Origin of the sequence: Microcoleus asticus IPMA8, assembly GCF_013179805.1 — a bacterium.
In the GTDB taxonomy this organism is placed as follows: domain Bacteria; phylum Cyanobacteriota; class Cyanobacteriia; order Cyanobacteriales; family Microcoleaceae; genus Microcoleus; species Microcoleus asticus.
Genome location: NZ_SRRZ01000054.1, coordinates 1 through 46,098, shown reverse-complemented (window position 1 = coordinate 46,098; position 46,098 = coordinate 1). Strand labels below are relative to the sequence as shown.

General features: G+C 44.7%; 33 protein-coding genes and 2 pseudogenes. 14 read left to right on the top strand and 21 right to left on the bottom strand.

Annotation, left to right across the window (positions count from 1 at the left end):
• Positions 1 to 270 precede the first annotated feature (270 nt).
• Positions 271 to 873, bottom strand: a complete 603-nt coding sequence (locus E5S67_RS15730; RefSeq protein WP_172188780.1) for a thioredoxin family protein — start codon at positions 871 to 873, stop codon at positions 271 to 273.
• A 178-nt stretch (positions 874 to 1,051) separates the two neighbouring features.
• Between E5S67_RS15730 and E5S67_RS15725 the strand changes: the two genes are divergently transcribed.
• Positions 1,052 to 1,456 carry an NIL domain-containing protein gene (locus E5S67_RS15725; protein WP_006635751.1) on the top strand — a complete coding sequence of 135 codons (405 nt, stop codon included), beginning with the start codon at positions 1,052 to 1,054 and terminating at the stop codon, positions 1,454 to 1,456.
• Between the two features lie 63 nt (positions 1,457 to 1,519).
• Entirely contained in the window at positions 1,520 to 1,963 is a 444-nt protein-coding gene (locus tag E5S67_RS15720; protein ID WP_172188778.1) for a hypothetical protein, read from the top strand.
• 957 nt (positions 1,964 to 2,920) lie between these two features.
• Here E5S67_RS15720 and E5S67_RS15715 read toward each other — a convergent pair.
• The 5 genes from E5S67_RS15715 to E5S67_RS32470 all read right to left on the bottom strand — a co-directional run bounded on the left by E5S67_RS15715 (position 2,921) and on the right by E5S67_RS32470 (position 8,346).
• Positions 2,921 to 3,472 (bottom strand): shikimate kinase, encoded by a 552-nt coding sequence (locus E5S67_RS15715; protein WP_172188776.1) that lies wholly within the window; start codon positions 3,470 to 3,472, stop codon positions 2,921 to 2,923.
• 22 nt (positions 3,473 to 3,494) lie between these two features.
• On the bottom strand, positions 3,495 to 4,379 hold the full coding sequence (locus tag E5S67_RS15710) for a LapA family protein (protein WP_172188774.1): 885 nt from the start codon (positions 4,377 to 4,379) through the stop codon (positions 3,495 to 3,497).
• A gap of 86 nt (positions 4,380 to 4,465) precedes the next feature.
• On the bottom strand, positions 4,466 to 5,083 hold the full coding sequence (locus tag E5S67_RS15705) for a flavin prenyltransferase UbiX (RefSeq protein ID WP_172188772.1): 618 nt from the start codon (positions 5,081 to 5,083) through the stop codon (positions 4,466 to 4,468).
• A 403-nt stretch (positions 5,084 to 5,486) separates the two neighbouring features.
• Positions 5,487 to 7,853: a ribonuclease R family protein gene (locus tag E5S67_RS15700; RefSeq protein ID WP_172188786.1), complete on the bottom strand. Its 2,367-nt coding sequence runs from the start codon at positions 7,851 to 7,853 to the stop codon at positions 5,487 to 5,489.
• A gap of 244 nt (positions 7,854 to 8,097) precedes the next feature.
• The gene (locus tag E5S67_RS32470) at positions 8,098 to 8,346 is read right to left on the bottom strand and encodes a hypothetical protein (RefSeq protein WP_216670489.1); all 249 of its coding nucleotides are present in this window, start codon (positions 8,344 to 8,346) and stop codon (positions 8,098 to 8,100) included.
• 383 nt (positions 8,347 to 8,729) lie between these two features.
• Here E5S67_RS32470 and E5S67_RS15695 point away from each other — a divergent pair, with 383 nt between their 5' ends.
• Positions 8,730 to 9,716, top strand: coding sequence for a hypothetical protein (locus tag E5S67_RS15695; protein WP_172188770.1), 987 nt, complete (start codon positions 8,730 to 8,732; stop codon positions 9,714 to 9,716).
• A 215-nt stretch (positions 9,717 to 9,931) separates the two neighbouring features.
• On the opposite strand, the gene clpP is transcribed toward E5S67_RS15695, so the two are convergent.
• From clpP to E5S67_RS15685, 3 genes are all read right to left on the bottom strand, one after another.
• On the bottom strand, positions 9,932 to 10,564 hold the full coding sequence (clpP, locus tag E5S67_RS15690) for an ATP-dependent Clp endopeptidase proteolytic subunit ClpP (protein ID WP_333190783.1): 633 nt from the start codon (positions 10,562 to 10,564) through the stop codon (positions 9,932 to 9,934).
• 26 nt (positions 10,565 to 10,590) lie between these two features.
• On the bottom strand, positions 10,591 to 10,740 hold the full coding sequence (locus E5S67_RS32465) for a hypothetical protein (protein ID WP_216670488.1): 150 nt from the start codon (positions 10,738 to 10,740) through the stop codon (positions 10,591 to 10,593).
• 73 nt (positions 10,741 to 10,813) lie between these two features.
• The gene (locus E5S67_RS15685) at positions 10,814 to 10,963 is read right to left on the bottom strand and encodes a DUF433 domain-containing protein (RefSeq protein ID WP_246276806.1); all 150 of its coding nucleotides are present in this window, start codon (positions 10,961 to 10,963) and stop codon (positions 10,814 to 10,816) included.
• 392 nt (positions 10,964 to 11,355) lie between these two features.
• Between E5S67_RS15685 and E5S67_RS15680 the strand changes: the two genes are divergently transcribed.
• Entirely contained in the window at positions 11,356 to 13,077 is a 1,722-nt protein-coding gene (locus tag E5S67_RS15680) for an RNA-directed DNA polymerase (protein ID WP_172188768.1), read from the top strand.
• Positions 13,078 to 13,087: 10 nt separating this feature from the next.
• On the opposite strand, the gene E5S67_RS15675 is transcribed toward E5S67_RS15680, so the two are convergent.
• The 4 genes from E5S67_RS15675 to E5S67_RS15660 form a co-directional block, all read right to left on the bottom strand.
• A complete protein-coding gene (locus E5S67_RS15675) occupies positions 13,088 to 14,656 on the bottom strand; it encodes a nuclease-related domain-containing DEAD/DEAH box helicase (protein WP_172188766.1) in 1,569 nt (522 codons plus the stop codon).
• 240 nt (positions 14,657 to 14,896) lie between these two features.
• Positions 14,897 to 16,030, bottom strand: a complete 1,134-nt coding sequence (locus tag E5S67_RS15670) for an acyltransferase family protein (protein WP_172188764.1) — start codon at positions 16,028 to 16,030, stop codon at positions 14,897 to 14,899.
• Positions 16,031 to 16,113: 83 nt separating this feature from the next.
• Complete coding sequence (locus E5S67_RS15665; protein ID WP_172188762.1) at positions 16,114 to 17,526, bottom strand: adenylate/guanylate cyclase domain-containing protein; 1,413 nt, start codon at positions 17,524 to 17,526, stop codon at positions 16,114 to 16,116.
• 48 nt (positions 17,527 to 17,574) lie between these two features.
• The gene (locus E5S67_RS15660) at positions 17,575 to 23,082 is read right to left on the bottom strand and encodes a trifunctional serine/threonine-protein kinase/ATP-binding protein/sensor histidine kinase (RefSeq protein WP_172188760.1); all 5,508 of its coding nucleotides are present in this window, start codon (positions 23,080 to 23,082) and stop codon (positions 17,575 to 17,577) included.
• Between the two features lie 356 nt (positions 23,083 to 23,438).
• Between E5S67_RS15660 and E5S67_RS15655 the strand changes: the two genes are divergently transcribed.
• Positions 23,439 to 24,320: a Cof-type HAD-IIB family hydrolase gene (locus tag E5S67_RS15655; RefSeq protein WP_172188758.1), complete on the top strand. Its 882-nt coding sequence runs from the start codon at positions 23,439 to 23,441 to the stop codon at positions 24,318 to 24,320.
• A 563-nt stretch (positions 24,321 to 24,883) separates the two neighbouring features.
• Here E5S67_RS15655 and E5S67_RS15650 read toward each other — a convergent pair.
• From E5S67_RS15650 to E5S67_RS15635, 5 genes are all read right to left on the bottom strand, one after another.
• On the bottom strand, positions 24,884 to 25,774 hold the full coding sequence (locus E5S67_RS15650; protein WP_172188756.1) for an alpha/beta fold hydrolase: 891 nt from the start codon (positions 25,772 to 25,774) through the stop codon (positions 24,884 to 24,886).
• 156 nt (positions 25,775 to 25,930) lie between these two features.
• Complete coding sequence (locus tag E5S67_RS15645; RefSeq protein ID WP_172188754.1) at positions 25,931 to 27,958, bottom strand: adenylate/guanylate cyclase domain-containing protein; 2,028 nt, start codon at positions 27,956 to 27,958, stop codon at positions 25,931 to 25,933.
• The gene (locus tag E5S67_RS15640; RefSeq protein ID WP_172188784.1) at positions 27,948 to 32,624 is read right to left on the bottom strand and encodes a response regulator; all 4,677 of its coding nucleotides are present in this window, start codon (positions 32,622 to 32,624) and stop codon (positions 27,948 to 27,950) included. Before E5S67_RS15640 ends, E5S67_RS15645 begins: the two co-directional genes overlap by 11 nt.
• Positions 32,625 to 32,947: 323 nt before the next feature.
• Positions 32,948 to 33,073, bottom strand: coding sequence for a hypothetical protein (locus tag E5S67_RS34035; protein WP_281363543.1), 126 nt, complete (start codon positions 33,071 to 33,073; stop codon positions 32,948 to 32,950).
• A gap of 230 nt (positions 33,074 to 33,303) precedes the next feature.
• Positions 33,304 to 33,813, bottom strand: coding sequence for a hypothetical protein (locus tag E5S67_RS15635; protein WP_172188752.1), 510 nt, complete (start codon positions 33,811 to 33,813; stop codon positions 33,304 to 33,306).
• An 80-nt stretch (positions 33,814 to 33,893) separates the two neighbouring features.
• Between E5S67_RS15635 and E5S67_RS15630 the strand changes: the two genes are divergently transcribed.
• The 7 genes from E5S67_RS15630 (at position 33,894) to E5S67_RS15600 (ending at position 41,288) form a co-directional block, all read left to right on the top strand.
• The gene (locus E5S67_RS15630) at positions 33,894 to 34,811 is read left to right on the top strand and encodes a histone deacetylase family protein (protein ID WP_172188750.1); all 918 of its coding nucleotides are present in this window, start codon (positions 33,894 to 33,896) and stop codon (positions 34,809 to 34,811) included.
• Between the two features lie 466 nt (positions 34,812 to 35,277).
• A complete protein-coding gene (locus tag E5S67_RS15625; protein WP_172188748.1) occupies positions 35,278 to 35,853 on the top strand; it encodes a glycosyltransferase in 576 nt (191 codons plus the stop codon).
• Between the two features lie 192 nt (positions 35,854 to 36,045).
• Positions 36,046 to 36,372: a glycosyltransferase gene (locus E5S67_RS15620; RefSeq protein ID WP_172188746.1), complete on the top strand. Its 327-nt coding sequence runs from the start codon at positions 36,046 to 36,048 to the stop codon at positions 36,370 to 36,372.
• Between the two features lie 237 nt (positions 36,373 to 36,609).
• On the top strand, positions 36,610 to 37,620 hold the full coding sequence (locus tag E5S67_RS15615) for a glycosyltransferase family 2 protein (protein ID WP_172188744.1): 1,011 nt from the start codon (positions 36,610 to 36,612) through the stop codon (positions 37,618 to 37,620).
• A 197-nt stretch (positions 37,621 to 37,817) separates the two neighbouring features.
• Positions 37,818 to 38,399: a serine O-acetyltransferase gene (locus E5S67_RS15610; protein ID WP_172188742.1), complete on the top strand. Its 582-nt coding sequence runs from the start codon at positions 37,818 to 37,820 to the stop codon at positions 38,397 to 38,399.
• Between the two features lie 29 nt (positions 38,400 to 38,428).
• Positions 38,429 to 39,466 (top strand): glycosyltransferase family 2 protein, encoded by a 1,038-nt coding sequence (locus tag E5S67_RS15605; RefSeq protein WP_172188782.1) that lies wholly within the window; start codon positions 38,429 to 38,431, stop codon positions 39,464 to 39,466.
• A gap of 571 nt (positions 39,467 to 40,037) precedes the next feature.
• Positions 40,038 to 41,288: a glycosyltransferase family 4 protein gene (locus tag E5S67_RS15600; RefSeq protein ID WP_172188740.1), complete on the top strand. Its 1,251-nt coding sequence runs from the start codon at positions 40,038 to 40,040 to the stop codon at positions 41,286 to 41,288.
• 159 nt (positions 41,289 to 41,447) lie between these two features.
• Here E5S67_RS15600 and E5S67_RS15595 read toward each other — a convergent pair whose 3' ends face one another.
• The 3 genes from E5S67_RS15595 to E5S67_RS15585 all read right to left on the bottom strand — a co-directional run bounded on the left by E5S67_RS15595 (position 41,448) and on the right by E5S67_RS15585 (position 43,910).
• Positions 41,448 to 41,801, bottom strand: coding sequence for a DUF1257 domain-containing protein (locus tag E5S67_RS15595; RefSeq protein WP_006635781.1), 354 nt, complete (start codon positions 41,799 to 41,801; stop codon positions 41,448 to 41,450).
• A gap of 130 nt (positions 41,802 to 41,931) precedes the next feature.
• Positions 41,932 to 43,452, bottom strand: a complete 1,521-nt coding sequence (gene ycf46 / locus E5S67_RS15590) for a stress-responsive protein Ycf46 (RefSeq protein ID WP_172188738.1) — start codon at positions 43,450 to 43,452, stop codon at positions 41,932 to 41,934.
• A 107-nt stretch (positions 43,453 to 43,559) separates the two neighbouring features.
• A complete protein-coding gene (locus tag E5S67_RS15585) occupies positions 43,560 to 43,910 on the bottom strand; it encodes a slr0373 family blue light stress response protein (protein WP_172188736.1) in 351 nt (116 codons plus the stop codon).
• Positions 43,911 to 44,875: 965 nt separating this feature from the next.
• Between E5S67_RS15585 and E5S67_RS15580 the strand changes: the two are divergent.
• Positions 44,876 to 45,193 (top strand): annotated as a pseudogene (locus E5S67_RS15580) (transposase); the annotation flags it as partial.
• A gap of 415 nt (positions 45,194 to 45,608) precedes the next feature.
• A pseudogene (locus E5S67_RS15575) lies at positions 45,609 to 46,010 on the top strand (hypothetical protein); the annotation flags it as partial.
• Positions 46,011 to 46,098 lie beyond the last annotated feature (88 nt).

Here is a 46,098-nt window from a genome sequence, read left to right as displayed (position 1 = left end):
TCTTCTTGCCGTTTTTACGGATATGGGTTGATTTACATTCTGGGCATTGCATAAATTATTCCTCCTATTCATACTCTAACTCAGCAACGCCCATTAACCGATCGCGCATTACTCTCCACTATCAGTGTCCTGAACCAGTCATAAAGCCCGATCCTCCCGTTGCTTATATACTCAGCAGGGTTTCACGTTTCTGACCTTGCTGAGTATACACCACCATTTTTACCGTCAAACCGCTCCTAATGACTAATCACTAATGACTACTGACTTCTTTCACTGTACTTGAGATCCGTGGGCGCGGGGGTCGGAGCTACTTGTTTTCACAGGCCCTGTAGGGGGAGTAAAATTAGAGACTTGACCTGCTGCTTGGACGTGTGGCAGAGGTTTTTCTGCAATTAAAGCTTCTAAGTTAGCTTCCATAATAGTGCGCGGCATTTCGCCCATAGTTTCAGCAACGGCGCTACCTTTATCGTTCAAATAGACAAAGTGCGGAATGCCATCTACTCGATATTTCGTGATTTCTGGCAGCCATTTGTCATTGTCTACATTCAGCATTACAAAATTCAGCGGTTCGGCATATTTCTCTTTGATTTCGCTCAGATCGTTAGCCATTGCCTGACAGCTACCGCACCAATTAGCATAAAATTCCATGAGTGTGGGTTTGCCGTTTACCAAAGCTGTTTCTAATGGCGTCGAAGCTTTTGCCATTTCAGTGAGACTGCTTGACGGCGTTTGAGTTCGCAGCCCCAAGAAGATAGATACTGAAAGGGCGATCGCTGCTAACACGATCGTTAAGTTTCTGATGCGCGTAGCGACTTTTGTATCGGGATTTTTGGGTGCGGGGGCAGCAGTTGAGTTGGGAGAATTCTGGGTCATATAATAGATTGCGGTTTTATTTCTATGTTTTTATTTTAAATAATAGATTCAAATTATACCACATTTTGAGATAATCAGACCCATATTATAAAAATTTTTACTAAGCCCAGTAATTAGACCAAGTGCGCTAAAACATAAGATAACAAAGATTGTTTGTAAATTATCGAGGACTTGCAGGGTGAAAAAACGGGTAACACTGACGTTTCCCCAACGATCGATCCAAATGCCTGTCACCTATCGACTGGCAAAGGATTTTAATGTTGCAGCCAACATTATCCGCGCTCAGGTGGCTCCGAACCAAGTGGGCAAACTGGTGCTAGAGTTATCAGGGGACATCGACCAACTAGAAGCGGCGATCGACTGGATGCGATCGCAAAACATCGGCGTTTCCCTAGCCAGCCGGGAAATACTCATAGACGAAGATATCTGCGTTCACTGCGGTTTGTGTACGGGGGTTTGCCCGACAGAAGCCTTGACCCTTGATCCAGAAAGCTTTAAACTAAGTTTTGCTCGATCGCGGTGTATCGTTTGCGAGCAGTGCATCCCTACTTGTCCGGTGCAAGCTATTTCTACTAACCTCTAGGCCCTGTACAAACTCATCGGGATCGTCATCTTTTTTTCCTGGTTTCCCTAATTTTGCCATCGGATGAAAAAAACCTCTTGGGTTTCCCTAACTCTACTTTTTGTTACTTATTTCACCTTTGGCTGGAAATTATCTGAGTTTGATGTTCCCCCGCACCAGACTTGGTTTTTAGCCATAGCTTCAATTTTCGTGTTGGCTATCGCCTTGTCGTTCCCGATGAGAAACACAAAAGCCTTAATTAGGGCGTGGTTTTCGAGTGATATCGGTGCTTTTCTTTCTATTATTGTAGGAGCTTTTGTGGCAGTGGTAGTTTTTGCCTGGATGCACCTTTTTGCTACTTGTTTACTCTTGATTTCAGCCGGAGCTTTGGCAAGACTCGATATTCAAATGTCTGGTTGGAAAAATTGGCGGGCTTTTGCAGTATTAATTACCATTTCTTTAGCAGGTGTGGGGTTGGGTGGAGCGATCGAGTTTTGGTTAAAAACAGGCAGGCTCGTATTCTCTTAATTGGGAACGGGCAATTGACCAAACCAAATTCTACAACTCGCAACGGATATTTAGCCGCAAACGATCAGAGCGCCCATCAATAAATACAGCTCATTTTTTTTGAAGCCCCCACCCCCGGATTAATGCCCCGTTCCCCGGCGTAATCATAGCAGTTTTCAAGCCAGGTGAGGTACAGCTTGTCAATAGCCGATTCCCTGTTGCGCGTTACAAATTACCAATTCTCAATTACCAATTACCGACGAACCTGGAGTGGAAGTGAAAACCGCTATCGCAGTATTTGAGGTGTAGCGACTATTCCTCAAAATCTTATTCCCAAGATAAGATCCCGCAACTCCGGCAGCCAAAAACTCGATCGCAATAAAAAAGCAGCTTTAGGGAGCTGCTCGTCAGAATGCATGAGGTATTGTTTTTAGAATAGGACAGGTTGAATTCGATCGGTGCTGGGTTACATTTTTTGATACGAGAGAGTTGATGAGTGAATGGACGATCGTAAAATCGTCACATAGGAGGATAGCATTGATGCTAAATTTCCCGACAATCAAGTTAGCGTTTAACTGTCCTTGCGCCCTACAGCCCTTCAGCGGTGGGGCCATTTTATTTTTAGGGAGAACTCAAGAGCCGACTTTAACGCATCAGACGAGTCTGCCATTAGTTCTTGTATAAAATCTCCGTATCGCCACATCCTCATACTTATAAAGCTTACGCATCAGATCCGCTCAAACCCGGTTGATTCCCAAACATGGCGCGGTTAAACTGACACTCTCAGGCAAAAATAAGTATTTTTACTCAAGTTATACCATTGTAAATTTTAGATTTTAGATTTTAGATTTTAGATTTTAGAACGACTTATGAATATGCTGGTTTGGAGCTGGCGTATGGTTGCATTATTTTTTGGGAAGTGCGATCGCAAGTCCACAAAAACCTGTTAATTTCTCAGAAACCCGGTTGCTTAATGTATCAATTGAGATCGGGCGCGGTTTCTGGTTTGATAACTTTTTTGATTTCCTCGATCGCCCTAGCCGCAACTTCTTCAGGCCTTTCGCCTCCACGGGTGGAGACTCGGACATCTGCTTGAGTGTAGAAACGCTCTCGCTCGTTCAAAAGGCTTTGCAGCTTAGATTTAATCTCGCCCTCGCGCAGTAAGGGTCGAGCGGTGTCCGAACGCAGTCGATCGTACAGTTGATCTACAGGCACATCCAGCCAAACCACTACACCGTAGTGCAAGTAACCCCAATTCATCGATCGCGCCACAATGCCGCCGCCCGTAGCCACGACCGAATTTTTATAAGCAGACAATTCGCCGAGCACTTTAGTTTCTAGTTCCCGAAAAGCCTCTTCCCCTTCTCGCTCGAAAATCTCAGCAATTGACTGATTAGCAACTCGAACAATTAGTTCATCAGTATCAAAAAAACGGTATTTTAATTTTCTTGCCAAAATCCGCCCCACCGTTGTTTTTCCCGCACCCATCATCCCGACGAGATAGATATTTACTCCCCTCAACAAATCCACTGGCAAATCCTCCCATATTTTTCTATTTTTTCAGGTTAATAGATCCGTCACTGGGGCGATCGTCGTCCTCAAACTCATCACCCTCATCCAATCCCCAATCATCCTCTGTTTCTGCACTAGGATTTTTCGGTGGTTCATCAGCGGGTTTAGGTATCGCCTCTTGCGGGGGAACGATCACCCGATACTCTGCATCGTAGATAGACTCTGTTTGCCCCACCCCAGACTGGTTTGGATCTCGATAGCCGTAAGAGTATACCGAGCCAGCCCAAGACTTGCTTTTCGGTTCCTGTTTAGCTTCGTAATCCCTCGGATTTGCCTCTGCAACGTCATTTACCTGCGGTCGATCGGGAAAATCGCGATCGTCCCCCCAATCGTCATCGCCACCTTGAGAGCCGGATTTTGAGCCATCTGAAACCCAATCGTCCTCATCGTCTGCGGCTTGATAAGTCCCCGGTTGAGCGTAATCCTTCGCCCCATCCGGGTTCGGAGTTTCTTGCTGGAAAGTCCGGGCACTGTAACCTGCAGGCGTGCCGTACTCTGTTCGGTAAGAACCAGCAGCCTGAGTTTGGCTATTTTCCCTATTCAGATCCGGGTCAATTTCCTGTTTTCTAGGAGGGGGAGGCGGCGTGTAAGGCGTTCTCCTGTCGTCTGCGAAAGTATCGGGACGGCTGCGACTGTCGCGGCCGGTGCGGTTTTGCGTTGAAGATAGATAATTTGAAAAAGCGACCAAACCAGAAATCAATAAAGACGTGACAGCTCCCACCGCCATGCTCAGCAAAATCCAGATAGATAAGGGCAAAGCAGGCGATCGAACTCCCAAAAACACCAGCGATAATGCCGGCTCCACATTTTGCAGGGCAAAAATAGTTAGCCCTACCACAATCACTAGCAAAAAAACACCACGCATATCGAACTTTAATTTGTAATTTGTAATTTGTAATTTGTAAATGACTAATAACTAATAACTCATGACTAATGACTAATTACTAATTACTACTCTTCTTCCTTCCAGCGTTTGAGAGGAACGCAATCAATTCCCAACTGGTCTAAAGCGCGAGCCACCACAAAGTCTACCAAATCTTCAATAGTTTGCGGATTGTGATACCAAGCGGGAATCGCTGGTACAATTCTAGCTCCCGCTTCTGCCAAGGTAGTCAAATTCCGCAGGTGAATCAAGCTAAAAGGCGTTTCCCGAGGCACGAGTACCAATTTTCTCCCTTCCTTGAGTTGAACGTCGGCCGCTCTTTCGAGTAAATCCGAGCTCAAGCCAGCCGCCAACTTGCCTAGTGTACTCATGCTACAGGGAATAACGATCATCCCTTGGGTGCGAAACGAGCCGCTAGCAATATTAGCACCGACATCTTGCCAGGGATGGCATCGGAGTTTACCCATTGTGGGTACTCCTGCTTGTTCGCGCCAAAATTCCTCTTGAAGCGTCGGTTCTGCAGGCATTCGGATGTTCTGTTCGCTTTGCCAAACCATGTAAGTAGATTTTGATGCTACCAGTTCCACAGCGCGATCGGCTTCCAACAGAAACTTTAGAGTTCGCACCGCATAAATCAGTCCCGATGCACCGGTAACTCCTACAATGAGGGGGTAGTTATTCGTCATTAATTATTTGTTAGTTGACGGTTGACTGTTGTTAGTAATTAGTTGTTATATCAAATCTGTTAGCATCGGAATTATTCATATATCTCTTCTCAACCTCTGCGTGAATCAGCGTCCATCCCTTGTCATCTGCGGTTAATACATTCTCTTTTTTTCACCGCAGATACAGGCAGATTAACACAGATTAACGCAGATAAACTATATAAATTCCGGTTTCACCGTCCGTGATTGTTGAATTTTGACTGGATTTGACACCCGACGATGCTACCGGATTGGATATTAGTCCTTAATTATTTATTGATAATTGCTGAGTATAGTTGGCAGCCCACTTCTCAATACTTAGTTGCCCGACAATGACAACTAAGTATTGAGAAAAGTTAACTGTCAACTGTCAACTGTCAACGGATTATTCATCATCATCAAAAGCTTGGCTGCCGCCGCCAACTGCAACTAAATCAATTTGCTGGCGGTAGTAGTCAACACTCTTGACTTGAACTTCTACCCGATCGCCCAAACGGTACTGATTGCGGTTTTTGCGGCCCACCAGAGTTTGCTGGCGCGATCGATATTCGTACCAATCATCCTTCAGCGAAGAAACGTGCACCAATCCCTCAACACGCAAGATGTCGCTCTCGGGCGGCCGCACCTCAATTTCTACAAAGAAACCGTAAGACTGCACGCCTGTAATCAAACCCTGGAAAGTTTGACCGGTGCGTTCTTTCATCAATCCTGTTTTCTTCAATCCCTGCAAATCGCTTTCAGCGTCTTCAGCAACCCTTTCGCGTTCCGTCAGGTGTACCACGGCCGATGCAAACTCTGTCTCAAATTCGTGGTGCAAATCTGGGGGGAGAACATTCCAAGTAATTTGACCGTGACAGGAGGAATGGTGCAAGTCAACTTTTTCCTTAGCCCGTGTTGTGCGGCTGCTGCGGCCTTGCTCGAACACCGCTTGCAACACCCGCAGCACCAGCAAATCGGCGTAGCGGGAAAGCGGCGAAGTGCAGCGCGTGTAACCTTCTGACAGCGCCAAACCGAAGTGCGGCTTGGGAGTTGTGCTGTAAACAGCGGGCTTCATCGTGTCTTCTAGCAGGTAGGTGAGAACTCTTTCGGACTTCAAGCCGGCAAACTGCTGGGTAAATCGCTGAAAGTCAAAGGGCAGAACTTCTTCTTCGGTTTCGAGATACAGTTCGCCTCCGAGGTTGTTCGAGAGTTTGATGAACTCTTGAATGTCTGCCGGGTCTGGCATCGGCTGGACGCGGTAGATTGCTGGGACTCCCAAGGCTTGCAGGTGGGTGGCGACAGCTTGGTTGGCGAGTACCACCAACTCGGAGACAGCCGACTGGGCGGGGGGAGCGGTTGCAAAAGCTCCTAATTCGCCTTCGTCGTCGAAGTGAGAGTTAGCGTCGGGCAAGTTTAGTTCAAAAGCTCCTCGCTTGAGCCTTGCCTGTCTGGCTGCCTGTGAGGCGGCACCGAGTTGATCTAGGAAAGGACGGAGGGCGGATGATAAAGGGTGCTCTTCGGCATCGCCTGGTTCGATAATTGCTTGAGCTTGCTCGTAGGTGAGGTGGTAGTCAATTTGAATGACGCTGGTTTGAATTTCGTATTCTAGCAGTTCTCCTGATTCGTCTAGGGTGAGCAGTATGCTGAAGGCCAGCCGTTCGGTATCTGGCAGCAGAGAGCAGCGCTCGTTGAGGATTTCTGGCAGTACGGCGATGATTTTGTCTCCCAGATGGGCGGCGGTGCCTCGCTTGCGGGCTTCGCGGTCGATCGGGGTTTCTGGCTGCACGTACTCGGCGGCGTCGCTGATGTGGATTCCTATTTGCCAGCGGCCGGGCTTCAGGGTTTCGATCGACAAAGCGCGTTCTACTGGCGGATCGGAGAGGAATGATGTCGGGTCAAACTCGTTTTCGACTGCTCCTTCGGAGAGATTTTCCTGCTCAGCTTGAGGGGCATCGTTTTCGCTGTTGATTGTTCCCGGTTCGTTTTTGCTGAAGGTAACAGTCAGGATGTTACGCAAGTCTAGCCGTTTTTTGATGTCGGTTTTTTTGACTTTGCTGGGCAAGTTTTCGGCTGCTTTGATGACGGCGGCGGGGAACGATCGCGGCAAGTCGTGTTTGCAGCATACGATGTCGAGGTCGTCAGCGGCTTCGGCGTCGGAACCTAATACCTGTACTACTTTGCCGACTGGTCGATGAGTGCCGAGGGGGTAGCGTTTGACTTCGACGTGTACTAGGTGGTCGATCGCCTCTTGGAGATTTGTGCCATTTGCGAGCAAGTCTAGTTCAAACAACAGGCGATCGTCCAGGGGGATTGCTCTGTAGCTGACTCGGCCGGTGGGGGTGGCGGTTTGCTTGACTCGCGCGAGTACCGAGGGGTTGGCGCGTTCGAGGATAAGCATGACTTCGCCTTCGGGCGATCGGCGGCGGCTACCTTCTTTGATGATTTTGACTAAGACTCGATCGCCATTCCAAGCTGTCGAGAGGTGACTTTCCCGCACGTAAACGTCTTCTGAGCCTTCAGCGTCTTGAATTGCAAAGCAAAATCCTTTGCTCGAACAGCGCAGTTTTGCTTCTACTACGTCGTCTTCAGCTACTCGGCGATAGCGGCCTTTGTCTTTGACTAATATGCCAATTTTCTCTAGAGCTTCTAATGCGATTTGAAGTTTGAGTTGACTGGTGGCGTCGTTGCAGTCGAGTTTTTTCTCCAATGCTTTAGGGGCCACTAATTTGTCTTCTGTAAAATTTGCCAGCAGTGCAGCGATAGAAAATTCCATGTAGCGATCGATCCTCTTGTTTCCAGCAATTAGTCTAATTTTGGCGAAATCAGCCGCACTCCCTCGGGCCCTCGCAGTGCCTGCTTCCCAACAAATGCGCGGGTTAATAGGTGGAGACGCGAGCACAGCCACCTTATTTGAGCGCGAGGATTTTTTGAGCTTCTCTCCCGACACGGGCTTCGTGCTAATTGTCTGCTGTCTGTCTTGAACTGACGGCTGACGGTGCAGAAAACTGTCCCGCACGCTATTCCCCAATACAATTTTTTAGCGTTGGTTTGTTTGCTTTTAGGTCAGCAGCGCCGAGCACTTCGCGAATTAGAAAGCCCCTGTCGGTTCTTAAAAGATGGCTCGATACTGAAAGCGACGGCTTGAGTCGAGGATGAGCCGATGGAGAGATGGAGAGGGAGAAAATTTGCATTTCTTCCTTCTGCCTTGTTCCTTCTGCCTTGTTCCTTCTGCCTTTTGAAGTGCCTCTTGCTTCTTGCTTTAGCAAAGAATTTACCGGCTCAAGGCAAAATTGCTAGTAGCTCGCTGCTGCGATGCCCCTGTTTTTTGCACGCGATCTGCCCTTGCGGACGGAGGTGCAACGAGCGGGTCGGGAGCAATCTGTGCTGTAGAAAGTGCAAGGTACACAAAACCGGAGACTTTTACTACTTTTGCTTAGTTGCTGTGTCATCTCCTATAGATAGAAATGACGCCCGATGCTTGTTAGCTTAAACCGCTGGATGTGGGATGGGGTTTAGTGGCGTGAAAGGTTGCGCGGATGACTCACCTTTAATTTATTGTATGTTGAATATGTGCTTTCAGAAAATTGTTTTCTTTGGGCTGTACTACACTTAAGTCATAAGCCCCTCCTGGTTTCGGGGTCAAAAAATTATGTTTGCTGAATTTCGCGCCCTTTATCCCGCTGGACAGTTAATCTGTGAGTTGCTGACTGTTCATCACGGTAAGTTTGTTGTTCGCTGTCTGGTTCAGGTTGACGGCAAAACTCTTGCTACGGCTATGTCGGCTGCTGAGTCTGTTGAGGATGCTGAAGACCGCGCCCGGTTGCGATCGTTCGCTGTCCTCGGATTTGCCGATCCCGCGAGTGCGATCGCGAGTGTTTCTCCGGCTCCGGTTGCTCCGGTTGCTGCTGTTCCCGTTCCTGTTCCGCCGACAAGTGTTCCGGTTGCTGCTGTTCCCGTTCCCCCTCCTGCTGCTGTTCCCGTTCCTGTTCCGCCTGCTCTTGCTCCTCTTCCTGTTCTAGAAATGCCTGTTGCCGACAAAGTTTCTTTACCACATCAAAGCAATTTTGTCAATACGGAAGCGAAATTAAATGAAGAGCCGATCGCACCTGTACCGGAACCGCTGCCGCCAACGGTCGATCGCGTGGAGGCTACTGGATTTGTACCGAAGCAGTTAGACTCGGACGCTTGGCTTTCTTCCAGCTACGGCGAACCGATCGCGGAACTGGATGTGCCGACTGCTAGCCCAAGTGAACTTCTACAGGGTGCGGCCGAAGTCAGGGAATTGCAACCGATCGCAGTGGGAATTCCGAGCGATGCGATCGAGGATAATTCTGATACGATCGCCCAAATAGACGCCATCCTTAAACGCCTGCAATGGAAGAAAAAACAGGAAAGCGACTGTCTCGAACAAAATTACGGCAAGTCGTCGCAGAGAGAGCTTTCTAGCGAACAGTTAGTAGATTTTCTAGAATATCTGGAAATCTACAGCAGAACCACTGAGGAAATCAAGCGGTTGGGCTGGACTCCCAACCAAGGAAAAGATTATCTCAAACAAGGTTATGGCAAAGAAGCGCGGCACTTCTTAAATCGAGAAGAATTGTTCGACTTCCTGCAATATCTCGAATCTTTGCCCTAGTAATTATGTAGAGTTTCTAGGTGTGATGTTTTTTTAGAAAAAGCTACATATAGCAGTTTTCAATTGTATGAAATACAGTAGGAACACGGGACACTGTGCCGTGTCCTGCGCCCCAGCATCTGTAATTCACTCCACTGAAAACTGCTATATGACTGTTAAAAATTAAAAATCAAAAATGAGGAAATATTCTTCATTTTTGATTTTTAACTTTTCATTTAGACGACAGCGGCGATCGGGCGGCTGGCGGAAGGACGGCGATCGATCACTTGATCGACTAATCCGTAGTCCTTTGCTTCTTCAGCCGACATGAAGAAATCCCGTTCGGTATCTTCTTCAATGCGGGAAAGCGGCTGACCGGTATGGTTGGCAAGATGTTCGTTCAGGCGGCGTTTGTGGTACAAAATCTCTTTGGCCTGAATTTCAATATCGGTTGCTTGTCCTTGAGCTCCGCCTAGAGGTTGGTGGATCATAATCCGGGAGTGAGGCAAACTCATCCGCTTGCCTTTAGCGCCGGCACTCAACAGAAAAGCGCCCATGCTGGCAGCCAAACCGAGACAAATGGTGCAAACATCGGGGCGGATGTGGTTCATGGTGTCAAAAATGCCCATACCTGCTGTCACCGAACCCCCAGGGGAGTTGAGATACAGGTAAATATCTTTCTCGGGGTCTTCGGCGTCTAAAAATAGCAATTGGGCAACGATCAGGTTAGCCAAGTCAGAGTCAACCTGTTGGCCCAAGAAGACGATGCGATCGCGCAGGAGTCGCGAGTAAATGTCAAAGGCGCGTTCGCCGCGACCGGATTGTTCTATAACTGTTGGGATCATTGACCGGGCCTGCCTATTACGTATCTTTTTTTAATTTTAGCGATTAGGGCTCAGTTATAGTTAGCGATCGGTGGCGTGCGAGGGAGAAATAGGCGAAATCCTTGACCTGGGCGGGGTTGGGGCGGTAATTTGTGGAAGTTGTGGCGCGTGTGCGATCGGATTTCCGATCCAAGGGCGATCGATGTTGAGGAAGCGGACATCAATAAACGTTAAATGTTGTTATGTGACGATCGTATCATTGCGAAAACTCAAATAGCTCGATCGCCGCTGACACTAGGAAAATGCTCTAAAAACTCCGCAGGGCGAATCACTTCCTTCGAGACAATCAAGCAGAATTTTCATCGGGACGCGAGTGCTGATAAAGACAGGAGTTCCCCCTAAAATGTCGGGGTCGCTATGAACGATAGGTAGTGTAGGGTTCATCTAAAAATCTTCGGGAGTCATGAATCTGATTGCAAAGAAAAGGTTGTAACATCAAGACAATCGTCCTCAGTCTAGGTATCACTTGGCTCGACTACAGCGAAATTTGGCTGTGATAACTCGTTGAGCATAAGAGTTGCCAAGCGCAGCCGCTCTGTAAGTCACAAAGTGCGGAGAACTTGGATATAGATTTCTTGAGCAGTGGTCGGCATAATACATCATCCTGCCTTGAAATTTAACCTAAACTGGTGTCTCGATCGGAAGATCGATCGCTCTTTTCTCATATCATTAGAAGTGCGATCGGCAATCCTTCCGTGGATGCCCTCCGCCGTTCGGGATTTGCCCTGACCCATTGAATTAATTGCTGATGGGTAAGATTTAAATTAATTAAGCTAATGAATAAAGATTTTTGGATTGAACAGATAAAGAAAAGAGAAGTTTTTGAAAGAGCATATATGTATGCTCTTTTCTACCAACTCAAAGAAGATGCCTACTGCAACTTTATTGAAATAGCTTACTACAGACAAAATAAAGAAAAATTATTTAAAGAAATTGAATCATCTCTGGAAAATCCCAGTTTGTATGAACCAGAAACTGCGTTCTCATTCTATCTACCAAAATCAGATATGTTCTTCAGAAGGATGATATACACTCCATTCAAAGACTTAGTAATCAAATTTATTTTTGTATCTGTATTAGCTGAACTATTGGATTTTACGTTTGTTCACAATTGCTTTTCACATCGTCTTGATAGAAATATAAAAAATAAGATCTCCAAGAGATATTTATATATGCCTCACTATGCAGGATTTCAAGAGTTTATAGATTGGCAATTAGCCCAAGTCGAAAATAGCACTTGTCTGCTGAAAACCGACATATCATCTTTTTATGACTCTATATCTCATGAATATCTCCTGTCAGCAATTTCACAGAAACTAAACATAACTAATGAAAGTCACTTTATGATTCTATTTAGTAGGACATTGAAATTCAAAACTTGTTACTATTCAATGGTGGACGGAAAATTATGTGAAACATATAATAGCCAAGGTATACCGATAGGGAATTCAGCAGAAGGCTTTATAGCTAATATATTTCTTAATGAAGTTGATGAAGCATTATTCAACTTAGGTATAAATTTCGGCAGATATGTAGATGATTTTAGAGTTTTTACAAACAATAAAAGTGATTCATTAAAGGTGTTAATAATCCTACAAGAATTTCTTCTAAAAATAGGACTAAATTTGAATACTTCAAAAACCAAAATCATAGAAGCTCAAGAACAAATTATTAAATTCATTAAGCATTCAAATAAAAGTGGGATTTATGGAATGCCCTGTCAAGAAGAGAGTTATAATGAAAGCAAGCAAGAAAAGAAGCTAGATAAAACCCAAATCATTAAAGAAATTGATTCTAAACAAGCAAGTGAGCAATATGAGAAATTATATTTTTCAAAATATCCAAAGAAAGTTATAAAAATAAACGATATTGATGATGAAGATAAAGCAAAAAACTTCTGTGTTTTTTTGAATGGCATTAAATTAGGCGCGAAACTTGAAAATCAAGCATTTAGTCAGCAGATGGAGTCTCTTTATATATTGTCCAAAAAATACCCAAAACATTGGAGCTATTACTCTTGGTTGTGGGTAAAATTTATATCACAAAATTATAGTAATGATATTCAAAACATCAGCCTTAAATATCTTTTTAAAGTATTTGATGATGAACTTGTTAATGTATTTATCAAAACTAGAATTATTCATCATCTGGTTAATTCACGAAAGGGGAGCCTACCCTATATAGAAAGAATAGGGATGAATCAAAAACTCCGAAATAGAATTATTGAACATATAACTAAGTTAATGAAAATCAATTGTATCGCATTGCAATTGAATTGTATATATGCTTATTATCTAATGTTCAGAGACCGCGAGCATCGACATTTGCAAGACTTTGTATCTCATAACTTAAAGCGTCCCATACCAAAACCGATCCAACAGGCTGTTTATCAGATAGGAACTTTATATGAAAATCATTCTCCCGGGTTAGCTTCTTTTGAAGAGATTTTAGAAGAGAGTGAAATAGAATATGAATCTGAAGACTTGAATTATCAGTAAAATTCCAATCTTAAAAATCAATATCTCGATCGGGAGGTTCATAAATAACAAGCAAGCTTTTTGCTCTTGTAGCTCCAACGTACCTATCTGCGATCTCCCAATTACTTAATATCAAATTCTTTTCTTTTTCAAAAAATAACATTATAACATCACTTTCTAGTCCCTTATACATCCCTATATTTGACCAATGAATAGTATTTTGATCTTTATCGGAAAATGAATATGGCTTAAGATAAAAACGATCGATATGCGAATATTGTGAAAGTAGGGACTTTGATGATGGATACATATCAGTTAATATAACAATCTGAGCCGGAGAAACATTCTCCTTATTCACTAGGTCGGTAATATCTTTTTCTAATAGACTAAAGATATCATCTGTCTCTTCATATATCCGATGTATTACATCTCTTCCTTCAATTAATGAACTCTTTCTTTCATAAATACAGGATACAAAATTCTCTGCATGTTTGAAGATTTTGTGAGTATTTCGACAGTTTTTATCTAAGACAGTCGGGTTTACTTGAAGGGCTAATTTATTTAGATTCTTGGAAACTTTTTGATTACTATCTTGGAAAATGTAGAATATCCCATCATCGGGAATCAACTGTTTCAAATCGTTAATTTCCTTTTGCTCAAAGTCTTGTCCTTCGTCAACGATGATTGCTGTAAACTCAAATGTTAACTGAGGTTTTTGTGGTTTTATTTCTTCATAACTATAAACTACACAGTAACCCACTGTAATTTCATCTTGTAAAGCAGCAGCGAGATAAAGAGAAAGGTTATTAGATTTACATATTACGAGCGTTCTAACCTTATGTTGGCATAACTTTCTTGCTTTTTCTATTGCCAACTGAGTCTTCCCTGAACCAGCACAGCCCAGAACAATACACTGAAGATGTAAGCGCAAATTATTCAAGATGTCGAATTGCTGTTCTGTTAATTGAATAATTTCTTGGTTATTTTTACCAATATCATTAGCAATATATTTCCTGAACTCTGTACTTGGAGAGATGAGGTTAATGATTGACTCGGTTCGCTGCTCTCCAAGTTTTGTAGTAAAATGTCCCTCGGCTTTATAATAATCGAAAACAGAAGATATCCAGCCACTAATATTTCCTAACTGAGGACGTAAAAGTAATATTTCTTGAGGTGCTTCCGAGGGTAGATTATTTGCCACGTCATCAATATCAGGAAAAGCCACACATTGTCCAATACAAAAATCTTTATTTTTAAATTCGTCGTATTTACTGAGAAAATTCAAAAACTTATACTTAATGTCTCTAGCTTGTTGAAAAGGAGATATCTTCATCTTGTATTGGTTCTGATACCAAGCCATATTCAAATGATCGTAGGCGATCTGCCCTCCTTTGGCTTCTAGTATAATAATTCCTCGATCGGGATGAATAATGATGAAGTCAGCTTCCCTATCTTGAACGATATATTTGATGTGCTGCCACCATGCTCCATGAAAAACAACGTAATCATCACTCAGATTTTTTTCAAAAATTTGGAATAGAGTCTTTTCTGCGTTGCTCTTCGTTGTTGATGATATTTTTTTAGGAATCATTCTTGCCATAACTATTCACCTCTTCTCTTTTTAGATGACTACTACTTTGTTGATAAGTTTTTATATAGTAGTTGGAGGATAACTTTTATGGGTGTATATTACCGCAAAAGGCTTTTTTATGTCAAGCCCCACTAACTACTACTTGCCATAGGAAGTATGCCTTTCAAGTATCTAGCATCTCCCACACTCCGATTTAAGTAGATCGGGTGCTACCCAGAAAAAAGCTATATCCACTACACACGAAACTACTTAAATTTTTATCGCCCAACCACGGCGGTACATTTCATACAAAATTAACCACCAAAATAATACCGCAGTCACAGCAAATGCTAGAGAACCATTGAGCGGTCCCGCCCACGGCAAAAACCAGTTTTCATAAATCCAAGTGTATGTTGTTGGAACATTTCGACCAGTACCGATATGAGTTTTTAAGAGAATTCTGGCAACTATACCGGAAGCGACAAACAAGAAAATTGCATTCACTCCCATGATTTCAAACGGCCTCCCCCATTTCCAATCCCGCACTTCTATTGTTTCGTAGCAAGCTGCTAGCAATAGGAAGGCCCAACCAGCAGTAAAAACTACATAAGAACTTGTCCAAAGTTGTTTGTTGATCGGAAAGGAAAATCCCCACAAGTGGCCGATTACCACGCAACTGAGGCCGCAGATTGCTAAGTTGATACTGGTGCGGGTTTTGATTTTCTGTACTCGCAGCCATTCTCCGGTAAAGTGGCCTGTGAGGACTGTGACTACTGCGGGTAAGGTACTCAATAATCCTTCGGGGTCGAAGGGGCCGCCTTTGTACAGGTGTTGGCTACCGAGAATTAGCCGATCGACATATCCTCCTAAATTTCCTTCTGGCGTGAGTTCGCCGGCAGTGTACCCCCCTACAGAAAATACGGTTAATGCACCCCAATAGCCCAAAAGCACGGCAACAGCGAGCAGTTTTTGATTGCGGGGGGAAAGGTTGAAAATGGCGATCGCACTGATGAAATAAGCTAAGCCGATGCGCTGCAATACTCCCATGATGCGGATTTTACCGAAGTTTTCCACTGGGGCGCTGTTGAGAAGTACGTCAAGGGCGATCGAAGATGTGTTTAGCAGAAATCCTAATACAAACAGAATAGCGGCACGCCGTGCAATTCGCCAGTAAATATTTGTGTTTATTTTTGTAGTAGTTTGGGTATATTTTGACAGGGAAAAGGACATCGCGCAGCCAACGATGAACAGGAAAAACGGAAATACTAAGTCTGTGGGAGTGCAGCCGTGCCATTCTGCGTGTTCTAGCGGCCAGTAAATGTGTTTCCAACTGCCGGGGTTGTTGACTAAAATCATGGAGGCGATCGCAATTCCGCGAAAAACATCAAGGGATTTTAAGCGCATGGGGGAGAAGCAAGAGGTTCGAGGGAAGAAAGAAAAACTACTAATTACCAATTATCAATTACCCAGAACCCATTACCCCTTAATTAAATTTCAATTCCTTCCAGGGTCATAATGACCGCATTCTTCATCAACATATCGCAGCGTTCTGCATAAAAAGCTGCTGCCTTATCATACTTGTTGATTTGCAAAACGCGCAGAAACATTTGCCTTGCTTGCGCAAATTGCTGCTGGTAGTGAAAAAAAATTCCCTGTTCAAAATAAGTTTGAGTTTGTGCTTTTAGTTCGATCATTGTCGCCGAGTCGCCATCGTAAATTTCAAATACAGCAACAGGTGTTTGTTTTCCTTTGACTTGAACGCGATCGAGAAACCGGCACTTGTAATGTTGAGGATCGTCTATCCGGCAAAGGGTTTGGACGCTAGCTACAATAGCAACTCCATAAAGCTTTGTCAATCCTTCCACACGGGAAGCTAAATTAACGGCATCAGAAATTACCGTACTTTCCATTCGTTCCGCTTCGCCAATCGTACCTAACATTAAAGTCCCCGTATGCAAGCCAATCCCTATCGAAATAGGTTGATAGCCACTGTTTTGCCTGTGTCTGTTATAAATTTTCACTTGCTGCTGCATCTCAATTGCTGCTTGCACAGCATCTTCAGCCCTGTTAGGAAACAAAGCCATAATCCCGTCACCAATGTATTTATCTATAAAACCGTTGTACTCGCGGATAACTGGGCCAACTCGGCTTAAGTAAGAGTTAAGAAACTCAAAGTTTTCTCGGGGAGACATACTTTCTGACAGACTTGTAAATGAGCGAATGTCGGCAAACATAATCGTCATTTCTGCTTGTACAGCGTCTCCTAGTCTGGCATCAACGATGCTTTCTCTTTTGAGAAACTTCAAAAATTCACGCGGTACAAAACGGGCTGATGCGGTGGCTATTTTTTCGAGTTCGCTTTTGCTGGACTCGATTTGATTGAGCGATCTAAATGCTCTCAGTGCGGTGACTACTGTGGTAAATAATTTTTTATTAGTAAGTTCCGTTTTGGTTTTGTAATCATTGATATCGTAGCTGACAATTACTACATCTTCTGGTACTTGTCCGGGCTGTCCAGTGCGTAAAATAATTCGCACTACTTGATTATTTAAAATATCGCGGATGTATTTAACTACTTCCAAGCCTGCTTCTTCTGTTTCCATAACTACATCGAGTAAAATCAATGCTATGTCGTAGTTATTTTGGATTATTTCTTTAGCTTCTTTTCCTGAGTAAGCGCTGATAAATGTTATGCTTTTACCTTCAAACTTAAAATCGTTCAAGGCTAGTTTAGTAATATTATGAATTTCTATTTCATCATCGACAATTAATATTTTCCAACTTTCTTCTAGCGGTTTTTGTTCCGCCTCGTCTTCCTCGGCAAATATTAATTCATCGTCGTCCGCCGCGATTAATTCGTCATCGCCCGCAGCCAACAGGTTTTTACTAGCTTCTGACATTTATCGTTCTCCTAAATAAAACTTATATTCATGTTGGCGGTATAATAACTAACTGCTCATTTTAGCGGGAAATTCAATCATAAATTTTGTGCCTTTTTTCCCTTGACTTTCGCAGCGAATTGTGCCGTTGAGTTTTTGAGTAACAAGGTTATAAATAATGTGCAGTCCCAATCCGGTACCGCCCTGACCTCTTTTGGTGGTAAAAAACGGTTCAAAAATTTTACTGAGATTTTCTGGGGCAATTCCTTTGCCGTTATCGGAATATTCAAATATTAGCCGATCGCCCTCTAGTTTGAAATCAAAGGTCAGAATTCCTTCGTCTTCTCTATCGTAAGCGTGAATTAGGGAATTCAACACCAGATTTGTCACAATTTGACACAGCACGCCAGGGTAACTGTTCAGTAAAATATTTTCATCGCACTTAATCTCTATTTTGTGTTTAGTTCTTTTGAGTTTGGCACTTAAGGATGTCAAAATTTCCTCTAGATAGTTTTTTAAGTTAAACGTGCGTTTGAGTTCGCTCGACTGATCTACTGCGACTTCTTTAAAACTGTGAATCAAGTCTGCCGCCCGCGTGAGGTTGGATAAGATCATATTACTGCTTTGCATGGCGGTATCCAGAAACTTTTCTAACTCAGAGCGTTTAATTTGGCCATTGGTGTAAAGCTCAAAAAATTTTGTGGCTTTTTCAGCGAGCAGAGAAGCGGCGGTGATGCCGATACCGATTGGAGTATTGATTTCGTGGGCAACACCTGCAACCAGCCCTCCGAGGGCGGCCATTTTTTCCGATTCTACCAGTTTATTTTGAGCCGATTTTAGGTCTTCTAATGTTTGGGATAGCTCGGAGGTACGCTGCTGTACTAAATTTTCGAGATTCTGATTAAATTGGTGCAAATTGGCGTAAAGTTGAGCGTTTTCGATCGAGATAGAAATTTGAGAAGACAGCAGTTTTAATATTTCTAATCTGTCTGGCGTAAAAGCGCCTGTAGTCAGATTGTTTTCTAAATATAGAATGCCGCTGAGTTGACCTTGATTGATTAAAGGAGTGCAAAGAATTGATTTAGGTTGAACGGCAATTATATAGGGTGTGCGAGTAAATTGTCCTTCGCGGGTGGCATCGTTTAAAACTACGCTTTCTTGGGTACGAGCGACATAGTTGACAACCGCAACTGCCAGCAAAGTTACTTCTCGCTCCTCTGCTACAAAATCTATTGGAATTGATTGCATGACAGCAACGCGATCGACATCTACAGATCCTGATGCTTCAATCACTAATTCACCGGATTTTTCTAGTATTAAAAAGCCTCTTTGCGCCCCGGCATTTTCAATAACAATTTTCATCATTTTTGCCAGCAGTTTGTCTAGAACTATTTCGCCAGCTAAGGCTTGCGATGCTTTGACTGCTGTTGTCAAATCTAGCGCGCCTGCACTGCTGCTGGTAGTGGAAGCGCTGCTGATAGATTTGTGAGTTTCGATATTAGTGGAAATCAAGGCTGAAGTTAGCAACTGCGAGTATTTTGATTCTAAATGCGCTACCTTGGCTTTGGCTCCCCAGCGCTGATAGCAATAACGTGCGTCAATCAAGTAAGTCTTAGCAATTTTCGATCGCCCTATGGATAGATAAAATGCTCCGGCCAATTCTGCTGCAAGTGCTTGTACCTGTATGTATCCGTTTTCTTGGGCGCCTTGAATTGCGGAGTCGTAATATTCCATTGCTCTCACAATATTGCCCAAAACTCGCGCTTTTTCTGCGGTGATTAAGTCGCACTTGTGCTGAAGGTTCATAGGGGCAGAAAGCGCTTTTTTTTGCAATTTTTTTCTGTTACCTGTTGCGTAAAAAAGATGCTCTTCTTGTTCTTCTTTTGTGGCAGATGAATATGCTGCTAGTCGCACGAGAGCATCGTAAAAATGGTATTCAGGAACATTAATAAAGCCCGCAACTCCGTCTAAATAAACTTCGGCTTGCGCTGCATATTCTAGCGCTCGCTCGACATCTCCAAATAAATACGCTAAAATTAATTTCTGTAAATAAAAGTGCTGGAGTCCAACCCGATCGTTAGCTGTCAACAGCAGTGGCAACAATCTTTCTTCGTTGTAAGCTTCACCTAATAAAACTTCAGAAGTTGCTAAGTTTCCCATCAATTGCAAAACTGTTTGCCGATATATTTGATTCCAAGTCAATACAGTGTCTTGCTTTAGTTGACACAGCAAATGGTTGTAAGTCGCCATTTTTTGTTCTACTTGCGGCAATTCTTGACCGAGGAAATACAAAGACTGACAAATATTTACTGCCGAATATCCGACACCTTCTAAATCACCGTTTTCGAGCGCGCTTTGATAGGCTTCCTCTAACAGCGGCAAAGTGTCTTTAACATGATGCTTGCCGTGCATCAAAATGAATGCTACTAAATTAAGCGTCTTGCTTTTAAACTCTACAGCATTTAATTTATCGATCAACTTTAAAGCTAATTGACCGAAGCGCTCGCCTGATTCAATATCTCTAAATATTCCTTTTAAAATAGCTCCGTAATTAGCATAACCGAAGGCGGAGAAAGCAGAATTTCCGTAGTTAATAGATAAATTAACTTGCTCGCATACAATCAGCGGCAGCAGCGCTGGCTCAACTATAAACGTAGCTGAAAACATACTGGAAAGCAGGCGCATTGTTGCTAGTTTTCGCACATTAGTCATCACAGGCAAGTTAATTAAATCTTCTATCTTTTTTTCTGTAAAATAAGCTGCGGTTTGGGTTAATACTTGCTGAATGTGGAGAGGACTCGGCGATTCGGGAAAGTTGATTCCTAACATTTTTAGTGCTTCCCGACCAATTTTTACCGATTCTTGGAGTTTGGTTTGCATCGCACAAGCTGTGATTCTAACTTCAAAAACTTTGATTTTGTCTAGTTCATTTTTTGCTTGTTGCAGGACAATTTCTGCCCATTTTTCCATTTGTTCAAACTCCGTATTTAGGTAAGCTGCTTCTGCCGCTGACTCGTAGAGCGCAAGAGTCAAGTCGTAGTCAGTTTGCCAACTTTCCGGGGGAAGCAGCTCAATACCTGCGGTTAAATATTTGACTGCGAATTCGTAAGCTGCACTTGCTTTTGCTTGGCGGCCTGCAATTAAATTTAATTGGCATAATTGAAATTTTTCTAATTCACCGCTGATAATTTTTTGGGCGGCATTTAGCTGATTGACCGTCTCAAAAATATGCTTTTCTAATTGCTCTGGATGCGCATTTTGTAGCAAAAATCTGCCTATTTTGAGATGGGTTTCTTGTTTATGAGAATCGGAGATTAAAGCATAAGCTGCTTGCTGCACTCGCTCGTGCAAAAATTTGTAACTCGCGCCAGCAGCATCAGGTAGGGACAATTCATCTGTAAACTCTCTAGATATTTGGTTTGTTATTTCTGTGCTTGCTGCTAGCGCTATCGGAATTTTGTAGGCGTTATTCACGGGCAAAATCAAACCGGACTGAAGTGCTTGCCAGAGGTCTGTTGCTGCGGAAGCGAGAGGTTTTTCGCAGATAGTCGAGAGGATTCCTAAATCAAATTTGTTGCCGATACAAGCGGCTATTTTGAGCAATTTCTGGGTATTTTCTGAAAGTTTTTGAATATTATCTATCATTAATTCTACAACATTGTCAGTTATTCCTATTTCTTGTATTTGTTCGATATCCCACTGCCACTCGCCTTTAAGTTGGCATTTTTTCACTACTAGATCTGGGCTTTTTTGGGTACAGCCATAAATGTTACGTTCGGCTCGCTCTAAAAGTTTTTCCGATTGTTCAAATTTAAACAAAAGCAATTTTTTTGAGTAAAGAGACTTCATAAATTGCTTCAAAAAAAAGGGATTTCCAGCGGTTTGTTTAAAAAGCAATTCTGCTAAAGCTAGCGATTTTTCTGGTGCGCAGTTCAGAGTGTCTGCAACGAATTGATTGACGCTGTTAATATCAAATGGCGAAAGGGCGATCGCACTCACAGTCACGCCTGCTTTGCTAATTGCTTCGGTCGTCAGCATCACGGGATGATTTGCATCTACTTCCTGTTCTCGATAGGCTCCAATTATTAATAAGTATTGACTTTCCAGGTCAGTTGCTAGCAGTTGTATTAACTTGAGTGATGCTGAATCTACCCACTGCAAATTGTCGAGGAATATTACCAGAGGGTGTTTTTTTTGAGTAAAGACGCGGATAAATTTTTGAAATACTAAATTAAAGCGGTTTTGAGATTCATTTGCTCCTAAATCTGGCACTGGGGGTTGCGGCCCGACAATCAGTTCTACTTCGGGAATAACTTCAATAATTACTTGGCAGTTGCCGCCGAGAGCATTTAATATTTTTTGTCTCCAAACTTGGACTTGGGCGGGAGTTTCTGTGAGGATTTGCCGCAACAAGTCTTGAAAAGCTTGAAACAAAAAACCGTAGGGAATATCGCGCTTAAATTGCTCAAATTTGCTGTCAATAAAATACCCGTTTTCCCGCACTATCGGCTTAGATAGTTCATAGGCTAACCACGATTTTCCCAGACCGGCACAACCGGAAATCAGCACGATTTCTGTATTTCCTCGCCTCATGCGCTCGAAGGCACTTAGCAGTAGATTAACTTCGGCTTCTCGCCCGTAAAGCTTTTGGGAAATTTGCAGGTGACTCGATCGATCTTGCTCGCCGAGGGTGATGTGAGAAATTTCGCCCGTTGTTTGGAGTTGTTCGAGACACTTCTCTAAGTCGCACCCCAGTCCGAAAGCACTTTGATACCTATCTTCGGCGGTTTTTGCTAGTAGTTTCATCACGAGATCGGAAACGACTTGAGGAATCTCCTCGGTTTCTGCTTGATTGATTCTACCTTCTATTTTATGCTTTCTATTTTTACAAGGAGAAACTGGGTTTTTCGCAATATGGCAGTGTACTAACTCCATTGGATCGATCGCATTAAAAGGCAATTCGCCACAGAGCATTTCATAAAAAGTGACGCCTAAAGAATAAAAATCGGTGCGGTAGTCGATCGCCCGATTCATGCGTCCCGTTTGTTCGGGAGACATATAGGCGAGGGTTCCTTCGAGTAAATTGGGATGGCTGAGGGCTTGATTTTCGCCTGGTAGCAGCGAGGCGATCGCAAAATCAGCAATCTTGACATCTCCTGTCTCGATATTGACAATAATATTGCTGGGTTTAATATCCTTATGAATGATGTGGTGTTCGTGGAGTTGCCCAATAGTTTCTGCTAGTTTGATGCCAATATGCAGAAATTGTTGTAACTCTAGCTGGTTGTTGCTGAGAAAGTCTTTGAGGGAAATACCACCAAAATCTTCTAAAACTAAAACAGGAAAGTGATTGTATGTTTCTATTTTGTAAAGCTTGACTATTCCGGGCAAACTCAAATTTTTAAGAATTTCTGATTCGTGCAGCAGTTGGGATATTTGCGCTGGGGTAGGGTATGTCGGCGTGAGAGTTTTGAGGATAACGGGTTTTTGTTCTTCAAGCTGCATCCCTCGATAAATAACTGTGTGAGGGTTTGTATAAAGTTCTTCATCAATGCGGTATCCAGGGATAGAAATCATGATATTTGGGGGTAATTTCAAAGATGCGGTTATACAATTTTAAATGTTAGATTGGGAATGATTGATGACATAAGGTTTTGGATCAGACGTACAGTTGCATTCTTTTTTGCCACAAGTATTATTAAGTAAGTGGAAATACACATCGCGATCGAGTGCGGTTTTTACGGCAGTAAACTGGCTACTATTATATAGCTGAGCTAAAACCATCCCTAAAGAGTTCTCCTCGATACTTTTTTTGTCGCTTATTTACTTATCTATATTTTAGTCTTCAAAAAATCAGAAGTCGCACTTTGCTATCCCGCCAGTGCCAAAATAAATGGGTGCTTGCAAATCAACAGCTAAAATCTAAAAAAATCATGCAGAATATAACTGCCTCAAATCCAGCTAATGCGACCGATCGCGCTTTTGGCACCGCAGACATTCAATTGCTGGTAGTGGATATAGACGGCACGATCGCAGGTTTGTCAAATACCATCCGAGAACCAGTCAAGCAGGCAATTTTGGCTGCGGAGTCGCGGGGAGTGAAAGTGGCCGTCGCTACGGGCAGGATGTACCGATCAGCTTTGCGTTTTCACCGCGACATCGGCTCAACATTGCCGCTGATTTGCTACCAGGGCGCGTGGATTCAAGATCACGCTACTCAAAAACGGCTGCGGCACTTGCCGCTGTCGAAACAAACTGCTCTGCAACTATTAGACCATTTTGAAGAAGCGCATTTGCGACCGCTGCTTTCGATCCATTTCTACATTGACGACCAACTTTACGTGCCGGAAATTACCGCAGCTACCCGAATTTATGCCGAAAGATCGGGCATTGAACCAATGGTAATTAAAGATTTGCGGCGAGATCTTCCGGGGGAACCGACGAAAGTTTTGGCTTTGTGCGAGAATCCGGGGGTACTCGACGGGTTGCTCAGCAGTATGCGGCAGCGCTACACGCCTGCGGAGCTTTATTTGACTCGATCCGTTGCTACTTTTTTTGAAGCTACGCATCCTTTGGCGAATAAGGGAGATGCGGTGCAGTATTTAGCGGAGGAACTTTTGGGTTTGCAGGCGGCGAATGTGATGGCGATCGGCGACAATTTTAATGATGTAGAAATGATTGCCTACGCGGGTGTGGGCGTGGCGATGGGCAATGCTCCTGATGGTGTGAAGGCTGCTGCTGATTGGGTGGCGCCGGATGTTGAGGAAGATGGGGTGGCGGCTGCGATCGAACAATTTGTTTTGAGCGATCGTTGATCTTTCTAGCACAAATACCGCAGGGGCCGGTTTGCCAACATCTGGAAAAAATCTAGATCGACCCGCCCCAACTCAGGGACAATATTTAAGTTATTATATAACTGTGTAGTTTTGAGTTCTATGCAATCAAGTTTTGATTAGAAAAAAAAATCTACACTTTCGGATTTTTTGAGTTCAAGTCCAGTCAATTACTTTTTTTGCAGCATCTGAAGATTAATTTAACGAACCGCGAAGACGCGAAGAACGCGAAGGAAGAAATGAAGAAGGCGGGGCGGGCTTACAGATATGGGGGATGTGAATTATAGATAATTTAAAACTCTTAAAAATGCTTTTTAACAGAAAAAGCACCGACGACTGGCCGTGTTTCGTCTCGGTGCTTCTTCTGGTTCGCTCCTCACACGTCCATCACTATAGCCGACTCAGTAAATGGTGTCAATACTTTTTACAAAAATAGTTTTTTGAGTCGGCTGCTGCCGGGGTGCCGGTGCGGTGGAGTGAGGCAAAACTTTTGCACTGCAAGGGTTTGACTCGATCGCTCAAAGGTTGCCTTGAGCAGAAAAATTTTACTTGACTTCCAGCAGCCAGTCCAAAATCAGAGCGTTGACTTCACTCGGCCGCTCGTCGTGGGGACAGTGGCCAGTGTTGGGAATTGACACAAATTTCACTGGTTTACCGTTGGCGGCCAATTGTTGATAAATCTGGCTGCCGGCGATCGGCGTCCAGGGGTCGTCTGCGCCCCAAAGTACCAATAACGGACGATCGACTTTGGGCAGCAATTCTGACGGTTGAGGGCCTGCTGGGGCCGTGAGAATCGAGGCAAACACCTGTTGAGCTCCCGGCTCGCAGGAGGGGGCGTGCAGGAGTTCTACGAGTTCGTCGGTGATGGCTTCGGGGTTTCTGTAGACTTGGCGCAGGGTGTTGCGGATGCGGTGTTTTTGGCGGATGTTGTTGAAAACAAACGGGCCGATCAGGGGCGATCGAACTAATTTAGTAAAAGTCCCCATCACTACTCGCAGCGGGAAATTCAGTTCGTCCGGCCGGTGGTTGAGCCCGCCGGCACAGTTGATTAAGACACCGCCTGCTGATATTTCTGGATGGTTGGCGACTACCATCAAACTCAGCAAAGCGCCGATCGAATTCCCGACAAATACAGCCGGTTCCTGTACCAGATCCGCCGAGAAATCTGTCAGCAATTCTTCCCACAATTCCAGAGTGTAATCTAGGGCTGGTTTGGCGGAAGCACCGAATCCCAGCAAGTCCAGAGCAAATACGCGATAGCCGCCGGCCGCGAGTACGGGAATATTTTGTCGCCAATGTCCGATCGAAGCCCCAAATCCGTGAATCAAGATCAGAGGGCGACCGGTTCCTTGGACGGTATATTGGATTTTGTGACCTTTCCAAGTCCAAATTAGCTTTTCAAAACTCGTTGCAGATACTAATTGTTGTGCAGTCACGGCTATTATGTAAAGTTTCGTTAACTACTTTCATCATAGCAGCACCATCTCTTTAGGAGCGGGCTAGAAGCAATGCCCCACAAGAACATTATTCCCAATGCCCGATGCCCAATGCCCGATGCCCGATGCCCGATGCCCCATTCCCAATTCCCATTTTTACTTGTTTTGTAGCAACCAATAAGTCATCATATCCCCCTTACCTTTTACCGGAATCACGCCTCGCCTCTCAAACAAATACTTATCTTTCAAAAGCTTATAAGTAACATCAGTAACTTGAATCCTGCCTGCAAAACCCGTAGCTTCCATCCTCGCCGCCACATTCACCGTATCTCCCCACAAATCATAGGTGAACTTGCTCACACCAATTACTCCCGCAACTACCGGCCCGGAATTGATGCCGACGCGAATTGCCAGTTTTTCCCCTGTCTCGGCGGACAACTTTGCTATTTGTGCCTGCATTCCCAGGGCCATTTGGGCGATCGCCTCGGCGTGGTCATGTCTCGGCGTAGGCAATCCCCCGACTACCATGTAAGCATCGCCAATAGTTTTAATTTTCTCCACACCGTACTTTTCAGCTAACTGGTCGAAATGGGAAAAAATTACGTTCAATCGCTTTACCAACTCCGTGGGAGACATTCTCGCCGACAGTTCAGTAAAGCCCACAATATCCGCAAATAAAACACTTACTTCGGCAAAACTGTCAGCAATTGTAGTTTGCTCAGCCTTCAAGCGTTCTGCTATTGGTTTGGGTAAAATATTTAACAGCAACTTCTCGCTTTGTTCCTGTTGAATTTTCAGCTCTTCTTGCGCTAATTTCCGCTCTGTAATGTCAGAAACAGTACCCTCATAGTAGATAATCTCACCTTTTGAATCCCGAACAGCCCGGACATTTTCTGACACCCAAATCCAGCTCCCGTCTTTGCGGCATACCATAGATTCAAACCCCAAAACGGCATTTTCAGCATCCATAGCAGCCACGAATTCGAGGCGGCGTTCCGGGTCAACGTACAGTTGCTGAGCAATATTTTTAATCTCGGACATCAGTTCTTCTGGCGAGTCGTAACCGTACAATTTTGCCAAAGCTGGATTAGCGCTGAGATAGCGTCCTGAAGGTGTACTTTGAAAAATTCCTTCCATCGCATTTTCTACAATGCTGTGATATTTTTCTTGAGTAATGCGCAGCAATTCTTCTGCTTGTTTGCGCTGAATTAAAGAACCTAATTGAGTGCCGACCGCATTAAAAATGTCTATAAATTGCGCGTCTTTGCGAGAAGACGAAACTTTAAAAAAAACGAGCACTGCCAATACTTCATCGCCTATCAAAATCGGTACGCCAAAACCCGCTTTGAATCCGAGTTCTAGTGCTATTTGACTTCGGCAAAAATCCGGGTAGCCCCTGGAAACATCTTCTACCCATTCGGGTTTTTTGGATGCCCAAACTCGTCCCGGCAGCCCTACATTCATAGGAAATGTCAGTTGTTCGCTTTTGCTGCGGAACGATTCCAAGCTGGCGCTGCTCGCATACCAGCCCCGGGCAGATTGCAGAAAAGTTCCTTCTGCATCGGGAATCCAAGCTTCTCCTACATCCCATCCGATGGTTTCGCCAACTTGGTGCAGAATTACTTCTAAAGCTGAGTGAAAGTCTACAGCTTCGCCGATCGCCCGCGTAGTTTCCAGCAAAAACCTGATTGATTCTTCAGCCCGCTGCCGTTCTGCGATTTCTTCATGCAATCTAGAATTGCGATCGTGCAGTTCTCTAGCTTGCTGTTGCAGTTTCGATTGCAGCGAACGAAGGGAAAGTTGGTTTTCGACGCGGGCCAAGACTTCTTCTACTTGAAACGGCTTAGTAATATAATCTATTCCTCCTACTTGAAAAGCTTTAACTTTTTCCAGCACGTCATTTAGCGCACTAATAAAAATTACCGGAATATCTTTAGTTTTTTCGTTTAACTTTAACTGCTCACAAACTTCATACCCGTTCATTTTGGGCATATTTATATCTAGTAAAATTAGATCGGGAGGGGATATTTGCGCCCCTTGCAGAGCCAGTTGTCCGTTAATAGCTTTCCTGACATGATACCCGTAAGATGTCAGCATAGTGGATAAAAGTCGCAAGTTGTCCGGCATATCGTCAACGATCAAAATGTCTTTAGGAGTCGCTGGCAATGGATAATCATTCATCATAATATAATTGAGTTAAATCGATAATGATATCTATCCGAAAATTATCGACTAAATCTGTTAAAGTGTTAGCGAGATTTGCCTCAGTTTCGGGAATTTGCTCGATGAGTTCGAGGATGCGGTTGTCGTCAACGCAAAGTGCTGCTCGGTGCAACTCGACAACCCAGTCTGTGGGCATTACACTCAAATCCTCAGCGGTCAAACTTTTAAGTAGCGTCCCTGATGAAAAAGAAGTAGAGGAGTTTTCTTCCTCATAAATATAACGCAGGTTCAGGTGATGCGCTATCTTTTCAAAGAGTACCTCTTCCCGAAACGGTTTACAGATCAAATCGTTACAACCAGCAGACAAAATCATCTGCCGCTGCTCGTCAAAAGCACTGGCAGTCAGGGCAATAATTATTGTTTGTCTACCTTCTAGAGTTTGCTTGATCTGTCTTGTCGCTTCGTACCCATCCATTACTGGCATCAGCATATCCATTAATATCAGGTGCGGCTTCCAAGTTAACTGCAAAGCAATTCCTTCTTGACCGTTAGTTGCTTCGCGGACTTCAAACCCCAGCGGTACGAGGAGCTTAAGCAGCAGTTGGCGATTTTCCGCTACATCTTCAACTATTAATATCCGATAAGTTTGTTGTCCGGCTTCTAAAGCAATAACTTGTTTGACGGCCAATTTTTCTTGTCGATCGCTTTCTGTTACTAAGTTAACCGAGATATTAAAGCTGAAAGTTGTGCCTTGGTCGAGTTGACTTTCAACAGCAATATCACCTCCCATAATCCGGACAAACTGTTGGCTGATCGGCAATCCGAGACCAGTTCCCTGCATTGATTTTCGACCAGTTTCGGTTTGTACGAATGGCTTAAATAATGTGGATATTTCCGAGGGAGAAATGCCGGGACCCGTGTCGGCAATTTCAAAATACAATTGGGATTTGTTTTCTTCGGTGGCGTTATTTTCAGCTTGGCTGCTGACGCGCAAAGTAACTGTTCCGTGCTGAGTAAATTTAATCGCATTGCCGAGCAGGTTAATTAAAACTTGTCGCAATTTAGCTTCGTCTGTTTGAATGTACTGCGGCAAATCGCCGATATTTTCAAATATGAGGTGCAAACCTTTTGAGTGGGCTTTTAGTTGCAGCATTTCTTTTATACTGTTGAGAAGCCTGTAGAGATTGAAGCGATTTTCATTAATTGTAATTTGACCTGCTTCTATTTGAGACATTGACAAAACATCATTGATAAGTTCCAGCAAATGTTCGCCGCTGCGGTTGATAATTTCTATGTATTCTTTTTGTTCTTCCGTGATAGAACTGTTGCGAGCCATGACTTGGGAAAAACCGAGAATGGCGTTGAGAGGCGTGCGGAGTTCGTGGCTCATGGAAGCGAGAAATTGGCTTTTGGCACGGTTGGCAACTTCGGCGTTTTCTTTGGATTTAATCAGTTCCATTGACTGCCTTTGAGTCCGGGCAAGCAATTCCGCTTGCTGTAATGCAACTCCTAGCTGAGTGCCTACATCAACTGCAACGTTGATTTCCGCCTCGGTCCACTGGCGGGGAGCTGAATTTTGATAAGAGGCTAGTAATCCCCAGAGCTTTTTGCCGCAGAAAATCGGCACAATAACGTAGGATTGAGCTTGAAATTTTTCTAGCAATTTGATGTAACAATTATCGAAGCCTTGCTTGTAAATATCTGGGACACAAAGGTAAGTTCTACCTCGGCTGTAGACTCCGCCTTTGGTTTCTTGCAAATAGGTATCGTGGACTTCTTGTAAAGTTCTATCTAATTTTTTGACTACGCAAAGTTCGTTGTCTAAAACGCATTCAGTAAGGCTAGAATCGAATTCCTGTGCTTGGATGAAAGAAACCCACTTGCGGTCAAGGGATTCGGCTACAAATTCGCCGCTCCAGTCTGGATTGAAACGGTAAATTGCGACTCGATCGCACTTCATGGTTTCGCGCAATTCTCGGGTTGTGGCGTAAAAAATGTCTCGGATATCTAAAGTCTGCCGCATTCTTTCAATGATGCGGGCGATCGCTCTTTGTCGTAAAGCACTTTCTTGCAGTTCGGTTTCTGCTTGCTTGCGTTCGGTAATATCTACAGCCATTAAAGCAATGCCGATCGCTGTACCGTTATCGTCAATTAGCTGAGTATTGTACCACTCGCAGATGATAATTCTGCCGTCTTTGGTCAGATTTTCGGAAGTGCCGCTGGATTTGGCGTTCAAGCCGTGATTGAAAATCTCAGATACTTGCTGGTGGTAGCTTTCAGGTACGATCAAATCGGAGGCGACTCTCCCTTTCGCTTCTTGCTCGCTGTAGCCAAAAATAGCAACGGCCGCGGGATTCCAAGTGATAATTTCTAAATTGAGGTTTAACTCGATAACTGCGATCGGCGTTTGCTGCAATAAAAATGAGATTCTTTGCTGCGATGCTAGCAGTTTCTCTTCGGCTAATTTGCGGTCTGTGATGTCATTAGCGGTGCCGAGAACTTGTTTGGGTTTACCATCACTTGTTCTGAGAAATACTGTATCCCAACTGTGCATCCAGCGCCATTCACCGTTTTTGTGCCTCATCCGGTATTGACATTCAATGACATCGCCGTCTTTGGCTCGCTCCAGTTTTTGGACGCTTTGAAAATACTTTGGCAAATCGTCCGGGTTGAGCAGTGTTGACATCATTGCTGTACCCATGTCTTGTATTTCTTGGGCGCTGTACCCTAGTATCGCCGCAATTTGTCGGTTGCTGTAGACATTGCGCCGTTCAATTAAATCGTAAACGTACAATAGGTTGGGATTGGAATCGGCGATCGCCTGAATGAAGTGCTGGCTTTCTCGGAGTGCAGATTCTGTTTGTTTGCGGTCGCTAATATCTCGCGCTACGATAATCACTGATTCTGGAGAAAGCGGAGAAATTTTAGCGTCGAGGCAAACTTCGCGATTTCCGACTGTAAAGCTATATTCAACATTGATACTTTGCTTCGTTTTCAGAACTTGTTGGATGGCATTTAATACCAAATCTGCCACAGGTTCCGGCAAGACTTCGTGAGCAGTTCTGTTAATCATTTCGTTTGGAGGTTTCACCAAATTCGCCGTTCCGGTCGGGGCGATTTTGATGCAGCGCCCTTCTGCATTTCTCACTAAAACTGTGTCAGTCATGGCGGCAAAAATAGCCCGCAATTCTGCTTCAGATTCTTGCAGAGCTTGCTCAGCGCAGATGCGGGTGCGAATTTCTGCTTGCAGCAGTTTATTTTGGCGATCGAGCTGCAAAAGCCGATTTTTTTCTCGATCGATCAGTTTAGCTTGAGCGATCGCAATCCCTACTTGAGCCGCCACAGCTTCTAACAAGTCGATTTCATCGCAAGTCCATTCCCGGTAGCGATCGCACTGGTGCAAGCAGATAGCGCCGTTTGCCCTGCCTTGATAGGAAGTGCGAATTGCCAGCATTGATTTCAACCCAACCTTGTGGCAAAGTGGTTGAACAGCTTGCAAAAGAGGGTCTAAATAAACATTGTTGGAGGCGATCGCCACATCTTGTATCATCATTTGTACGACGTGAGGATTGCCCCAAATTGGAATGGGTACGTTCCAAATAGATTCGCACGCGGGTTCGAGATACTCAGCCGCCAGAGGAATATCGACTTGGGGGGTAGTAACGTAAGTATGAATCAAACAGCGATTGACGCAGAATGCCAGACCAATTTGAGTTGCAGCTATTTGAAATATTTTTTCGGGCTGCAAACTTGAGCGAATTTCTTTAGTTATTTTTGCAATCAGCAATTCTCGCTGAACTTGCCGTTCTAAAGCTGCTTTAGCTCCTGCCATTTCTATTTCTGCTTGCTTGCGATCGCTGATATTAAAAAGTACGCCATACCAAACAATGTCGCCATTATCGCGCATTTCGGGTCGAGAATTAGATTGCAGCCATTTGAGTTGACCCGACGGCGTAACAATCCGCCATTCAAAGGCAAAAGGTTCTAAACTTCGAGCACTAGCGGCAAGTTTTTCTTCCAGATATTGACGGTCGTCTGGATGATTTTGATCGAAGCACAAGTCAGGATTTATTAAGATATCCTCACTCTCTAATTCGTAAATTTCCCGACAAGCATAACTGATATATTCAAATTTAAAACTTCCCTCTGCCTTCTTTATAAATTGATAAATAACCCCTGGTATATTGACAGCCAATTTTTGCAACTGCGCTTTGCTTTCCCGGAGTGCTTGTTCTGTATGCTTGCGAAATTCTACCTCTCGTTGCAGTTGGGCATTTTGCTGTTTTAATTGTTTCGATAGCTGTTGGATAGTCAATTGACTTTCGATCCGCACTAAAATTTCTTCTACTTCAAAAGGCTTAGTAATGTAGTCAACACCGCCGACTTCAAAAGCTTTGACTTTGTAAGAAGTTTCATTAAAAATGCTCAAGAAAATTACCGGAATTTCCCGAGTCTCTTTGTTAGCCTTCAGTCTTTCGCAGACTTCGTAGCCGTTCATTTTGGGCATGGCAATATCTAGCAAAATCAAGTCTGGGAGAACGCTAAACTTAGCCTTTACCGCCATTTGTCCAGAAATCGCCCGCTGAACTTTATACCCTTCTTTCGTCAAGATATTTGATATAAATCGGAGGTTGTTGGGCTCATCGTCAATAATTAAAATGTGAATATTTTGTTTTTCTATCAACATTTTTTGTCTTGCCATTATGATTTTTTTAGTGTTAGCAGCAGATTAATGATTTAATAAATTTAGTGATGCTCTTCCAGGGACAATCATTCATAAAACCTTGTTAATTTTCGCAAACATAGGATTAATTTTAGATATTAGCCCATCGAATAACGCATTTTATCTACGTCCAACTTTTTGCCTGCTTGTCTTAAGTTCGCAACTCAAATTAGCCGCATTTTGGTCATCTTTTATTGCAAAAATAAACCTCATCATTCGCTGCAAGAATTAACTATGCCGAAAAAAAGTCATGACTGAGGCACTCCCGACCAAAGAAACCGGATTTTTTAACTCTGTTCAAGGGCTGCGGCGAAGTATTTTTGTGCATAAAACCCCGTTGATGCGCCCGCAACAGTTTTTTGCTTGACTTTAGCATTAAAATTCCCAGGAGCATAACGCAAGCTTCTTGACATTTTTCTGCCACCTTCAAAGAGTTTTAGCAAAGATACACACCTGGACGCACCCCGAGGCGAAGAAACCGGGTTTTTTACTCTTGCCCCGACCTGCAACGAAGTATTGCTGTGAAAAAAAACGGTTTCGACGCATCTGCCCATAAGTCTTAAGATATTTATAGGTAACTAAGACTATAGATCCATCAACCCGCATGCAAAGCCTGCCGTATAAATTCTTTTATAGGTCTTTTCTACGCAAGCAATTCCTTAAGTTTTGCAATATTTTCATTGGTGAGGAAGATTTTAATTTCCAGTTCTTGATCGGCCTCCCACAGCAGTAGAATATTATCTTCCCTAAAGGCGATTTCTGGATTATTTAATTCAAGTGTTTGATATTTAACTTCTGGAAATCCTATGCGAATTACCAATTCGGATTCCAACTGAGGATAGATGTACAATTGCTGTTGCAGGTTGTCTAGTTCGAGTTTTTGAACATTGTTGTTACGTTGGACAGGAAAATCGGCTTTGTACCAATAGAGAGTTTCTTCGCGAATTTGGGGATTGACTATCACAAATGTTTCGTCAAAACGCTGGGGTTGCCAGTGAATTTCGCTGAGACCGCCGATTTGCGGAATCAGTCGCTCTACCCAGCTAATTTCTTTGCCGTTGAGGTTTCCCCACCACTCACTGATATTATCGAGATTGTCAGCATTTTCGGGGTCGGTGCTGCCGGACTGCCAGACTGTTTTTAATGGTTGCATATAATACAGGTTCTCCTAAACATTTAAATTTGAGATTGCAGGCTTTCCATTGGAGATTCATTCGTTCTACAATAATCTTAATGGACTTACCAATTATTTACCACGAAAATTACGTGGCACCCCTGCCACCGGATCACCGCTTCCCGATGGCAAAGTTTCGGATACTTTACCATATGCTGCTCGCGGACGGGGTAGCAGATAAATCGCAATTTCACGCTCCCGAACTTCCGCCTCAAGAATGGATTGAATTAGTCCACGACCACCCCTACGTTCAAGCTTACTGCAACGGGACGCTCGATGACAAAGCTCAGCGGCGAATTGGTCTGCCTTGGAGTCGGGCTCTTGCTAATCGCACTTGCACTGCGATTGCAGGAACGGTACTAACTGCCCAGCTCGCTTTAAAATGCGGTTTGGCTTGCAATACGGCGGGGGGAACTCATCATGCCTTTCCTGCTTTTGGATCTGGTTTTTGTATTTTTAATGATTTGGCGATCGCCTCCCGCGTCCTCCAACAATTGGGTTTAGTTCGCAAAGTTTTAATTGTCGATTTAGACGTGCATCAAGGAGATGGAACCGCTGTAATTTTCCAAGATGACAGCAGCGTTTTTACTTTCTCGATGCACTGCGAAGTCAATTTTCCCGGCACTAAACAAAAAGGCGATTTAGATGTACCTTTGCCTGTTGGTATGGAAGACGACGAATATTTACAAACATTGGATAAATTCTTACCAGATTTGCTTTCAAATGTCAAGCCAGATTTAGTTTTGTACGATGCCGGAGTAGACCCTCATCACTGCGACAAACTGGGAAAATTAGCTTTAACGGATACGGGCTTATTTCGCCGGGAAATGCAAGTTTTGACTGCGTGTTTGGCTGGCGGCTATCCCGTTGCCTGCGTTATTGGCGGTGGCTATTCCGACGACATGAATGGGTTAGTTTACCGGCATTCGCTGCTGCACCGAGCTGCAAGTCAAGCCTACAGGCAATATAAACTTTAAGATTGGTAAATTATGCGACAAAAATCTAGATAAATTTAGTTAATACCACATAAATGAACGGCAGACAGCGCGAGCGATCGCACAAATTTTGGAGCCAGACAATTTATAGTTCATTATAGACTAGCGTTTAATCAATAAATAGGATGTCACGTATGCAAGTTAATTCAAACAACTCAGACTAGGAAAAACACAGAATTTAGAGTTTATAGGACCTATTAACAAGCGTTATTTGATGGTCATTAACGCCTGATCCACCTGCGATGAAAAAGGTGACAGGTATCTCGATCCGCTGTGGAAAAAAAAAGACATAACGGAACACTTCAGGTATCTTAAAAACTTCACCTTAGCAACTTTATGCCAACAAGAAACATCCCCAGGAAATGCAATTCTCGTCACCCGCGAACCATCGTTTTCTAACGTTGAATTCATCGACCTTCCCTCCCCAAACAGCTACCCGGAGGCAATATTGACGCTGCCTGCTACAGTTGCTAAACTTTGGGGTGCGATCGGCAAAGCAGATATTGTACATAGTTGCGTAGCAGGCTGGCCCATTCCTACGGGGTGGTTAGCGGCACCAATAGCCCTGATTCAGGGAAAATTCTACGTACTCGTAGTCGAGTCCGCACCGTGGCGTCTGGCACCAGGCACAACCATAAAAATAAAAGACAGAATCATCGCTTACGTATCAGAAATAGTGAATCGCTGGTGCGTAAATAATGCTAACCTGACAATCTTCAGACAATCGCAATACCAGCAGAGTTTACTGACAAAGCGACAAGAACGAGGTCACGTCATCCACGCTTCTTGGATAGATGAAGAAAATATCATTTCTGAAGCCGATGTAGAGGAAATATGGCACAAAAAGCTATCCCCCTCAACCCAAAAACAGAAACTTCTATTGGTTGGTCGAGTGGAGTCCAGTAAAAGTGTGTTAGTTCTGTTAGAAGAAATAAAAATTTTGGAGAAGAAAAACATTGCTGTCAATCTCGATATACTCGGCGATGGCACACTGTTAAGCGAATGCAAAAGACTTAGCAATTAACTGCAAAAGTCGGTTAATATCCAAATTTTGGGAACGATTGCTTACGGCAAAGAATTATTTCGGTTGCTGCAAGAATATCACGCTATTGTAGTTCCCAGTCTTTCAGAGGATCAGCCCCGGATTGGGCGTTGCTTAATCAGGGTATGAAAAAAATAAGTTGAAAATCCAGAAGCTTTGTGGATACTGGTTTCTATGACTGGCATATTTAGCCTTTCCTACCCTAAATCAGCAACGCCCCGGATTGTTTACGACGATGCTTATTCCCAAGTCGTACCGATACTCGCAAGTAACACAGACAGACTGCGCGACTGCATCCACAACCATAAAACTGGTGTAATTGTTAATTCTAACGACGCTGTAGCCTTAGCAGATTCGATCGAATGGTCGGGGCAAAACTTGCCTCAGCTTCAAAGTATGGGCAAGGCATCTCTCCAGCAGGCTCACAGCATGACGCACCAAGAAATGCACCGTTCGCGGTGGCAGCTTTTATTGAGGATGTTGCAGTCATCCAAAGTTTGAATTTAGCTCGTGACTTTAGAGAGTGCAACTTTCAATTTGAGTTTTTGTATCTTGTTGAGGGTTCGGTTGGTGGCAGGGTGTTCCAGTCCGTGCCGAAAATTTTGATGCCCTACTGCAAAATCTACTGCACGTCCCTTGACTGGTGCTAAAGTAGAGGCGGAGATAAAATAGCGATCGCCCTAGACTTGTCAAAAACCACAAGCTGAGCTAAAAAAGTTCATAAAGAGTATTGCCCTTATGTCGAATGCAAGTGCGTCTAGTCAGCCGTACTCCTTACTCGTAGTCATTGTTAATTACAGGACGCCCCGCCTGACAATCGACTGCTTGCACTCTCTAGTCGACGAAATTAGATCGCTCCCAAATACCCGCGTTGCAATTGCCGACAACGCTTCAGGCGATACCTCAGTCGCAGAAATTGCCGCAGCCATCGCCGCAGAAGGCTGGAGCGAATGGGCATCCTTCGTGCCCCTAGACCGCAACGGCGGCTTCGCCTTCGGCAACAATGCCTTGATCCGTCCCGTACTGCAATCGCCCAATCCCCCCCCTTACTTCCTGCTGCTCAACCCAGACACTGTAGTTCGCCCCGGCGCATTGAAAGCTCTCGTCGATTTCATGGATACTCATCCCGAAGCAGGAATCGCCGGCAGCCGCTTAGAGAACCCCGACGGCACGCCCCAAGAGTCAGCTTTTCGGTTTCACAACATTTTGACCGAACTCGATTTCGGCTGGCGTCTTGGCCCTGTGTCGAAGTTATTGAAAAACAGGGTCGCCGTCCCTCCGATTTCTCAAGAAATCTGCCAAACTGATTGGGTGGCTGGAGCCAGCATGATCGTCCGCCGCGAAGTATTTGAACAGGTTGGCTTGATCGATGAAGCTTATTTCATGTACTGCGAAGAAATGGACTTTTGCCTGCAAGCAAACAAAGCTGGCTGGAGTTGCTGGTATGTACCTGAAAGTCGCGTTGTCCACTTAGTCGGTCAAAGCTCGGGCGTCACCGACACCAAAGCCGCCCGCAAGCGAATGCCCCAGTATTGGTTTGATTCCCGGCGGCGGTACTTTATCAAAAACTATGGTTTTCTTTACGCCGCCTTAACTGATATCTGCTGGGCTTCGGGTTTTGCTGCGTTCCGGGTGCGCCGCGCCGTACAAAACAAGCCAGACAACGACCCGCCAAACTACCTCCAGGATTTCTTGCTCAATAGTGTATTTTTCAAAGGAGGTTCGATAGAAGAATCGAAAATTTTTTAAAGGATTTTTGCAAACAAGTCTCAGCTCGATCGACCGTGTTAAATATGGCCAGTAAATCATTCCCTGAGAGAGCAAAAAGCTTGGTATTCCTCATAAAATAAACTCGTGCATCCGACATTGAAAATCTCAAAAACAGCCGATTATTGTCGGGAGCAAGAAACAGCTAAAACCACCAGACAGAGTGTTGAGAAAAGCTTATGGTAACGCAGACGGACTTAATAAGTGAAAATCAAGTTGAAGCTCCTGCACTAGGATTGTGGGAACAGATTCAAGAAGATTGGATCGCTCACGGTCGCGATTGGACGAAGCCGGGATTTAGGGCCGTAGCTGTTCAGCGCTTTGGTGCTTGGAGAATGCAAGTTGAACCGAAATTACTTCGCGCTCCTTTGAGCATTCTTTACCGATCGCTATACCGAAAAGTTCGCAACACCTACGGCATAGATTTGCCTTACACTGTAAAGCTAGGTCGCCGCGTGGTGATCGAACACCAAGGCGCTATTATTATTCACGGATATTGCACGATCGGCGATGACTGCATTATCCGCCAAGGCGTAACCCTGGGAAATCGCTACTTGGACAAGCCGCTAGAATCTCCTCAATTGGGTGATCGGGTTAACGTCGGCGCTGGTGCAAAAATCCTCGGAAAAGTAAACCTGGGAGACGACGTAAATATCGGAGCAAACGCCGTAGTTTTATCAGACATTCCTGCCGGTCAAACTGCCGTTGGCATTCCGGCGAAGATGATTGCAACGAAAAAAATTCCAGACAAAAATACTTAAATTATTAGATAGCATAGATTATGTCTCAATTGCACAAAGTTGGATTGGTGGCGATCGGACGCAATGAAGGCGATCGCCTCCGAGCGTGCTTGCAATCAGCGAGAGTCCAAGTAGCTCTGGTGGTTTATGTCGATTCTGGCTCAACAGACGGTAGCTTGGAATTAGCCGGATCGATCGGAGCGGATACAGTAGAACTCGACCTATCTACACCTTTTACCGCAGCACGCGCCAGAAATGAAGGCTTTGCCCGCTTGCTGCAATTAGCTCCCGACATTGAATTTGTCCAATTTGTAGACGGCGACTGCGAAATAGTTGACGGCTGGCTCGATAAAGCCCAGGAAGAACTCGCCGCCAAACCCGACGTAGCCGTAGTGTGCGGGCGCCGACGCGAAAGATTTCCCAACGCCACACCATACAACCGACTGTGCGACATCGAGTGGGACACGCCTGTCGGCGAAGCCAAAGCTTGCGGAGGCGACTCCATGATGCGAGTCAAAGCATTCGAGCAAGTCGGCGGTTTCAACCCCGCACTCATTGCCGGCGAAGAACCGGAACTCTGCGTGCGACTGCGCCAAAACGGTTGGAAAATCGAGCGCTTAGATGCAGAAATGACCCTGCACGACGCCCAAATGACTCGTTTTGAGCAGTGGTGGAAGCGCTCTCAAAGAGCCGGTCACGCCTACGCCGAAGGTTCCTGGCTGCACGGCAACACCCCGGAACGCCACTGGGTCAAAGACACGCTCCGCATCTGGTTCTGGGGATTCGTTTTGCCAGCGCTAGCATTGGGTACAGCCTGGTTAACCCACGGGTGGAGCCTGTGGTTGCTGGCCGGCTACCCGGTACTTACTTACCGAATTTACCGCCAGATGCAGCAGCAACGGAATTTGCCAGCCAAGGATGCTGCGCTTTATGCTATATCTTGCGCGATCGGGAGATTTCCCCAGTTGCAGGGTCAGATTCAGTTTCACCAGCGCCGCTTGCTCGGACAGCGCAGCAACTTGATCGAATACAAGACATCAAACCCATCAATTGAGCAAGTTAGAATTAGTGCTAAGTCTACTAAGTAGGTCAGCAATCCTCAACTTAACTTGTTTTTTTCTGCAACTACTCCCCTGTACTCCCGAATCCGGTGTTGGTGTAGAGGCGGGTATTCTCCCCAACCTCTACAGCCGACGCCCGCACCTCAAAAAAAAACGCAGCCTATCGAGTAATTTCTGCAAAACTCAACTTACAAATATCGATTTATAAACAAAGGCTTCCAACGAATAAACAACCCACAATTAAAAGTTTTATTAATTATAGAGCAGTGCAACCCCGAGGCGGCATCTGTACCTTTAGTATGTTACAAATTTTTCCAAGCAATTAGCAAACTCGTAGATGCAACTCTTATTACCCAGGAAAAAAATAAAACGCCCTGTCAAAGTTAAAAGAACACAAAAACATTATTTGTAAAGTTCAAAGCGAACAAAATAAATACTTTACTTAGTGGAAAAGCTGCTGGCAATTAAAGGCAAAAGTAATGGCTTTTTAGCTCAGGTTTTAAGCTATCCAGTTTATGCAGAATTAAATCAATGATTGGCGAAAAAACAGGTTTTTAGTTTAAAGTGTCTGTGAATGCAGTTGGGTTCAAAACCACTTATGCGAATTGTAATTGTTGGTCAAAATGCCTCAACTCAATTCGGCGGCGAGGCATTGCTGCCGCTGAACTACTTCAGGATACTTCGATCGCGCCAAAAAGAGATCTGGTTAGTAGTCCACGCCCGTACCCAGGCAGAACTCACAGCGCTGTTTCCAGAAGCCCGCGATCGAATGCACTTTGTACCCGACACTTGGCTGCACCGGCTGCTTAACAATTGCGGGCTATTTCTCCCTGCAAGAGTGAATGAATTTACTTTTGGGCTGCTCAGTCACCTCTACACCCAAGTCCTACAGCGTCGCATTGTCCGGCGGCTGGTGAGCGAACACCAGATTGATGTTGTACACGAACCGACACCAGTCTCGGCAACAGTTCCTTCGTTAATGTTCGGATTGGGAGTGCCGGTAGTTATCGGGCCGATGAACACGTCGGTTAAATTTCCTCTGGCTTTTCGATCGCGCCAAAATCCGATCATCGATCTTTTAATCGCGATCGGTTACCAGTGCGTCGATTTCTTCAATCGTCTTTTTCCTGGTAAAATCAAAGCGGAGACGGTCTTAGTGGCAAACGATCGCACGAAGCAGGCACTTCCGGCTGGGGTGCAGGGTAAAATTATTGAACTTGTGGAAAACGGTGTAGATTTCTCGGTGTGGCGATCGGAATCTACCGTATCTAAGGAACCCAACCCGCAAGTTCATTTTGTGTTCTTGGGGAGGCTGGTAGACTGGAAGGGTGTAGACTTACTGCTAGAAGCCTTTGCACCCGTTGTTGCTCAAACCAATGCAGTTTTGGAAATCATCGGTGATGGGAAGATGCGAGAGGAACTAGAAGCTCAAACAGCTCGTTTGGCGATCGATGATAGCGTCATATTTAGTGGCTGGCTGTCTCAGGAACAGTGCGCTATCAAACTGCAACAAGCTGATGCAATGGTGATGCCGAGTTTGCGAGAGCCGGGGGGAGCCGTGGTTTTGGAAGCAATGGCCGTGGGACTGCCGGTCATTGCGACGAACTGGGGCGGCCCAGCGGATTATATGGATTCCACTTGCGGTATTTTAGTAGAACCAGCTTCTAAAGAAGGCTTTGTCCAGGGACTGGCAGATGCGATGCTGAAGCTCGCTCATTCACCCGAATTGCGACAGAGTATGGCTTGTGCGGGACGGGAGCGGGTCCTGGAGCATTTTGATTGGGAACGGAAAGTCGATCGAATACTTGAAATTTATCAACAAACGATCGACCCTTGCCCGAAGCATTAGGTAGCCGACCATTAAAGCAGCAGCTCTCACGTTGAGAGCTGCTGCTTGGGGGTGCTAAAAAAGTATGTGGCGACCCAAAAACCCCACTCTACTTCCTAGCTAGCTAAAAACGGGTTAACCCGTTTGGTTAACCCGCGAGCTTGGGAACGCGCAGACCGATTAATTTTGCACTACCAGCTTGACGTTGGCGTTTTGCAAACCGCGCTGCTTGACTGCTGCCAAGGTCTTGTTAACTGCGTACTTCTGGTTGATGGAGTTGATTAACTCAGTTTGATTGTGCTTTTTGGCGACGCCCCAGAGGTCAGCAATCAGGTCAAAGGAACCATCGCTATTGCGAGACCAACCCAGGTCATATTCGCCTTCCAGAATCGCCACGATGTCGGAGCGAACGCGCTGACCATTATAGCCACGAACATCAGCTTCTGACTTGACTGAAATGCCCAAGTCGCGCAGGGAAGCTTTCAGGATTTCGGCATCGGTGATTTTGGTACGCAGAGTGCTAAAGTGAGACATTGGATTTCCTCCTAATAAAACTGAGAGAGAAACAACAACGGTCTGGATTTAACGGTGCCGCTGGGCGGCTCTTCAATCGAACTGCTAGCTGTTGCTAGCCTTTGCTCCTGTTTGGACCAGGAGAAAGCTTTTAGAATTCCATTCGCTGGTATTCAGCGACGGAAGACGCAGCGGGCCGTGCACGCTGTCTAGCCCAATCTCGCAGGGCGGTGACCTGTTCGGTCATTGTTTTAGACAGTGGCATTGTGGATTTAATGGCCGCGATGATGTCTAGCTGCGTAAACTCTCGATCTTGAGCGAAGGCTTCGTACATGGCTGCTACTAGCGCTTGCTCAATCTCTGCACCTGAAAAGCCGTCGGAAACATTGGAAAGTTGCTCTAAATCGAAGCGAGTAATTTCCCGACGCCGCTTTGAGAGGTGAATCTTAAATATATCTTGGCGTTCTTCTTTGGTAGGCAGGTCAACAAAGAAGAGTTCGTCGAACCGGCCTTTCCTCAAGAATTCTCCCGGCAACCGCTCGATTCGGTTGGCTGTTGCCATTACGAAGACTGGGGAAGTCTTTTCTTGCATCCAAGTGAGGAAGGAACCGAAAATCCGGCTGGAAGTGCCTCCGTCTGAGTCGGCAGAACCAGTGCCTCCTGCAAAGGCTTTGTCTAGTTCGTCGATGAAGAGGATGGCTGGAGAGATGGATTCTGCGGTTTTCAGGGCGTTGCGGAGGTTGGCTTCCGATCGACCCACCATCGATCCGTCGTAGACTCTACCCATATCTAGCCTCAGCAGGGGCAGTCCCCAGAGGCGGGAGGTGGTCTTGGCAATCAGCGATTTTCCGCATCCCGGTACGCCGAGAATTAACATCCCTTTTGGTTGAGGCAGACCGTATTCTCTGGCCCTTTCAGTAAAGGCGTTGGAACGCTGCCTGAGCCACCTTTTGAGCTCTTCTAAACCCCCGACTGCATCCAGGGTTTCGTCTTCTTCAATGAACTCTAGAATGCCGTTGCGCCGAATTAATTGCTTTTTCTCCGACAGAACGATGTCTACTTCTTCTTCTGTTAGGCGCCCCGTAGAAACTTGGGCTTTGCGATAAACTTTTTCAGCTTCGTCCTTGGTCAATCCCAAGGCTGCTTTTAAAAGTTTTTCTCGCGCTTCTGTGGTAATGCGTCGCGATTTCGTTTGCTCCAACTGACCAGACAATACTTGGTTGAGTTCCTTCATGTCTGGGAGCGCGAAGTCTAATACCACTACTTCCTTTTCTAGCTCGATCGGAATTTGCTGCAAAGGAGACATCAGTATAATTGTCTTTTGCGTTCCTTTGAAGTTGGCGATCGCATCGCGCAACCACCTCGTTACCGGAGGAGAATCTATAAAAGGATGGAGATCTTTGAAAATGTAGATGCTAGCGTTACTGTTGGGTTCTCGCTGCCTGATCACCCATTCAATTGCTGCCTCTGGCGAGACGGTGTTGTGCTGGGTGGTGGTGCGGGGTTGACCGTACTCCACAATGCCGTGAGTTACAGTCCAGATAAATACTCGTCGCTGTGGTTTGGCTTGAGCTATTGTCGAAATTGCTTGCTCACACCGCTCTTCCTCGGATGTCACGAGGTAGATCAGAGGATATTGAGCTTGGATTAGAATACTGATCTCTTCTTGCATAGTCCTCGACCCACTAGAGACGGTGCTATCTTTGCTGAATCTCAATGCTGCCCTTGGCTCTGTTACTGAAAATTTCAGTTCTAGCTTTTTGGGGAAGCAAGGCATTCTTAGCAGGGAACCAATTCTTCCTCTCCCGGTTTAGCCGTGCTGGCGCTGACGCCGGACACCTGCTTTACTGGAAGATCCTGCTCAGCCAATACGCTCGGCTGACTTGTTACGGATGCCAGTTCTCCATCTCGCATTACTACTGAACTCGTGCATTCTGGACAGTTGTATACCCGATGGGTTTGTCCGTAGGAGGCTTCCACTTCGTCAACCAGTTCGGGGTTTCCTAGGTAGAAGACAATTGCCCTTTCTGCAATTGATGACATCGGTTCAGTTTCGACTGCGGCTCTGATTTTGAGCTGGCGATGCAGTTCAGGTGGAAGATACAATGTAACTTTTTGCTTTTCTTGCATATGACAGTGAATTGACTTACCCGGGTATGTATATCAGATTAGCCGCTTCATTCTTTGCTGTCAAGCCTCTATGCTGCTTTAGCGTCATCTTGTAATATCTCGTTACATTTGACGTGACTCTAGGGCAGTTAACAACGGAAAAGTTAGGGGTGTAGCTGATGAGGCATCGGTGCAGTGGCAGGTAGGGGTAGCGTCAAGGACGATCGACCAACTATAAATATGAACAATACAGATATAGGACTAAGACCAACAAATCCTTTGAGCCGCCATCTGGGGTAAGGTGCGCCATAAACACCCAGCCCGCTCATGAGTGGTGAAGAAGTCCCCCAAGCGCTGGAAATGTCAGAGCGGGCGATCGATAGATCTTCTTCATAAGATAGACTACTCGCAATAAATAATATCTATTGCCAATACCCAACGGCTACAATGACGCAAACAGGTTGATTTCACTCCAGAGCGGGCTGGCAATAACCACCCAGCCCAGTGGCAATAAGCACCCTACGGTTAGACTTTTGTGAGGACATTGCCGATACAAATCCGCTGTCGGGGCGCGCGGCGCCACCAAATTAGGCTTAGATGGGCATTTTTGATAGTTGTGAGGTGTCATGCTCAAATTTAAGGGTGATTAACCGATCGGCCCACCAGATATGGCGAAATCAATTAGCGTTTGCCGGCGAACCTCCGGCAATCCCGTGTCAAAACACCGCCCTTGCACAACATAAGCAGCAATTTCCTAGAACTGTCGCAATTCATCCAAACACGATGTTAACTGGAATTCGCCTCTTTCTGGGAAATTGCAAGTAATATGTTTTTCCAAATAATCAAATATTTTATCCGGCATAATTAGGGCTTGCTGAATAAATTGGAAAAGTATACACTCTATGGCTTGTCTGACCGAAAAAAGTAGAGTAGTGCCAGAAAAACAGCTAAAATAGGTCAAAACCCATGCATCACCATCTGCGAGCTTGTACCGAAAATTTGAGCTTGCCCCAAGTCCCCCATTTGAACTCCCCTTCGGAGGGAAGTTGTCACCCTTCAACCGTTGGGTAATGATGGCCCAACTAATCCCGTGGTCAGAGTTTGAATCAGAAGATGCTGAAAAATTCCCGACAGTTATGGGCGCAGCAGCCAAATCCTTTCTGATGGCATTGGGGGCATTAATTATCAAATAAAAACTGGGAATTAGCCATCGTCCAAGAGTCGAACAAATCCGCGAAAACCCGTATGTGCAATACTTTATCGGTCAATCAACCTACAGCAATGAACTGCCATTTGACCCATCACCCTGCCGTTCAATTTTGACAACGGATTAGTGCGAACCTAATTAGGGCTTGCTGACTAAAGTGCAAAAAGCCGAGACCTTCTGTCTTTGACGATCGCGCGATCGAGAGTCGAGTGCAAGATAAGCTAGTAAAATAGCTCAAAACCCTTGCACTACCGTTGACGCTCGTGTACCGAAAAGTTGACCGCCTCGACACCACACCAGAAAGCTTTTAATTCCCCCAATGAGGAAAATTAGCCTTAGATAACCGTTGGGTAATGATGGCAAAATTCATCCCACGGGATGAATTTGAAGCAGAATATGCTCATTTGTGACAAGTTAAGAAAAAGTGCAAATTGTCAAGGGGGTACACAAAAAAATGTAAAATAGGCTGCAACATCTATAGGGCAAGCAGTTGAGCCATAGTTGAACCAGTTATGATTCGCAAAAAAAGAATCAACCGAGACCATGCAAAGAAAAAAAATAGTCCCCAAATAGAAAATGAAGCGATTGCTAATCACCTGGAAGATTTATTAATTCCAGCAATGGCTGCCCAAAAAAGTTTTTATCGCCAACTAAATTTAAGAGATAGGATTCTGACACTACCATTAATGATGGCAGCAATATTAAGTCTTTTATGGCGAAATGTAGCCGGAGTAACAGAATTAACTAGATTATTAAATAGAGAAGGATTTTTATGGTGTGAGCCGTCTGAAATTAGTCAACAAGCATTATCGCTGAGATTTTTAACTTTTCCAGCAATTTTATTGGAAAAAGTATTTAAAGAATTATTGCCTCATTTTCGCCGAAAATGGTTAACAAGAAAATCAAGACCACTATAGCAATCCTAAATCATTATCAAGACTATGATACAATTATATGCAATACTTGATTGTGACAATAAAAAATGAATAACTTACAACTGCA

Coding starts and splice junctions, on each gene's coding strand:
- E5S67_RS15730 (WP_172188780.1), bottom strand. CDS start 873: ATGACCCAGAATTCTCCCAACTCAACTGCTGCCCCCGCACCCAAAAAT.
- E5S67_RS15720 (WP_172188778.1), top strand. CDS start 1,520: ATGAAAAAAACCTCTTGGGTTTCCCTAACTCTACTTTTTGTTACTTAT.
- E5S67_RS15710 (WP_172188774.1), bottom strand. CDS start 4,379: ATGCGTGGTGTTTTTTTGCTAGTGATTGTGGTAGGGCTAACTATTTTT.
- E5S67_RS15705 (WP_172188772.1), bottom strand. CDS start 5,083: ATGACGAATAACTACCCCCTCATTGTAGGAGTTACCGGTGCATCGGGA.
- E5S67_RS15700 (WP_172188786.1), bottom strand. CDS start 7,853: ATGGAATTTTCTATCGCTGCACTGCTGGCAAATTTTACAGAAGACAAA.
- E5S67_RS15695 (WP_172188770.1), top strand. CDS start 8,730: ATGTTTGCTGAATTTCGCGCCCTTTATCCCGCTGGACAGTTAATCTGT.
- E5S67_RS32465 (WP_216670488.1), bottom strand. CDS start 10,740: ATGTCCGCTTCCTCAACATCGATCGCCCTTGGATCGGAAATCCGATCG.
- E5S67_RS15685 (WP_246276806.1), bottom strand. CDS start 10,963: ATGAACCCTACACTACCTATCGTTCATAGCGACCCCGACATTTTAGGG.
- E5S67_RS15680 (WP_172188768.1), top strand. CDS start 11,356: ATGAATAAAGATTTTTGGATTGAACAGATAAAGAAAAGAGAAGTTTTT.
- E5S67_RS15675 (WP_172188766.1), bottom strand. CDS start 14,656: ATGGCAAGAATGATTCCTAAAAAAATATCATCAACAACGAAGAGCAAC.
- E5S67_RS15670 (WP_172188764.1), bottom strand. CDS start 16,030: ATGCGCTTAAAATCCCTTGATGTTTTTCGCGGAATTGCGATCGCCTCC.
- E5S67_RS15665 (WP_172188762.1), bottom strand. CDS start 17,526: ATGTCAGAAGCTAGTAAAAACCTGTTGGCTGCGGGCGATGACGAATTA.
- E5S67_RS15660 (WP_172188760.1), bottom strand. CDS start 23,082: ATGATTTCTATCCCTGGATACCGCATTGATGAAGAACTTTATACAAAC.
- E5S67_RS15655 (WP_172188758.1), top strand. CDS start 23,439: ATGCAGAATATAACTGCCTCAAATCCAGCTAATGCGACCGATCGCGCT.
- E5S67_RS15645 (WP_172188754.1), bottom strand. CDS start 27,958: ATGATGAATGATTATCCATTGCCAGCGACTCCTAAAGACATTTTGATC.
- E5S67_RS15640 (WP_172188784.1), bottom strand. CDS start 32,624: ATGTTGATAGAAAAACAAAATATTCACATTTTAATTATTGACGATGAG.
- E5S67_RS34035 (WP_281363543.1), bottom strand. CDS start 33,073: ATGTCAAGAAGCTTGCGTTATGCTCCTGGGAATTTTAATGCTAAAGTC.
- E5S67_RS15635 (WP_172188752.1), bottom strand. CDS start 33,813: ATGCAACCATTAAAAACAGTCTGGCAGTCCGGCAGCACCGACCCCGAA.
- E5S67_RS15630 (WP_172188750.1), top strand. CDS start 33,894: ATGGACTTACCAATTATTTACCACGAAAATTACGTGGCACCCCTGCCA.
- E5S67_RS15620 (WP_172188746.1), top strand. CDS start 36,046: ATGACTGGCATATTTAGCCTTTCCTACCCTAAATCAGCAACGCCCCGG.
- E5S67_RS15615 (WP_172188744.1), top strand. CDS start 36,610: ATGTCGAATGCAAGTGCGTCTAGTCAGCCGTACTCCTTACTCGTAGTC.
- E5S67_RS15610 (WP_172188742.1), top strand. CDS start 37,818: ATGGTAACGCAGACGGACTTAATAAGTGAAAATCAAGTTGAAGCTCCT.
- E5S67_RS15600 (WP_172188740.1), top strand. CDS start 40,038: ATGCGAATTGTAATTGTTGGTCAAAATGCCTCAACTCAATTCGGCGGC.
- E5S67_RS15595 (WP_006635781.1), bottom strand. CDS start 41,801: ATGTCTCACTTTAGCACTCTGCGTACCAAAATCACCGATGCCGAAATC.
- ycf46 (WP_172188738.1), bottom strand. CDS start 43,452: ATGCAAGAAGAGATCAGTATTCTAATCCAAGCTCAATATCCTCTGATC.
- E5S67_RS15585 (WP_172188736.1), bottom strand. CDS start 43,910: ATGCAAGAAAAGCAAAAAGTTACATTGTATCTTCCACCTGAACTGCAT.